Below are 57,671 nucleotides of genomic sequence, written 5' to 3'. Positions count from 1 at the left end.
TAAGAGCAGTTGTAGAAGAAGCTAACAATTACAATACCTACGTGCAGTCTCATGTGATGATGGATGAAGATGTTCGCAGATCGGTAGAAGCCGGTGTTATGTGTATCGAACATGGCTTTTTTGTATCTGATGAGACGCTTAAATTAATGAAAGAAAAAGGAGTATGGTTAAGTCCGCAACCAATGAAAGAACAAGATATGGTGTGGTCTAACCCGGTTAGTGCCGCAAAATTCAAAAAAGTGACAGATGCTGTTGATAAATTATATCCAAAAGTAAAGGAAATAGGAATAAATCTCGCTTTTGGAACTGATCAACTCATGGATGCCTCAAAAGCAAAGCAACAAAGTGAATATTTAGTTCGATTGGGAGAATGGTTTACTCCTTATGAAGTATTGAAAATAGCCACTTCCGAGAATGCTCGCTTACTGGAATTGAGTGGCCCACGTCATCCATATCAGGAAGGTCCACTAGGTAAAATTGTTGAAGGCGCTTATGCTGATTTGATCATCGTTGATGGCAATCCGCTAGAAAAGCTCGAATTAGTAGGTGACCCTGATAAAAACTTTCTGGTCATCATGAAAGATGGAAAAGTATTTAAAAACACACTAGAACAATAATATTATGAAAAAAATCTATCAACTCTTACTATTGGTAGTGGCCATGACCCTAAGTATTGATACTCATGGTCAGGATGGCACACCAATCACTCTGATAACTAATGCAAAAATCTTTGATGGCGTCAATGAAAAGCTGATCGAAGGAGATATTCTGATCGAAAACAATTTAATAAAAGAGATTAGTTCATCCATTAAAGCTCCGAAGGATGCTACAATTATAGATGCTGGCGGCAAGACGGTAATTCCCGGTTTGATTGATGCCCATTGGCATACGACTTATGCTTACACTCCCGCTGCTGTTCTTTTTCTAAATCAAGGCGATATGCCCGAAGTAGCTATTCGTAGTATGACCGGAGCTGAAAAAACCTTGCTCCGAGGATTCACAACAGTGAGAGATCCGGGTGGTAATCCGTTTGCAATAAAAAAGCTAATCGATGCCGGAGAATATCCTGGCCACCGAATTCTTCCCTCTGGGCCATTCATGAGCCCAACCTCAGGTCATGCAGATTACTACGGCAAACTAGAGATTCCACGTGATAAAGACTATATGAACTATTGGGAGCGAAATTGGATGGCAATGACCTCGGACGGAGTAGATGAAGTGAGGCTAAGAACTCGAGACATCTTAAAGATGGGTGCCACACAAATAAAGATCACAACTGGTGGTGGTGTAGCTTCAGAATTCGACCCCCTAGATGTAACCGAGTATTCTACTGAAGAAATAAAAGCTGTGGTAGAAGAAGCTAAGAATTACAATACCTATGTAACCTCTCATGTATATACAGATGAGGGAGTACGAAAATCTATAGAAGCAGGTGTAATGTGTATTGAACACGGTTTTTTTGTAAGTGAAGAAACACTTAAGCTAATGAAAGAAAAAGGCGCGTGGCTTTCACTTCAACCGGTCTTTGTAGATGATATGACTTGGGATAATCCTTTAAGTCAAAGCAAATTCGAGGGAATTGTAGAAGCAATCGACAAAGTATTTCCCCTAGCAAAAAAAGTTGGAGTTAATATAGCCGTGGGCAAGGATCATCTTTTTGGTCCTGAAACTGCGCTACAGCAGAACGAATATGTAACAAGATTAGGGAAGTGGTTCACACCTTATGAAGCCCTTAAAATATATACTTCCGAAAATGCACGCCTCTTAGAAATGGCAGGTCCCCGCCATCCATACCAGGATGGCCCATTAGGTGTGGTTAAAGAAGGGGCTTATGCAGATCTGATTATCGTAGATGGTAATCCGTTGGAAGATCTGAATTTAGTTGCAGACCCTGAAAATAATTTCGTAGTAATAATGAAAGATGGAAAGGTTTATAAAAACACTTTAGATAAATAAACCATGAAAAAAATCTTTTATTTATTTCTAGTTATCATCCTGACCTTAACCTTTGATACTCAAGGTCAGGATGTTCAATCAGTTACATTGATAACCAATGCCAGGATTTTCGATGGCGTCAATGAAAAGCTGATCGAAGGAGACATTCTGATCGAAAACAATTTGATAAAAGAGATCAGTTCATCTATTAAAGCTCCAAAGGATCCTATAATTATAGATGCAGATGGAAAAACTGTGATTCCTGGGTTGATCGACATGCACTGGCATATGGCTCTGGCAGAACTACCGATGACATTTGTCCTGACAGGAGATGCTTTTGAGGTCGGGATAAGAAGTACACTTGCCTCTCCAAAAACCTTAATGAGAGGTTTTACCACTATGAGAGATATGGGAGGAAATGTTTTTAGTCTGAAAAGACTCATCGATGAAGGGCTGGTGGTCGGTCCGCGTATACTTCCCTCCGGCCCCATGATCAGTCAGACAGGCGGACATTTTGACTATAGACTTATCAATCAGATACCAGATAAAATTGGTAATATGTCCTATTGGGAGGAAGTTGGGATGACTGCAATTGCTGATGGAGAGGCTGAAGCTCGCAAACGAACTCGTGAGGCATTTATGATGGGAGCTACTCAAATAAAGATTGCCGGTGGCGGTGGAGTTGCTTCCCATTATGACCCTATCGATGTACGACAATATTCCCTGGAAGAAATGAAGGCTATTGTTGATGTTGCAAATAGCTATAATAGTTATGTAAGCGCGCATATCTTTACAGACGATGCTATACAAATAGCAATTAAAGCCGGAGTCAAAAGCATTGAACATGGGATGCTCATGAGTCGGGAAACTCTTCAGATGATGAAAGATAATGAAGTATGGTTGAGTACGCAGCCCATCTTAAACGATGAGGATGCGGATAAATTCCCTAATGAAGAGTCCAACAGGAAGTTTGCAGTGGTAACACAAGGAACGGATAACGTTTACAAGCTTGCGAAAGAAATAGGTGTAAATATGGCTTACGGTACAGATTTATTTATGAGTGCAGAGGCCGCTGCAAAGCAAGGGAAATTACTCGCTAAACTCACACGCTGGTTCACTCCATATGAGGCTTTAAGAATGGCTACCTCAGAAAATGCCAGGCTATTGGAGTTATCAGGCCCTCGTCACCCATATAAAGAAGGTCCTTTAGGTGTTATTAAAGAAGGCGCTTATGCAGATCTGATCATCGTAGATGGTAATCCGTTGGAAGATCTGAATTTAGTTGCAGACCCAGAAAATAATTTCGTGGTTATAATGAAGGATGGTAAGGTGTATAAGAATACGCTGGACAATACTAACTAAAATCAAATGATTCACCTGTAGGAATCGAAATCCATTGATCTTGAATGAAATGATAAAATGAAACACGCATCAAATATAAATCGGTAGCTGTGGTTGGTGAAGGAACATCCGGATGAAGTTGAACTGCATATTATGGTGCAAAATCAATGTCCTGTTTTATGATGTCCAGGAAGGTTATGAATTAAAAAAAATATATAAAGGTCAAAGAACTATGAACCCAAATTCAATCATTTCCAATAAACCAGGCGTTTTATTTGTTAATCGAATCTTTATTTTAATTATTTTGAGTATATCATTGCTACTCAGCTGTAATAAATCTGAAAACACGGATAACTCAATTTCATATCAGTCCCTGCCTCCTTCAACTGAATTTGACGTAGTCATTCTTAATGGTAGGGTGATGGATCCGGAAACTGGTATGGATGCCGTTAGAAATGTTGGCATTAAAGATGGTTTGATTGGATTAATAACAGAAGAATCAATTTCCGGAAAGGAAACAATCAATGCTGATGGTTTAGTAGTATCTCCAGGGTTCATTGACATTCATTCACATATTTCCGACTTTCCGTTTGGGCAAAAATTAAGCCTGCGGGATGGTGTGACTACCCCGCTCGATATGGAAGCTGGCGCCTATCCGGTAGACGAATGGTATGCAAAACTGGAGGGCAAATCACAAACCAACTATGGCGCTGCAGTATCAGCAGCAGCGGTAAGAGAAATACTGGCAAACCCAGATTACGAAACAAGTACAGCCTCCATCCTGCTGGATGCATTTGATCCGCATAATGAGAGTGGCTTCAATATGTCATTAACAGATTTTCTGCCAACTGCTGAACAAATTAATAAGATGGAAGCAATGCTGGAAAAAGGAATTCAGCAAGGAGCCTTAGGTCTGGGTGCAGTACCCGGTTACATGACTCGGGGCACAACCAGTCGCGAAACGATCATGTGGCAAAAACTAATGGGAGAATATGGTCTTAGCACCGTTCTTCATGGTAGATTTTCCAGTCAAATGCCTCCTAACACGGGAATCCTTGGAACCCAGGAAATGCTGGCAAGTGTAGCTGCTTACGGCGGTGGTTTATACGTTAGCCATATTCACCAGCAAGCATTGAATTACACTCCAACAGCAATTGACCTTGTTGAAGCTTGTAACAAGAATGGACTGAAAACTGTTGCTGCAATTTACCCTTACTGGCAAGGGGCGACTGTAGCAGGAGCAGATTACCTGGCTCCGGACAACTATCAAAGAAATATGGGACGCAGCTATGAGGACATTATTGAAGTTGCCACTATGAAGCCTCTTACCAAAGAACGCTACGAGGAATTATTAAAAACACAACCCGGAGCTTCAGTAATATTTGGAGGTGTGGAAGAAGAAATAATGCTTCAGGCGATGGCTAATCCTGTGACGATGATCGAATCTGATGCCGCTCCCCTATCAATTACTGCAACGGGAGAATTAGCACTGGATTGGTCAACACCTTATGAATCGACACAAGGACACCCCAGAGGAGCAGGATCACATGCAAAAACTTTACGTCTGGTTCGTGAAAAGCAATTAATGCCATTGATGCTGGCTATATCTAAAATGAGTTATATGCAAGCTGAATTTTTACAGGAAAATGGTGTCAGGCAAATGGCAAAGAAAGGCCGTATTCAGGAAGGAGCAGATGCTGATATAACCATTTTTGATCCGGAAACCGTTTCTGACAATGCAACCATGGCAAAAGGAGGCTTACCTTCAACAGGGATCCCATTTGTATTAGTTAATGGCACTGTTGTAGTCAGAGAATCGAAAGTACTGGAAGATGTATATCCGGGTAAACCAATTAGAAACAAAGTTATAAATCAAAATTAAGATGGAATTCATAGAAATAATAAAATGAATTAATCAAAGATAATTTAATGTTTAACGAATGATTTTAAGAAAAAGCCAAATTGTATCTGTTTTGTACATAGCTATTATTTTAGCTGCAACTAATATTTTTGCACAAAACACCCCCACATCAGATACTGTTTCCAATCAATTTGTTATTCCTGAAGGAGACTTAAAAGAAACAGTACTCAGAACTGCAACAGAGCAACTGGATTACCCGGACTTTAAAGGATCCTGGCCAATGTTTGGTACAGATATCCGAATGAAGATCGGGGGATATTTTAAAGTTGACTTCATTTATGATTTTGATGGGACACGAGATCCGAATCAATTTTTAATGTCGACAATCCCGGTTGAAGGTCAGCCTGAATATGGGAATGAAGGGTATGTCTACTTTTTCGCAAAGGAAACAAGGATAAATATTGACCTGAGAAGAATTTCTAATGATAAAATGCCACTGCAAGCATTTGTGGAAGGTGACTTCTTTACCGATGGAAATCGTTTTAGATTAAGACATGCCTACATTACTGCTGGTGACTTCATTATTGGTCAAACCTGGACTACCCTATCCTTTCTGGAATCGATGGCAACAATGATTGATTTTGCTGCCGGGGATGCGCTATTCGGAGGAAGAAGCGTACAAATAAGGTATCAGAGCCAATTAAGTAAAACCATTAAATTTTACGCAGGATTAGAATATATGGCTTTTTTAGGAATTGAAAATCCATATAATTTACCCGGGAAAGCAAACATTCAATTTCCATTACTCGCACTAAGAATGGACAAACGTTGGAATAGTGGTGTCTTATTCCTTGGAGCCAGTATTACACAATTGCGATGGGATGGTGGTGAAACCGGACCGGATGATCATATTCCTCAACTATCTTTTGTAATCGCAGGAAGGCAATATATAGGAAAAAATAATTATTTCACGTACAATTTGAGTCTCGGTGATGCTTACGGAGAAAATATTATCGCCTTTGCCGGAAGTAACGCCAATGCTGTATTAAATGAAAACGGGGTTCTTCAGTCAATTCAAGGGCTTTCTGCTATGGTTGGATTTATGCACCGATGGACACCCAAGCTGGAGTCTAATTTTAACTATGCTTACGGATGGCTGGATGCTCCTGACGACAGGGCTCCATTAGCATTAATAAGAGGGGGAATTGGTCATTTAAATTTAATTCGAAAATATGATGATCACTTCTCTACCGGTATTGAATATATGTGGGGAGCACAAAGAACGGCAAACGATGCCTTTGGAGATGCCTCAAGAATTCAATTTATGGCAAAATTTGAGTTTTAAACCATTACTTAAAGTAGAAAAAATAGTTCGATTGGGTCAATAACTTAAAAGACTGTTACAAAATGATTTTCTGAACAAGCATTATGCTAAGAGGTAATAATTAGTCTTTTATTATTAGAAAATGAAGCTTCTGCATACAAAAACATTAATTATCACATATAAATAAATCATTATGAAAAGATTAATTCATTTCTCTAGAATGTTGGTCATTTTGTTATTGCTGAATTTCACAGCATTTGGTCAAGATGATAATGAATCTCCCAGTATGGATGAGATAGCAAAAAAATTAGCTAATCCGAATGCAACACTGGGGCAAATGTTATTTCCAATTGATTACATTAAATATAATGGTGATATAGATGGAGCAAATAATCAGCACGGATTTCTTCTCAATTTCCAACCTTCATTACCCATTCCACTTTCTGAAGGACTTAACCTTTATGTTAGACCGTTAATACCAATTTATTTATCGCAACCCGTTATTGATGAAAATGGCTTTAAAAAAGAAGCTTCGTTTGGAAACATAAGCGCAGACATAGCAGTAGGAAAAACCTGGCCTTCAAAATGGATTACACTTGTTGGGGTATTTGGTGGTTTCCCAACTGCCTCAAATGATGCATTAAGATCAAAGCAAGTCACATTAGGTCCGGAGTTAATGATAGCCAAATTAACCAGTTTTGGAGCTTTGGGATTTATCCTGAGCCATGCCTGGGGAGTAGGCGATCCAACTGACCCGGATGTATCCTCCAGCACTGTTTTACCCGACGATTATTGGATTGCTGCAGACGGCTCTACCAGTGCCAGTATTACTGCCGGGCAATATTTCTATACCATTATGCTCAAAAATGGATGGCAGATCACTGCCTCCCCGACTTATTCATATAACCATAATGGAACTGAAGGAAATAAATTCACTTTTCCGATTGGTACAGGAGCCCAAAAAGTTATTATTGCTGGCAAAATTCCAATTAGATTTGGACTACAATATTGGTACTATGTTGCCTCTCCTGATTCTTTCGGACCACAACACCAGGTAAGATTCACTTTAGCTCCGGTTATTCCATTACCATGGTAGTAATTAAGTCCTTGTTTGTGTAAATTATCTTTGTCTATAATCTAGTGTGAATACAACTTTATTAACATTTGAAAGCAATAACTTTACCCTTTTTAATCATTTTTTGGGTTACAATGGATTCTCAGCAATTTGCAGGAGACAATCAATGGGTGGCGCCTCATGGCATAATGACAATTGTTGGGACAGCAGGTCAGGATTATGCTCAATTTTATGCTGTGGCAGCTATCATTCAGGAATATGAATTAAACACCCAAATAGTCCACTATTACGACGATCCAAGAACAAATTCTGACTCGTACACTAGTTTTTCCATTTTTTTAAAACGAAGATTGGCACAAAATGAAGCAGAAACAGCAGGATATGCAGTAATGGGTGGTGTTGGTTTAAATCCTCAGCATATAAATAAGGGCGAGCTAACAAATAGTTTCCAAACATGGTGGGTATCGGCAGTGGCAACATACGCATTTGCCAATAACAATATCCTTTGGGATATATTACCAGGGGCAACAGTTAATTTAGATCACAAGCAGAATAATGAAACTGCCTGGGGATTTATGTATAGTTCAAGGTTAGCTATATATAGTGTGATTCCTCAATCTGCAATTGTAACAGAAATTTTTGGAACTGCAGGCAAAGTCAATGGACCAATAAGCTATCGAGCTGGTGTTCGCTGGGAAGGCACTAAATGGGTAGTAGCATTCACTTATTCGAATGCTTTTGATAACTCTTATGGCGCGGGGTTTGAAATAGGGATGATGTTTTTTACTAGACCTCTATTTGGTAAAAACAAGAAAGAAAAGATGATGAAATAGCTATTACTGTTATAATGTTTTTTTTAAAGTTCTATCACTTCAAATTCTTAACTCTAATCATATGCTTGATTAGGCTCTCCCAATCATCCGGATAATTAGTAGAATACTTATATTCCAATTCATTTACTTTAAGAGTCAGCCTGTTTTTGATCTTAAATGGATTTTTACCACATTTTACACTTGTGATCTCTGGTAGCAAAAAAGAGTGGACTGCAACTTTATCATTAACAAAAATTATCCGTTTATTTGTCAAAACTAATTCACCAGATACATTATTATAATTATCATAATATTTAGCCTTTCCATTAATAATCATGTATTCATTTTTGAAAAACCCGTTTAACAAATTAAGTTCTTCGTTATAATATTTGATGCTATTTTTAAATAATCCCCAGATCATCATTAATTGACTTTAACTAAAAACACTGAATGCATTCAATCACCTATTATTTTCTAAATAAATACCCGGGAAAATCCCGGGTATTTTCAGAAAATTAATAGACACTTCACCTGACTATTATTTTAAATCTTCTTTCAGGCATGTTATCTGTTTTTAAAATACAGATGTATATACCCGCTGCAATATTGTTGAATGTGATATGTTCTATATGATCTCCCACACCAACATTATATTTATCCTTTCTTTGCATTAACTGACCTTTATAGTCATATATCTCAATGCTGATATTGCTTTCTTGCTCCAGCTTATAGTATAATTTCGCTGCCTGATTTTCAACCGGATTAGGATAGAATAGTGCCGGGATACCGCCGTCTTTAGCTAGTTCCTGTTCTGGTATGTTTCCATCTGGAACACCGTTAACAGCGTCAGGATCATCTATTACAACCACATAAACAAGATATAAAACAAACCCACCTTCTTTTCCATCATCAGCTCCAAACACAACCTGTGCTGTACCGACTTTTAGCGGACTCATGGTTATTTTCTCATTACCTAATGCCATGTCCACTATATCAGGGTTATAATTACCTGCTAATAGTTGAAGATTATCGCCATCAGGATCTGTAAAGAGATTAGCAGGGTTAATGGTCAACGCCCGATTTGTATCTGCCAGGTTTAATGTGATTACCTCAAATTCAGTATTAAATACCGGTGGCCTGTTTTTCTCGAGAACATTCAATTTAATTGTATCAAAAGCTATATTACCATTCACATCTACTACTTCAATGTTGAATTTATGCAATCCACCGCTCTCATAATCTGTATCTATTGAAACCTGGGCAGTATTAGGGCCTGTTTGAACTAATTCATAATCAAGATCAGAAGTTCCTTCTTCTATCGAAATAGACATTGTCTCATTTTCCGGATCCTTAAAGAGATAGTTGAACACTATTGATTCTGTTTCAACTACTTCAAGTGTATCTTCATACATATTAGGGTAAAACTCAAATTCAGGTTTACCATTTACTTTTAATGTAATGGTCACTTCATCATCCGGATAATTAAGGTCATTTGATGACACCAATATTTTACCAGAATGAGCTCCTTTACCTGCTATTTCCGGATCAATGGTTGCTGTAACATCAATACTTTCACCACCTGAAAGTGTCCCCTCTTCTGTGTCAAGAGTAAGCCATTGGTTCTTACCCGAAGCAGTTAAAGCACGTATTTTCCATACAAAATATTCATTTTGTGTATAACCGTTATACCAGTAATACTGATCTTCCCCTCTATAAACACCAGAAAAACTATTTTTAAGCCGTTCTTCATCTTTTGTGAATTCAATACCCATGTACTTAGGAGCAACTGGATGAGAAATTATCACATAGAAAGTTTGTCCTTCAGGGATAGTAAAAGGCTTTTCAATTGGGAAAATTATCCATTCCTCATCTACTTTTTCATCTATTACAAACTCTTGTTCGTATACTTTTTGTCCATCCTGAGGGCTTTCTCCACCGACGTATACCATTAGTTTAATTAGTTCATCTCTTGAAGCTAAATATGTATATGCCTTAATATGAGTTAGATTAAATCCTCCCACAGGTGCCACGAAGCGATTTGAAAATGCCAGGTTTACACCAACTGCAAAAGGGGTGAATACACCATCACCATCTTCCAAAACATCATGTGCCAGTGAATCGACAGTTACTCTTTTATTGAAATCATAATTTCCCGTGTTTTCAGAAATATATGGTTCTGATGGTAATGGACTAGCCTCTGGTACTGTAGCTGGAATAACGTTGAACATAAGGCTAGTTTCCCCCTTATTTTCAATTCTAAAAGTATACTTTTCTTTTTCAATGTTGGCTAATTCATATGCCTGATCCTCTGCATTCCAGCTAAAGATTGGTGAATCAACAATTTCCGATTCAATAACTGTTTGTTTTGTGCCGAAATTGCCAGAGAACACTATGCTGCCCGAAACATCAATTTGCTGAGATACAGGATACTCAACTGTAATAACTACAGTCTCCCATGGATTAATTTTGAGAGGACTTAACAGATCACCTGATGAACTTTTAACAATTTTGCTTCCTTCCTCATTATAAACAGTCAATGATTCCAGACCCTCAAATGATATATTTGAAATTGACACCACTCCATATCCCTGGTTGAACAACGAAATCTCATTGGTTAAGACTAACCCTTCCTTGAAGATCACTTCTTTATTGATTAAGGAATCTGTAACGGATAAGACAGGTGCTTCAGAAACACTAATTTCAACCGGAATCTTTAATAGAGATTGTGCCGCGCTGTTTGTATGCAGTTCAATGGTATCTGAATATACACCGGTATAATAAATGTCTTCTGCTGAAACAGTCAGATTAAGTTGTTTATCAGAAAGGATATTTATCGCGCCATGTTGAGGCGGATTTATTATCATCGTTGAGTTATTTGTGAAATCAGCCCAATTGACTATCAAATAATTCCGGTCTGTACTAACTATTTCAGTACCGTCGGGGCTTTTTAATCCATAGAGTAATAAACCTCCCCAAGAGGAAATATCCATATAATGAAATTTAATAACACCTTCATTATTTATCTCAACTTGAAAAGTTACTTTCCCCGGGTTTATTGTACCGCCCCCTTCTGCCTGAAGATTGGTCCATTGGACAATGAGCTGATCATCTTCCAGGCTGTAATTCAAACCATTACCATTATCGAGTTGTAGTTTTGTCCAAAACGGAGCGATTACACCTTTAAAATCTTCACTAGCCCCAAAATCAACATTAATTGGCTCATTTTCAGGATCCTCGACAGCAATATATCCGTTTTTAGATATCCAGATAGAGCTGTATTTTTTGCCATAAAATGGAAATTGGAAAGGAAGGTCTATTTTTAAATTTCCATTATCGTTAAGTTCCACCTTATTCTTATCCTGATCCAGTGGTTGCCATTTATGGAAAATTTTTGTTGAATCACTAATATCAACAGAATATCCGTACTCTCCGATTAAACCTTCACCATTTGAACCAATTGCTCTTCCTGAATCAAGATCTGCAATAGATGAATAAGTACCATTCTTAAAGATAAAATTCAATTCTTTGTCATTACCTGTGTTCGTTAAGGTAAAAGGAACAGTAGTTTTCTCCCCTCCTTTAAGGCTTACTGAAACAGGGGTTTGCAAATCAAATGTATATTCAGCATCACTGAGACCATTTCCGGTAACAATAACCTCATGTGTTGACAAGTCGTCGAATGAAAAAGTTAATTTACCTGTATACTCTGAAGATGCTGCAGGGGTGAATTCCACTGGCACCAATTCTTTTGAATTACCATTTATAGTTAGTGGAAAATTAACATTAACAGGATAAAATTCAGGAATATTATTAACCACTGAATTCAAAGTGATTTTTTCAGCACACTGATTTTCTATTATCAAAAATCTTGTATCTGACTGACCTAATATAACCACGTCATTAAAATTCAAGGAATCCTGGACCGATACATCCACACAACCGGTTACGTTTATAGTAATCGGAATAGAATCAGCACCTGCAGAAGTATTATTATACACATGAATATACTCATTATATGTACCTGCATTTAAGCCAAATGATTCGGGTTCAGCATAAAGTGTTACCGTTTTAGAAGCTCCACTCGGCAAAGATCCATTTAATGTATTTGTTTCTGATATCATCGAAACAGTTCTATTCGGAACAAAACTTACCACATAACCATTGGTCAGCATTGCCGGATCATCATAATCCTTTACGATCAAAGTATCTTTTGTTTCGATACCAACCATATTGATTCTATACCTATCCTCTGGTAATAAATCAGTAACATCTTTATATCTGTATTCTACTGTGCCATCTCTGTACAGAGCGATCTGATACTCAACCTGTTCGCCATAAGCAGCATAACCGCTAGGACCGTTATATTTTAAATCACAGACATATGATAATACCAGTCTGTCACCAAAAGAGAAGTATCTGAATTCTGAAATACCTAAAGGTTTAACATCTATTCTTAATGGAACCATTGCCCGGTAGTTCAGAACATTGATCTGACCTAAATTATTAGGTCTAATAATGTCAAGCTGCTGATCAAAGAAAGGAAATGAAAACCCTACCGGAACTCCATTATATATTTCCTGATTATCCACCTGAGTACCTATTTCAGATATATCATCCCATTTACCTGTTGAAGGTCCATCCGCATCTTCAGATGTTTTTATAGAATATGTCAGTTTCTTAGCTAAGATCCCGGCTTGTTTTTTAACCAGACTATAATGCTCCAGGTCATAATCAAGAACTACAGGTTCAGCTGATGAATTAGTTACAGTAAGGCTAATTTCAGCTTTTGAACCATACTCAACATTAATGTTTGAAGACGCCAGACTTAGCGCCATAGAAGGTTCATTTTGACTAATGATCCTCAAACTAAATGGAACATCTCCTATATTTGTTTTAAGAATCAGTTTATCATTAATCAACCCTGTTGTTGAAGGCTTGTATGTAAAATCAAAATCTACATCTTCTAAAGCCCCGACTGTTACTGTATCAGACAGTGTTGTAGTGATTCCGGTCGATGAATACGAGTATCCATAAATGTCGAGATCGCCATACCCGGAGTTTTCTATTAAAAGACTATAATCATTATCAACATTATTGAAACCTTCATATTCAAATATTTCAGAATTGTTTAATTCAGGTACCTGCCCTTGAACATGAAGCTTTAATTCAATATTAGCTATCGGTTTATGGATATCATTCGTCAATATTCCGATTGAGGCAAGGTGATTACCGTTTGTTAGTGCATTGGCATCAACGGTAATATTTACATCCTGAGAAGAGAACTGCGGAATTTCACCCTCATTCGGATCAAGAAATACAAATGATCCGTTTTCACCGGTACTAAACACGCGTAGCATTGGTGTAATCGGCCTGAATAACAGTTCTTGTGCCCACCGATAGGTTCTGCCATTATCTCTCGACATGATAAACCGATCATTAAATTCGCCACCTTCAAACTGCATCACCATCGGAGTAAGCATTTCTTTAGGATAGTGTAACACTACCCAGAAAGACTCGTTATCCAGGAATTTCTGTGGTTTGTATAGTGGTATCCTGTAATACTTAAATACATTTGTTGTGTCAGCATAATACTCCTGCATATACACGGTTTCAGCACTGGTGACATCATCTCTTGAACCTTTTTTGATTTCGACCAGGATCGGATATTCATTCGTTTCTGGTAAAAGAGCTACTTCAATATGTGTCAGATTAAATGAATAATCATAAGGGATATCAAATCGGGTAGCAAAAATGAATCCTGCCTGAGTATTTCCTGAGCCTGCCAATATTGCTGGTGGATTACCGTTTTCATATGACAGACCTGCAACGAATTCTGTATCATCATTTTCCCAGTGCTTTTGAGTTGAGAAGGTATTAGCCGAAGCTTCTTCTTCAGTCAAATATCTAACCGGGTCAAATTCAATTCCATTCCCTATATCTGAGGCTGTTTCTGCCAACCCTTCATTATAATAAAGTTCAGAAGAAGCTGCTGAAGAAGAAGCTGGTTCCCTGAAGTAAGTTTCATTTGAAATTAAAGTTTGCCAGTAAATGATCCCTTCTGAAATATTTGAAAATGTTATTGGGACATTAGCTAAAGGAGATTCATTGACGTTAATGGCTACCTGTACTCTATCTGTAGAAGATTTGAAATGTGGCTCACTTGACGTTGTAACTTTAAGTACATTTGAAATCTCAGAAATATTCTCAAACTGGTCAGCCGATTTTACTGCAAACCAATAATCAGTTTGCTTTATAAATCCACTGATTGAAATATTAAATTTCTCTCCTGTCGCTTTGTTGTTATCGATCAGGAATACCGCATTATTATCAAAATTAGCAGCCGTTATCGGGGCATTACTAATTGATAAATGATAATTTGTTGGACTAAAACCGTCTTCATCATCAGGAACTGTCCACTCAAGTCTTATTTCATTATGAAAGATTTCACTTGCAATTAGATCAGCGATTGGATTTGGTGGAATACGATTATCATCAACTAAAGCTTTAACTGCATTTAATATCCCTTTTCCATATTTATTATTGTGTTGAAATCTGAAAGGGTTTGTTGAATTTACAATGATTCTTCTCAGGTCATCAGGTGTAAAACCATCTCCTCCAAATTTGGATAGCACTAAAGCTGCCACACCCGATACATGAGGACAAGCCATTGAAGTTCCTTCAAGATAACCATATTGGTCACCCACCAGCGTACTTAATACTCCTCCTTCCTGGTCAAAGTTTGTCATATCCCCACCAGGCGCAGAGATATCTACCCAATCGCCATAATTAGTATAAGGAGCAGGGAAGCCTGTAGGACCAGTTGCAGATACGGCAACAACTTCTTCAAAAGCACCTGGATATCTAATTGATTCGATTGCACTATTACCAGTAGCAAAGAATAATATACCTCCTTGCATCGGACTGCCTTCATATTGTCCTGCTTCTGCAATGAAGTAACGGATAGCCTCTAATACTTCCGGCTCATAAAAACCGTCTCGGTTGTAACCCCATGAGTTTTGAGAGATCACAGCACCATTATCAGCGCCATATACAATTGCTTCAGCAAAATTCAATCCTCCATTATTCCGGGCATCGAATACCTGCGTAGACATAAGTTTAACACCATTGCCTGTACCATCACCTCCGGCTACACCAGCTACACCTAAACCATTATTACTTACTGCTCCTACTGTTCCGGCTACATGGGTTCCATGATTACCAGGAGTAATCGGGCCATAAACAACAAAATTGGTTCCATATATATCATCAACATAACCATTCTGATCGTCATCAACGCCCTCTTCACCATAAAGCTCTGCTTCATTTACCCACATATTATCTTTAAGATCTTCGTGGTTAAAATCAACTCCCTCATCAACAATAGCGACAACTATATCTGAGCTTCCGGTAGTAATATCCCAGGCTTCAAATAAATCAATATCAGAACTTTCTTCTCCATATCTGTCTTCACTTTCATAATGCCACTGATCAGATATCAATGGGTCATTGAAATTCTGTTGTGCCATTACGGCCGTTGATTTATCATTTCTGAACGACTCTGAATCAAAAAACACCGGTTTCTTATCAGCATCAATTCTTGTTTTTTTATAAACCGGTTTAACAATATCAATTTCAGCCAGACTTTCATACTGTTTAATAACCTCTCCTGGTGATTGTGAACTGTCAAATTCTACTTCATACCATAGATGCAGGTTATACTTTCTATGTTTGGCTTCAAATTTTGGAGAAAAAGGAAAAACCCGTTTTATCCTGGTAATTCCAACCACTTTGCTAACATCATCAACACTTTGGATTCCTACCTCATCAGTATTTTCATTTGATGGGGCTAATCGCATATTTTGTTGATTAGCAAAAGCAGACTCCTTAAATTTTATCCTTACTTTCCCACTCACTACAGATTCAGAATCTCCTGATATTTGCGCATCCAAAGGAAAAGTTCCCAGGAATGTGAAAAAAACAAGGACAATAATCGTTAATCTATTCATAATAATATTTTTAATCAATCGAAATAACAGATGGCATTTTTACTTTTGCACTTCCCTTACATAGCGTACAGGTAAGGCATAGTAATCTGCTAGAATTACAGTATTTCCTATATCATTACTCTGTGTAGAAATGTAAAGTGCATATGCAGATCCATTTGTCGAAACATAACTTTCAGTCCAGAATAACCCGGTCATATCCTGTTCAACAAATACATTTCTAAATGCCGGATCGCTAAAACTCGAAAAGGACAAGTGTCCGGGGTAATCAAGATCAAGTCCTGTAGAACCATTTTCAACTAAGTCTTCTTTGGCATATAGCGTCCCTCCTAATGAAATGATAAGATTCTGAACCTCTTGGGGAGTTGGCAGTCTCCATCCTTCAGGGGCAAAATCCCTGGCTGTAAAATAATCGTACAACCTGCCGTATTTCTTTCTGTCTTCTTCTGTTTCTACAGCAAAACCATCTTCGATAACAGCTCTGTAGGCAAAACCATAATACCATGATCCGTTTCCAGGATTAGCAGCATAATTATAATTTTCTGCCATCCACTCCAGGCCATTTATCTCAGTATATTTATAGGTCTGGTTATCACGAGAGTCTTTGAACATCCCCCACTTTCCTCTGAATCGTATATCCACCGTATCAGTAGAAGAATATTCATCTAAGTCAACTTTCCAGATTAATGTATATAGTGAATCAGCTATTCCTTCAATTAATGAATTGGGGTTGTCGATATTATAAAGTATAGCCTTATCACTATTTCTAATGACTTCCCAACTTGCAGTTGCTCCGGCAGGTAAAAACCCTTCCAATGTGAAAAATTTTCTGACTGCTTCTTTATCGTTTTTAATATCTAATTGGTCAGGCCCTGCATTGGCTCTTAATTCGTCAGTTCTGAATGATATTTCCTGTGAAACCACTTTCGAACCGTAGGTTAAAACCCATTTTAAAGAATAGCTGGAAAATTCTTTTCCTATAAATTGTGCCTCAGCCTGTTGGGCATTCTCGATACGGCCACCAATACCAGTGACGATTTCCCAATGGCCAGTCGCCCCAAACTTCGGTTCTTCAGCCTTCAGGTAGTGAGAAACATTATTAAACAGTGTATCTATATTTTGAGTTGGAGACAAAATTACCGGTTCCATAGCCTTAAAGGATACAGTAATAGTTGAAGCCTCATATTGATTTCCGTTGCTTACCTCCCACCCTAATTGATAGGATTCCCCAGGCTCTCCATAAAATTTTGTTCTGGGATTATTAAAATCCTCAAATCTCCCGTTCTCACCAATATAGATTCTCCAGGTTCCGACCAGCGGTTCTTTTACCGGCACAGCATTTAACTGTACGACATACCCTTCATTCTCTATATCGGTAAAGCTTGGTCCGGCATTTGGATTAAGATCAAATACCTCTTCATCCGGTGAGCAGGAATACAAAAGGAAAATAAACAGAAGAAAAGAATAACTCCTTCTAAATATTTTAATAAAGTTATCTTTTCGCATATCTTTTTTAATATTAATATCCAACATTTTGATCTGCATTACTTAAAAGCTCATTTGCATCAATCTCAGATTGTGGTATGGGAAAAGTCAGGCGGTAGTAATCCGGGTCTTGAGCTGTAAAAGACAGAGTTACCCAGTGATCGCCAGTTCTTACAAATGGCAGTTGCCTTCTTTTGATGTCGTTCCATCTGAACCCTTCTCCAAACAATTCCTTTCTACGCTCAAGTAAGACCTCATCAATAAGTGCCTGGCCGGTAGCTGTACTTTTGATCACACCCGGGTTAGCTCGACTTTGAATTCTGTACAATAAATTTTGTGAATTTGTATAATTACCCAATTCAGCTTCGGCTTCAGCTTCTATCAGGATCATTTCTGATGCCCTGATACAAATTCTTTCAGCATTACCCACGGCATTATTGTGAGCAAATTTCACAATCAGGTTTCTATCCGGATCAATCTCAGCTACTTTTAAGAAAAAGCCCTTTCTAGCATCTCCATTTGAGAACTTATTCACGAACTCATCATTAGCTCTCATTGAACTATACCCTGCTACTGGCCAGTAAAATGATGGTATAGACAGATAAACATTATTATCCTCCTGCGTGTAAGCGATAGAGTATATGGTTTCTGAATTTCGTGTATTAAACCCGCTGTATAGCTCATTGATGGTCATCAAAGTAATACCCTCGGAAGCGCTATTCGCCATATCGGCTGCTCCCTGCCAGTTTTCCATATCCAGGTAAGCTCTGGCTAATACTGCCTGAGCCGCTCTTTTATCGAAAAATCCCTTATCTGTATTATTATCTAACTGCGAAATTGCTGTCAACAGATCATTTTCAATTTGTTCATATACATCAGTTAATGAAGCTCTACTAAATCCGGAATCGGTAATTTCAGAATCAGTATTAAGCAAGATCGAAGGTGCTGATGGATCTTTAGAATAAGCTACACTGTACATCTGTGCTAATTTCAACATTGCATAAGCTCTTAATACCCTTGCCTGACCAGTTAATTCATCGATCTGATCGCTTGTCGCATCAGGAATAAAAATGGCATTGTCAATGATCTGGTTTGCATCATGAATCAGCTTATATCCTGACCACCATGGATTATCTATATAGGAGTAATTAGGCAGTACATTCATCTGATATACAGGAACGAACCAATTCCAGTTATCAACAGAATTGATCATAATGTCTTCACCCATAATATCAGACATGATCGGGTTATACAGACCTTCAAAATTGAAGCTGCTTAATTGATTATAAACGCCAATCAATGCTGAATTAGCGGTGATATAAGAATCAAAAACTTTTTCCTCAGAAATTGAATCTGTCGGTTCTTGTTCCAGGAAATCTTCTCCACATCCTGCTAATACAAAAAGCAAAAACAATGATCTAATCAGGGTAATCGTATATTTCTTCATAATATATATCTTCAATATTCTATAGCTCAACTTTCAGTCCCAAAGTGATAACTTTTGTACCAGGTATCGTATTACTTGTCGTTCCGTTAATGGCTACTTCCGGATCATATCCTCTGTATTTTGTCAGGGTAAATAAGTTTTCTCCTGATAAGAATGCTTTCAGATTTCTGATTTTGAGTGATTCGTATAAACTCGATGGGAAATTATATCCGATAGTAATGTTCTTTAATCTTAAATAAGAAGCATCTTCGATAAATCTGGATGACATTTGATTTGATTCATCCATATTATTCTTAACATATCGAGGAACATCTGTATACCTGTTATTTGGAGTCCAGGCATTCAATGCATCAGTTGCAAGGTTTGAGCCAGGCTGTGTACCATCATGCATGTTTGTAGCATAATCATTATTGTAGACCTGACCACCAAGACTATAAAAGAAATACATGCTTAATTCAAAATTCTTGTAATTCAGGCTATAATTCAATCCGCCAAAAGCTTTAGGTAATGAAGTGCCCAGTCGCTTTCTTTCAGCATCATTATAATCACTGGTAACATTTCTTCCTGATCCTAATGGGTCTTCGTATGCACTTGAAGGAAGTGTATTATCCTCTCTGTCATCTGAATCTGCATTCACATACCACATCGGTCTTCCATTATCAGGATTCACTCCTGCCCATTCCCGCATGTAGAATTGGTAAATACTACTCCCCTCTTCTAATAATTTTGTGCCAGAAACGATTTGTTCCGTAGTAAGCTCAAGAATTTCATTTGTGTTAAAAGAGATATTAAATCCTATAGAACTAAATACATTCTTATTTTCTATCAACCTGTAATTCAGTGCTGTTTCAACCCCTGTATTCTTCATGGCTCCAAGGTTCGATATTATTGATCCAAAACCAGTTCCGGCAGATAATGGCCTGGCGAATAACAACCCATTGGAATTTCGATTATAAAATTCTATTGAAGCATCTAATTTTCTGAATAGATTAAGCTCAAGACCAACATTCAAACTTTTAATTTTCTCCCAGCTTAAATCTTCATTAGCTAATTGTGTCGGAGTTAAGCCCGGGTATCCACCATAATTAGCTCCACTACCATAAAGTCCCAGTGAGGCATAATTTCCAATATTATTATTTCCGGAGGTACCATAACTCACTCTCAGTTTTGCATTATCCAGCCATTTGAATTCAGGCATCCAGTCTTCCTGAGTTAATTGCCATCCAAACCCTACTGAATAAAACAATCCATACTTATTATTCTTTCCAAACCTTGAACTACCGTCCATTCTGGCACTGGTTGAAAAGAAATATTTATCATTGAGATCATATTTTATCTGTGACAGATATGATGCCATAGTCCATGAATACGTAGCGCTTGATGGTTGCCCTGGTTTAGAACCCCATACCAATTCCGGTCTGCCCGGAACAGAAAAGTCGGTTACACCGGCTGATAAAATAGAAACATCCTGACCAAGTGCTTCCTGACCAATCAATGCTTCAAAATAGGAATTATTTGTTGCCTTCGAGTAGGTTAAAATATTTGAAATGTTCCACCCGAAATTATCAGTGTTAGATGTTGCAGTACGACCATTAACACCTGCACCATTTCCATGATATGGATTATAGTAGTTTAATCCATTATTAATACTGTTATCTATACCTGCTGATGTTCTGAAATTAAAAGAAGGAGATATTTTAACATTTAAATAAGTATTGACGACAGCTCTTTTTGTATCATACTTATATTGATCAAGTTCTGCTAATCCAACCGGGTTAAAATCAAATACTGCTTTATTACCCCACTCGTACTCTCCGAATTCGTTATAAACAGGAGATGCCGCATTAATAACCTCGGCAGATCTCACAGGGTTAGCTCCACCTGAGCCACTAGGAGGGGCATTGGTTTTAGAATAGGATAAGTGAGAATTTAAACCTGCCTCCAGGAAACTATTGATCTTGTGTGAAACATTGATCTTATTCGAAATTCTCTTAAAATCAGAGCCTAAAGTAATTCCAGAATCGCTAAAATAACCTAGTGATAAAAATACTTTGGTAAGATCGGATCCACCTGAAATACTCAGGTTGTGATTTTGTATGATCCCGTTTTTATATATTTCATCTCGCCAATCTGTATCGGTAAGAATCTGTGTACCTGGTATAAGTTGTCCGTTATTATCTAATGGATTATCCACACCAAATGGATTGTATCCAACGGTTTCTTTTACATTAGCATGAGCATAAGCTCTGGCATCATCAATAGATTCTCCATTGATCAATGCCTGATTATAGAGACCCATCCATGAATGCTCATAAAACTGAGTTGAATTCATTAGATCGTATCCCTTTGAAATTCTTTGAGAAACTCCCATCTGGCTATTAAAGCTGATCTTAGTGGAGCCTGCTTTTCCTTGTTTAGTCGTGATAAGAACAACACCATTTGCTGCTCTGGAACCATAAAGTGAAGATGCTGCTGCATCCTTAAGCACTGTAATACTTTCGATATCGTTGGGGTTGATATCTGTTATTGATCCGGACATTGGGATTCCGTCAAGCACAAATAATGGCGCGCTACTTGCACTTAAAGAACCTATACCTCGAATTCGGATTGTAGAACCCGACCCCGGTTGTCCTGAACTACTGGAAACCATTAACCCTGGTGTAGTTCCCTGAAGTGATTTTTCAAACGATGTTACCGGTCTGTTTTCAATTACCTTGCTATCCACAACTGATGCCGCTCCCGTATATGCTTCTTCAGTAGTAGTACCATAGGCAACTACCATAACAGATTCCAGTTCCTGTACCGTTTGTTTTAATGTAACATTTATTGTAGACCTGTTATTTACAGGAACTACAACTGTTTCGGTACCAATAAAAGAAAAGACAAGCTTTGAATCTTTGTCAGGGACAGTTAATGTATAGTACCCATTAAAATTAGTCACCGTTCCCTGGGTAGTGCCTTCTATAACAACATTTACTCCGGGAAGAAACTCTCCATTTTCATCTTTTACTTTACCCTCTACTGCAAGCTCTTGCGCGAATATTACATTCGCCCCAAGAAGGTAGAATAACACAAAGCAGCCTATTAGTCTTTTCATTCTTGAAATATTGTTTTTTTCAGATGCGCTGATCTTTTAAGGCAATCAGGATCATAAATTATTTGATTAGAAAAAATTCCCGGTATACTCAGAAAGTATACCAGGGAATTCGTCATTCTAAACCTATTGCATTATAATGCACAAGGTGCAAGTAGTTGGTCGATAGCAGCATCTCTATCCATTTCGGAATAGTTCATATAAAATTTTGCTACTCTAGTACCGTTCCAGTTTTCAAAATCACCATTCTTGATTTTTGTAAAAATTGGTTCCATTGAACACATTCCTACAGTTTCATCAGTTGGCATATAAACAGTTAAATATTCCTGGAAATTCTGGAAGTTGTCCATAGATTGGAACGCATTGAATTCATTGATTTCCATTACGTTCAGTTTCATTGTAGAAACCTGAGTTAGTGCATTAAAACCATCAACCTTTACAGGTCCGCCTACTTCAAATGGTCCAAATCCACCACCCGCTTCAGTTGGTGCTTGTACAGTTATGTCAACATTTAATAGATTTTCAATGGCATTGAATCCATCAAACCAATTTGTTTTCTCATAAATTCTAACACTTGCATTACTCCATTGACTTGCTCCAGAAGAAACAAGTGAATTAAAAACAAGGATGTTATCAATATTAGAACCATTTGATTCAAACTTAATGTTAGAACCTGTCATCTCAGTAACATTATTAAATGCCTCTATCGTAGATATAGCTTTGTTACTTGTGATTTCAATGTTTCCGCCGATAAATGTTAATGCTTCGAATGAAGGAATAGCTGTTAAACCACTTCTTTCAGTTTCCTCCCAGAAGATTGAATTATCATTGTAAAGAAATTTAATATTACCTTCGATAGATTCTATCATTGACGTTTCAATGGAAGTTAATCTTGCATTGCTTTCAATAATGAAGTCACCTCCAACAGTTGGTGAAGCAACATCAAGGCTAACAATTAAATTATTTCTGAATTCAAAGTCCCCACCTACTTTACCAAATGTAGCAGAAGGTGCGTTTCCGATGTATGAAACCATGACATCATTAGAAACATCAGTAGCTGAAAGGTCTAAATAAGTAATTTGACCGAAGAATAAATAATTAGGGTCTTCAGTTAATCTTCCATTGATATATAGATCATCAACCTGATCAAGTTTTGCAAAAGAAATTTTTGTAAGCATGTCATTTGTCTCTGTCATTAATTCTCCAGAAACAAGTACAAGCTCATCCATAACAATTTCAGTTAACCCGTCATTACTCAAGACATGAAAATCACCACCTATAGAAGAAAGGTTGGCTAAATTAACTGAAGCTTCAGTAGCAACTCCTGAAATGATCAGGTCTTCACCAATGCTTTGAAGGCTTTCCATTGTGATAGCTGTACCATCGTTGATTTCAAGATCCTTACCTATAAGCTTAATTCCAGCAAGGTCTTGTACATTACCATCATTATTTACAACTACTTTACCTGTAATGATAGTTGCACCCTGAGCTACTAATGAATCATAATCAGCCGCAGTAATTACGTTTCCATAATATACTGCGTTAGCATTTTCAGCTATTTCCTGTTCAAGTAACTGTAGATCTTCTACAAGATCAGAGTTTAATGCAGCAAGGCTTGCTTCAAGATTTGCTATAGCAGCAAGAAGAGCTTCCTGTTGAGCTTGCTCTAAATCATCAACTTTAGTATTTAAATCGTCAATTTGATTTTGAAGATCTTCAAGATCATCTTTCATACAACCGCTAAGGGTCATTATGAAGGCCAGTGCTAAGCACGAAAAAATTCTAATTTTCATAAATTATAGATTTAGATAAAATATTGATTTGGTTTGCTCTAGCAATTTATGACATCACTTTCCTGGCAAGGATTCACTGACCGACTTGATGTACCAATGCATGAATTGGCACCAGGTTTTAATTGACACTATCAATCTATAACCCTGAATATCAGTTGATTAAAAATAGATACAGAAAAAACGTATAATTAGTAAAAGGTTCTCTACTATCAGTAAATTATGTATAGAAATGTAGACTAATTAAAATGGTAAACGATAGATCTCTTATCAAATATCCAAAAATTATAATTGAATCTTTTCAAGATTTGAATTTCACAACGGAATTGACTTACATCAAAAAATATAATTTGAATTAATAGCTCTTTGAAAAAAGCATGTGTCTCTTTGGTTTAGGGATAGTAAGAATATTTATACTAAGGATCTATAGCAACAATTAAATAAAACTAAATAAATAATTTTCTATTCAATACTCTTAATGTAATCCGAAGGAGTTAATCCAGTATACTTCTTGAAAATTCTATTAAAGGTAGTTTTGGAGTTGAAGCCAGCTTTTTCAGCAAGATAGTTAAGGGTATGCTTTTCATGAAAGCCTTCATTAATCAATTTCTTAGCTTCTTCAAGCCTGTATTCATTCATGACTTCATAAAATGTCTTATTGTAATTTTTATTGAACACTTCAGAGATCCGCTTATAGGTAATACCGGTTGATTCAACAAGATCCTGCATTTTAAGATCATTGATTAGAAAGGGCTTTTGATCTGATATATATTTTGAAAGTGTTTCGTAATCCTGATTATTTTGAGAAGTTATTTCTCGTTTTACTTCATTAATACCAGTAAGATCTAATATCTTTCTGATATCCTCGGACTCAGAAAAAAGTTCTGGCCTTTTGATCGTGAATACACCCAGCATTATAGTAAAAATCGTCAAGCCAGCATAAAATACTTTAAATAAATCGACAAATATGGTGACCCCTAATATTTCAAAAATAGCCCCTGTCGTACCTATCATCCATAGGAATATATTAATTATAACAAAGGTTCGCAGCCATTTTAAGGTTTCCATTTGAAGATCAGTCAAATGCTTTTTTCTGAAATATTGGAAATGATGTATAGTCCGTAAACAAAAAATGCTGTAAAAAACTCCCTGGAATATGATTACTATATTAAAAATTGCCTGAACAGTTCTGAACCAGGCTGGCATTCCCTCCTGAAGCATTCTTCTTTTTTCATCTCCAGATTCTATAAAAAAGGGTGTTAATAAGATCAGATATAGAATTGCAGGGATATAATGAAGGATTTGTAACCCAGGTTTCTTTATTTCCCGATAGAGATAGTTCCTCAAGTATAAATACATTAAAGGAAAAAAGAGGAGAACAAATACATCGGGCAAAGCGTATAAATGCGGGAATTTATTAAAAAACTGTGGTGACTGTACGATGAACAGCATAACAGTAACAGACCAGGAAAACACAAGTACTCCCAGAATTCTATTGGGAAAGAAATTACCTGGATAAAATATCAGATAAACTGATAACAGGAAGGATAAAACCGCCCCCATCATCAATACCAATTCAAAATAGTTGTCTATTATCATTATTGAGGCTAACCAAAGGTAATAATGTAATTTGATTTGACCGAAATTGTTAAATCACTTTTAAATGATCAAATTAATTTAAAATACAATTATTATCAATTAGGAAGAAGTTTTCAAACATTATAGATTTTTATGTTTTGAAAAATGAGCCTAAAACCCAAATAATTACATTTATTCACGTCATATTATTGTTAATAAATATTTAAAAAATTATTATTTCATTCATAAACCATTTCAATATCATCAATAATTAAGGTACTGCCAATAGCCCCGGCAAATTCTGCACCACCAAAGCTTGAAGATGCTACGAAAGTAATGTGTGTCGGGAGAACAAACTCTACAGAATCCATACTAACATATCCGTGGTCTGTTGGCTTCATATAATCCGGAAAGCTATTGTCCAATTCTCCATAAGTAAATAAAACCTCTTTTTCTACAAGATTCTCTAAAGGATCACCACTTCTAAACCATGCAGTGGCTAATCTTTCAGTTTTCCCATTTGCACGAACTTCCAGTAAAGCATAGATATCCAGCATATCAGAATACGGAAGAAGATTTCCATTCCTGTCCTTATTTTCACTTCCGGGCTCATACTGATATTTAAATTTTAGTTTTATCGGACGCCCGATAAATGGTGTGCCAAATTCAATCGCTGCTTCCGGGTCTGAAGGATCGATCTTATCCGAATTAAATACACCAGTGAATATAGAACCGGCGGCTATAGGTGCTCCAAACGTCGATCCTAATAAACCATTATCAAGGGTGATCATTTTGGCAGCCAGGTTATCGTTACCCAGATCTTCTGGAACAGTAGCTAATTTATTTAATATCTGTGTCCCTTTATTTCCTGTACCCCAAATAGTATTTGCCGCACTTTCTCCGGGTTCATAATATTCTGATGCTGTTTGATACCACGAATTAAGATCTCCGTTATCAAGCTGTGGTGTTGATGAGGCTACAAAAGCTGTAATAGTCCAGGTGGAAATAGTTCCATCTTCAGCTGTAATAATAATCTGATCTGAATCAGTTAAATTCAATACATCACCTGCTTTCTTATTTGCTCTGGCAAATGAGGAAATTTCGATAGTTTGAATTTCAATTTCAGTAAGATCAACTCCACCCGGAATTTCGACTTCTACGGTCTTGTCATTTCGATTGATCACTGCATTTTTAGCCTGATTTCTAACTACCAGGTTTTTTATATTGCCCTGATCTGACAACCCAAAAAAATCTTCATCTACACAAGAAAAGACAATTAAGCTGAAGAATATAAAGTAAAAGTTTTTCATAGGGTATTATATCATTTTTTGGCTCCGAAATAGTAAGCCAACCCGAGTTGGAGTGATAAAAGATTAATATTAAAATCTACATTTTGTCTGATAACCCTTGAAGGTTCATTATTATTCAACCTGCTTTCTTCTACATTTAATTCATATCCTAATACATCCAGTTGAACCTCAAGAGCAAAGGCTTCCATTACGAAAAATGTAAGACCAGGACTTAATCCAACACGAAAATTATAATCGGTTCCATATATCTTTTCTACCTCATCTATATTTTTAATATTTCTGCTCAGTGTATTACTCCTCCCAAACCTGAGTTCAAGCATTGTAAAAAAGCTTAGCCGATTATTTTTAGTCAACGGGACTGATGAACGAAAATTGGGGATAATCGCGAATCCCCTTGTAATTGAATTAGATTGAAGGGTATCAGGATTACGGAAAACTTCCCCTTGAAATTTATTCTGATAATAATTAAAGGAAATACCTGCCATCCCGAAATCTCCGGTATAGTACCCCCCTTTTAACAGGATGTTATAATTTAATCGTTCACCATCAATTACCTGCTGAAAAATATCATTGGTGTTAGTTAATTTTCTATCTTCTAACGAAAATGCTAACCCAACATAAAAATTCCTCTTGGCAAAAGGTTTAAATCCCTGATTATAATAGCTGGACAACAATTCGTAAGGTGTATATTTAACAGTGTCCTGATTATTTTGGGAATAGATGAAATTTGGTTTTATAAGCATTAAAACAACTAAAAGAATAAATCTTGAATAAGTATTTGAAAAAAAGTCTGTTTTCATGAATCGAGATGATTTATAGGTTGTTTAACACCTAATTAATTCTAATAGAATTTACATTATATATTAGAATTTCACAATCAACACATAAGTACTTTTAATATCGCTTAAAATAAAAAGCACAAGATTTACTTGTGCTCAAATAAAGGTTAAAATTGAATACTTATTTTCATGTTTCTTCTTCTCCTACTTCCTCCCCGGCAGTAGTCACTGATCCTGTACTTGCATTTCCATAAACAGGTTTTTCATTTCTTAAAATATCAATTACCCTGGCAAAGTTTTCAGCAGTCATATAGGGTGTTTCCTGGCGTTTTCCTTCGAATGTAGTAAAGTAAAATTTTCCAAGATCAATCTTTGGATCCCATAAAGCCTGATATCCTTTAAGCTTTGTCCATCCGGTTGTTCCCTGAGCATAATGTGGCATAGTTGTAGGATTTTAGTTTTGAAATAAATGAATCGCGATAGTTGATGATTAGCCCTTACCGGGTTATTTTAAAAGTACTAAACATTTAATATTAAGTAAATACCCAGAGTTGGGTATATCAATAATCACTCAGGTTTCTTCGAGGAATTGTTTTCTTTATGAAGTTTAATAAAATATTAGAGTAGCAATTCGTAAATTATTTGTAATTATTATCAGATCAGAAAACCCTTTTAATCATTATACATCCTTACGGCACTACTACCTTATCATGAGAAATCAGTCTATTGTATTAAAAAATCAGGTTCCTCTCATTGAGGACTATAAAATTCATCCGGAAAAAGCATCTATAACAGATGTAGCTTTCATAGAGGGTAAGAGTTTAAAGGATCCATTTCATACAGAAGTGTTCATTAATGAAGAGTTGCAAGTTCCGTTTAAAATTGGAGTTCACCGGGCTGTAGGTGGTTTGCACGATTATCCCAATCCGGGTGATTTGCTATGTGCATCATTGGCATCTTGCTTTGAATCAACTTTAAGGTTAATAGCAAACCGGTTGCAAATCACTTTAATAAATACTTTCGTCAGAGCAACTGCAGATGTAGATGTTAGAGGTACATTGATGATAAATAAGGATGTTCCTGTTAATTTTCAGAGAATGTTTCTTGAAGTAAAACTTAAAGTAGACAATGATTCGGATACTGAATTAATAAAGAAATTAATTAAAGGAACAGAAAGTTGTTGTATTATTTATCAGACTCTTATAAAGGCATTGCCAATATATATTGATTTCACATTGGATGAATAATTGAAGTTAATAAGAGAATTATCTATTTGGAAGGTCAATTTGAAATCTCGTTCCTTCATTTACTACGCTCTTAATATTTACTTCACCTTTATTTAATTTCAATAAGTGAATACAAAATGTCAGACCAACCCCCTTTCCTACCTCACCTTTGGTTCCTTTGGTTAGTACAGAGATATCCTGGTTCATGATTTTACATATTTGTTCTTCAGACATACCTTTTCCTTCATCTGAAACTATTAATGAGGTTGACTTCTCATCTGCATTTGAAATCAGTTTGATAGTAGAATTTTCCGGGGAATATTTTATCGAATTATGAATTATGTTTCGAGCTATTATTTTAAAATGATTTGGATCTGCATAGACATCTTTTTGATTAAGTTCTTTAACTATTTCGATGTTCTTTGCTGTTGATTCAGGTTTTAATTGTATTAATAATTTATCTAGCTCTTCCTCTAGATCAATTTTTGAGGGATTACACTTAAGGCCTTTTAGTTGATTTAAAGACCAATAAAGGAGCTCATCGATCATATCCTTTAAAGGCGTTATTTTTGTCTTTATAGATTCCGAATTTTCTAGTAATTCCTTCTCTGTAATGTACCCTTTTAAATATGCATCTAATAAAGCTTCAAAAGTTCTTATAGGGCTTCTGATATCATGTGATATTATATTAATAAGCCTGTTTTGATCTTCATTGGCTTTATTTAATTTAATTATAATTGACTCAAGCAATTTTTTTAACAGAATCATCACCAAATAGGAAATCACTATCACTCCTATTGAATTAATAATTAGTAAGAATTCAGGACTGTTAAAATCCTCAGGTTTTAATGTGTATTTTAAATGCTTGAAATAAATAAAAAAGATTACTGTTATAGTAGAAACGATCTTTTCAATGATGCCATCTAATAAGAAGACAGCTACCACCATTACTACGAATAAAAAATTTTCCGTATCTGTAAATCTGAGGTCATTAAATGCAAGGTGAATACCAAGTACAACAAGAGGAATTAATGTTGCCAACAACAGGTTTTTAGCTATATTTCCTTTATGTATTCTACATAAATATATCGTAACAAGACTAACGATAATAACAATTGCATTTAATATGGCCATGTTAATTACCTGATAAATCAGGCAACTTACAAAAAGTAAAAAGCATAGAATTATAAGTATTAATGCTATATAAATTGTAGCAACTATCCGGGTTCTTTCAAATTGATTTTCAATTCCACTTACACTTTGCTTTATGATAACCGACAGCATGAGTTGTTATAATATGGCTCATAAGGAATATAATACTAATTATTATTAAATTCCTAATATCCATATTGTTTTTATAGAAAAAGAGAAGTTTATAAAACGAAATATACTTAGATAATAATTCGACCAATTCCCAAAACTATCTTTTCTGCAAGCCCGAGATCAATCAGGGTAAACACAATGGGAATGGTTAATAATTCTACGATCAGAAAAGCTACTGAGACAGTCATTATTCGTTTTAGCTTTATATAATCATAAACTATTAAAATTACCGGAATAATATATATTATAAAAAAAGGTAAGAATTCTTGTATCTCATTCAGCTTCAGCGGCCTGATTGCCCGGTCCCATGCAGGTTGTAACCAGATTAAAGAAACTGCAAATATTGCCCTTTTATGAACGTGTTTTTTTAATCGCTTAAAATAAGCGACAAATAAAAATCCAACACTTGACAAGGTAAGGTATAAATTACCAATTACTAGCGGGGAAACATTTTCTATCGTTCTTACCTGGTAATAATATGTTTCCTGTTCCAGAATACTTTCTTTTGAAATAAATATTAGAACATTGAGATTAGCGAGCGTAATCAGAATAGCAAGAACGAACCAATATTTTCCATTTCTTTGATGAGAAATCAATTTACCTTTAGCTACCAGGTAATTCTGATGAAAATATACCAGAAACCAGATTATTAATAGTATTCCATGAGTAATCAGGTAGAAAGGTAAATGAGTATCTCTAAAATATGGTCGAAAGATAAAGCTTTGATAAAAGCCCAGTAACAGGACGATTAAAAAGAAAATACTCATTATGAAAAAGAAGCTGATTTTTTTCATAATCTTCCTGACAAATTGATTGTAGCAATATAAAGAAAAATCTACAATTTCAATTACATTCACTACCCCTCTGACCAACGTCACCTCAAATTCTGACTGTCATCATAAGTAAAACATTGACTTTCAATTATTTTTATTTACACCCAACATTTAAATCGAAAATGTGTTATTATGGCAAATTCAAAAGCCATTACCGGAGATAACCTGCTTAGAGCATTGCAATATATGTTTTTTATTGTGCTGCTACTATATTTTGGCAAGCCCCTGTTTATTCCACTCAGTGTTGCTCTTTTTATCTGTTTCATACTTTACCCAGCTTGTAAATGGCTGGAGAATCATCACATCCCACAGTTATCAGCTATTTTAATTAGTCTCTTCCTTTTTTTACTTACCATAAGCGCAATTATAGCCCTACTCGGATACCAGTTTTCGGAATTTATGAAAGAATGGCCTGCACTGTCGGGTAAACTGGAAACCTGGATCCAAACTACTGAAAACAAAGCATCAGAATCATGGATGAAAGTGTTCATAAAAAATGACAAAGGATTAATTGAGAGTCTGATGGACTATTTCTCAGCTTATATTCTTCCTTTGATACCATCCACAATTTACCAGTCATCAGTTTCTCTGGTTTTAATTGTCCTCATTCCCGTATATGTTGTACTGATACTTTATTACCGCAGAGTATTAGTAAGCTTTTTATATGAGGTTTTTCCCAAATCAGCATCACATTATATTAAAACAGTATTACCCGATGTAATAATCACATATTATAAGTTCATCAAAGGAATGGGCATAGTTTATTTAGTAGTTGGCATTTTGAATAGCATTGGACTGGCCCTTTTAGGCATTCCGAATCCTGTTTTCTTTGGTTTTGTAGCATCCATTTTAACATTTATCCCCTACCTCGGGATAACAATGGGAGCTCTCTTACCAATGGCTGTTTCCTGGTTGAAATATGATTCAATCCTCTACCCTATTGGGGTGGTATTAATTTTTGCAATTGTACAGGTTCTGGAAGCAAATATTATTTTTCCTCTTGCAGTAAGTCGACAATTAAAGATTAATGCGTTGATCACATTGATCGTGATTATTGCCGGGGGGATTATATGGGGAGTAATAGGTATGGTCTTATTTGTTCCATTTACTGCAATACTTAAGCTTATTGCCGATCAGGTACCTGAAATGAAACCAATATCAATACTTCTGGGAACAAAGGATGAAGTTGAGTTGGAAGCAAATATCGAAAAACAATCTTCACCGAAGATACCGTAAAGATGGTCACTAACCCACATGCTTCTTCAGCCTCAGAAGTAATAACCACACTTAAATCGAGCCCTGCAGGACTTACAAAAGAAGAATGTGTTCATAGACTGGAAAAATATGGTCACAATGAAATGCCTGACCATCAAAAAGTTTCCAAACTCACCATATTTATCCACCAGTTTAAAAATTCTATTGTGTTCCTATTATTCGGAGCTGCTGTGATTTCTTTACTTTTTCGAGATTACGCAGAGTCAATAGCAATTTTTGTAGTCATTGTGATCAATGCGATTATCGGTTATATCCTCGAGGCTCATGCAATTAGTTCTATGGAGGCTCTCCGTAAGCTTGATAAAATCTATGCTTTGGTAGTCAGAAATGGTAATGTAGAGGAAATTGATGCCAGAGATCTGGTTCCCGGTGATGTTATTGTCTTGGAAGCGGGTAACATAATTCCGGCTGATGCCCGATTAATTGAACTGGCTTCTCTGGAAGTTAATGAATCTGCACTGACGGGAGAATCCATTTCAGTATCAAAAGATGAAGGGGTGGTTTTAGATAAAGAAACCGTTTTGGCTGACCGGATAAATATGGTTTTTAAAGGCACATCAATTAGCAGAGGTAATGCCAGAGCAGTTGTTACCGGGACAGGATTGAACACCGAGGTGGGCACTATTTCCAAAATGGTCAAAGAGGCGCAAAAAGATGAAGTTCCGCTCAATAAAAAATTGAATGTTTTTAGTCGAAAACTTATTTGGCTGACTATAATAATCATCATCCCCTTCTTTGCTGTAGGAATGATTAGGGGAAACCAATTACATATCATGCTGGAAACAGCGATTGCACTTGCAGTTGCCGCAATTCCTGAAGGTCTCCCTATTGTGGCTACTATCTCTTTAGCAAAAGGAATGCTAAGGCTTGCCCAATCAAATGTAATTGTAAAAAAACTTGCTGCTGTAGAGACATTAGGTGAAACAGATGTCATCATCACTGATAAAACAGGGACATTAACTGAAAACGAATTAAAGGTAGAAGAAGTCCACTTATCTAATAATGACTCCTCACCTATATTAAAATTAGTGGCCGTTCTATGCAATAATGCATCAATTAATGATAAAGGCGTAGCCATTGGTGATCCGGTTGAAACTGCTTTATTAAAATATGTAAACGAACAGGACAGCCTTTTTATAGATAACGCTCAGGATGAATGGCATGAAGTGGATGAAAAACCCTTTGACAGCACAAGTCGGTATATGGCCAATTTATATCAGGGATCTTCCGGTTATTTCGTAACTGCCAAAGGAAGTCCAGCTGAAATTCTTGAAATTTGTCAATTCATTGACAGTAAAAATGGCCCAGGACCTTTAAATAAGTTAGTAAAGGATCAGTGGCTCGATAAAACAAACAACTTATCTTCTTTAGGCCTTAAAGTATTGGGATTTGCTTTTAAAAAGCCTAATAATTCTGATCAGAACTATGATCAGGATTTAATATTCCTTGGATTGGTCGGCTTTCTCGATCCACCACGTGCTGATGTAAAACAGTCTATCCATGAATGCCATGAAGCAGAAATAAAAGTAATCATGGCCACCGGTGACCACTCTGAAACAGCTAAAGCAATAGCTAAACAAATTGGTTTATTTCAAGATAATGATAAAATTAATGTAATTCACGGAAAAGATTTCACAGTAACTGATAGCAAAAAACTTGATGATACACTGATATTCTCAAGGGTTACACCTGAGCAAAAGCTTAATCTCATAAACCATTTTCAAAAGAAAGGATTAGTAATTGGAATGACTGGCGATGGTGTAAATGATGCCCCGGCACTTAAGAAAGCAGATGTCGGCATTGCAATGGGTGTAAGAGGTACCCAGGTAGCCAAAGATGCCGCAGATATGGTATTGCAAGATGATTCCTTTTCATCAATTGTAAAAGCTATTAAACAAGGCCGCACCATATTTAAGAATATAAAGAACTTTATCATCTACTTACTGTCATGTAACCTGACCGAAATAATGGTCGTGGCCATAGCAGCTTTTACCAATGTGTCACTTCCATTATTACCCTTGCAAATCTTATTTCTAAACCTGGTTACAGATGTGTTTCCATCATTAGCCCTTGGAATGGGTGAAGGAAATCCGTCTATAATGAAATACAAGTCCAGGGATGCTGATGACGCTATATTATCCAGGAAAAACTGGATTTCAATAGTTGTTTATTCGGCAACTATGACCATCAGTATACTAGCTTTATATTATATCAGTATATTTTATTTTAAACATGATGTTGTAACCAGTAATAACATTGCATTTTATACCCTTGCATTTTCCCAACTCTGGCATCCATTTAACCTGATAGATCGCAGGGATAATCTCCTTAAAAACGAAATAGTTAAGAACCTGCATTTATGGTTGGCTATAGTATTCTGCATAATTCTTCTGTTTTTGACTTATTTCGTTCCTTTCTTAAAAGAGGTTCTTGAAATAGGTGTTTTAGAAAAAGAAATTTGGCTTTACATAATTGGAGCCAGTTTAATTCCATTGATAATTATCAGACCACTTAAACTGTTGAAAATAGTTAAATAAGAGGTTGAAAACCAGACTAAAAAATGAGTTACAAATAACAATATTGAGGATTCTGGTTAATTCCTTATTTAGCTCAAATTATTGATTGAAATCATCAATATATGTGACTCCAGTCATAGTAAATACCCATTTAAAGAAATAACTTTATTACTACAAAATAAGACTTATAAAACCTTGTTTTGGCGGTGAAAATCAAAGTTAACAATATGTCGATACTGATTCGAAAAATAGCCTGAGAGTACCATTAAAGACACCCACCAAAAAATAAAAAGATTTTCGCGAAGCCCGGAGAAAAAGTAGATGTCTTACCCTTCAAGCTAAATACGATAATACAGAATCGAATTCCTTCTGATCAATATTCATGTCTCACCTAACTGAATAGATCAAATTCATTAAAAGCGATTTCAATTGTATTCACCATTTAATCAGCTAAAACCCATAAAATTTAAGACAATGAAAAGGCTAAAAAATAAAATTGCAGTAATAACTGTCAGGGATCTTGATTTAGAGCGGACAATAGCTATTCAAATGATCAAAACAGAAGCCTTGATTTATGCTACCAATTATATCAAAGCAAATTCAGTCCATCCGGGTTTTATATGGACACCGATGGTAGAAAATCACCTGAAAATTTTAGAAGGTGAATTTGAAGAAAACAAAAAATTGGTGCGCTACATCCCAATAGTGACACGAGAACCAGATGATATTTAAATTTTACCAGCGATGAATCATAATTTATTCATGCGGAAAAATTGATTAAAGATGGAGGCGATACAGCGCACTTATTAAATAAACTTTTAAATCTACGATCATGAAAAAGATAGTAGCTCCTACCGACTTCTCAGAATGTGCAGGACAAGGTATAAAAGTGGCTGAGCTAATCGCCAAAAAAACAGATTCTTCAATTCTGTTTCTTCATACTACCAGCATTCCTTTTGACTGGCTAAACCTAAAAGATGAAGATCAGGATAAAATATATCCTGATATTACTAAGAAAGTCAGAAAAGCCAGGTTTTCATTAGATGAACTGGCAGATCACACAGATAAAACAGGTATAACAAATAAAACATTTCTCCATTATAATAATGGCGCTCATCATATTTCCAAATTTGCAACGGAACAGGGTGCAGACCTTATCGTAATGGGTTCACATGGATGCAAAGGCCTGAAAGGTTTCTTTATTGGTTCAAATACACAAAAAGTAGTCCACAGGGCTTCAACTCCTGTACTTGTAGTTAAAACTTTAAAAGATAAATATAAAATTAAAAATATAGTCTTTGCTTCTAATTTTAAGCAGGAAGCACTCGTGGGCTTTAAGTGGCTATTGAATTTTGCCAGGAAAATAGGCGCAAAAATACATATGGTTTATATCAATACTCCATTTACATTTCTGAGTACTGATGAAATCATGTTAAAAATCAAACCTTTTGAGGAAGAAGGGAGTGATCTTGTGAAATCATTTGAAATTTACAATTGTGAAAATTTCGAACGCGGTTTAGCAAACTTCAGTAAGCAAAAAGGAGATTTGTTAGCGATGCAAACAAAAGGTAAAAACAATGATCATCGCCTATACCATGGCAACACCATCGAAGAAATCTTTGATCATCTGGAAATACCACTATTATGTCTGAATATTAATTAAATGATATACACCTATGGTAAAACACTGAATTAGCAGAGCAATGATTAGTTAAGGCAGGTGAAATACTAAAGCAAAACCTGCCTTAATTTCGACTTGAATAAAAAACAAGAGAACATAAATAACCATAAAAAACACAATCATGAACTTTAATAAATATGCAGCAAAAGGAAACCAGATATTGCATGAAATAGCCAGGGAACTTGGCCTTCCGGAGAACACAGATCTCTCAAACCGCATGTTAAGATCTACTTTGCATGCACTTCGTGATCGATTAACTGTTGAAGAGTCGTTTCACCTCATAGCCCAACTGCCTTTCGTATTAAAAGCTATGTATGTAGATGGCTGGAAATACAGCAGCAAACCTCAACGCATAAAGACGGTTAAAGAGTTTGTTAAAAAGGTGATTTATGAGGATTACCCTGCCGGTCATCATGACATTCAAACAGCTAAAGATGGTGAAAATGCCGTAAAAGCTGTCCTTAAAGTTTTAAGAAATCATATATCCCCAGGTGAATTCAAGGATATCCTATTAACAATGCCAGAAGATCTGTATCCTCTTTTTGGAAGAGAGCTGGCGAACAAAAACTAATGAATTATAATATTTGAATGACCAAATTCTTTAATCCTATTTTCAAATTCTATCATACTCCCCAAGGATAGGTTTCAGGCATTTCATGTCCATCTGGTTTTATATGTAAAGGATGAAGAGCCCTGGATTCATCGATAAAAATGAATGCATCATAACGATATGGAATAATTGTGGGTACATAATTTCCATAACTTTCATTTTCCGGATGATAAACCACACCCACTGCCCGGTGATCAATCTGTTGTTCAAACAGTGGATCGCCTTTCCATTCATTCATAATTAAAAGTTTGTCATTGGCACCTGACTGGTGAAGAATAGCTTCCCAACTACCTGTTTTTCCTTTTGGCAAGTTCATTTCCCTCATTACGTCACCCCACTCGCGGCCAGCAATCACACTACCCTTGTATGAACCAAAGCCAACTTTTACCACATCATCTTCAGGATTTCGTTCTGTTACCAGCTGACCAACGTTGATCAATCCATGTCTGGCCATATCTGTTGCTCGTGCATCTCCAATGTGAGTATTGTGTTCCCATACAATTGTTTTCGCATTCTCTCCATGGAAATTCATTAATCTATCAAGTGTATCGGTCATATGATGATCGCGAATGTTCCATGATTTTGGTCCGGCGGAGACCATTGTTCGGTAATAATGTTCGGCATTTACCGCTACATGGGCATTCTGTTCGGTACTAAATACCGTTTCGTGATCTGTATTATACTGGGGTATCTTTTCCCGAATCTCTTTTAATAAATCAACTACTTCGTTTTCGCACGATTCAGGCACCAGTCGGGTATGCCTTGCATAGTCACTGCCTTCATAACCAAATGGTTCAAAACAAAATGCCGCCTTCCTGGCAGTATCATAAGCTTTGGGATCTTCCTGTTGTAAATAGTCTAATATAGCCTCCAATGATTCACCCAGACTATAAACATCAAGACCATAAAACCCTACTTTTTTATTAACCGCTAACCTTTTATTATGCTTTTCCAGCCACTCAGCTAAAGCCACAACTTCCCAATTCGCCCACATCCATGTTGGCCATCGGTTAAAACCACGCAAAACATCCAATGCACTTTTCCCAGAATCAGAATAATTTTTTACATATCGGTTTAGTCTGTAGCAATCTGGCCAATCCCCCTCAACAGCAATAAAATTAAACCCCTTTTCTTCAATCAATCGCTTACTGATTGCTGTTCGCCAGGTATAATATTCATGAGTTCCATGAGATGCTTCACCAAGCAATACATATTTTGCATCACCTATTTGTTCAATAAATGGGTCAAGGTCTTTGCCAGATTCCAACGGATGAGATTCATTATTGACTTTATTGACTATTTCTTCAGCTTTCTTATGATTAGTTAACATGGGTAGTCTGGTTAATTATAATTTGAGAGTTTCTGATTTTAATAAATACCCTCCCTCTTCCGGAAAATCATAAGACCGGAAGTATATAGATTATTAGCATTTAATCAGATCAAAAATGTACCCAAGTCGACATCCAAACCTCCTGAATCGGAATAGTTCGATACTTCTTTTACCTGAATATTTTTGAAGACAGGGCTTTTATAAATTTCTTTTTCATTTTGAAATACCCTGAAAAAAATATCAGGTTTTGACTCAGCTGGAGAGTCTAAAGATCTGAACTTCTTATTGTAGATACTTATTGAAGCATGACCAAAGTTATCAAGTCTGGTTTCACCCAGGAAATCATCTTTGATCAGGTCTTCATCGTAAAACTCAACACGAAATTCGTCTCCTCTTAAAGGTTCTTTAGTATCCTTTCTGATTAAATCTATACGGATATTTAGTTTATCGTCCATCACTGTATTGATTAGTATAAATTTAACCAGAAAATCATTAATAATTAATGACAAAAATCATGATTAGATATAGGGGTTTTTCCATCAGTGACTATTAGGAAAATCTATCGTAATGGTAGTTCCTTTATTTATCTCACTATTAATTTCTATACTACCCTTATTCATTCTAAGCAGATGAACGCAAAATGTCAGGCCTATGCCCATGCCTTCTTCTCCTAAGGTACCTGCCCTATCCAATGACATTTCCTGATTTAAAATTTGAAATATCTGATCATCGGACATTCCTTTACCCTGGTCTGAAACGGTTAAGGTTGTGCTATTCGTTTTTTCATTTATGTCTAGCTGGATTGTAGATCCCGGGGGTGAATATTTTATTGAATTGTGAATTATATTTCTGATAATAATTTTAAAATGATTCAGATCCGAAAAAGCAACTTTTCCTTCAAAATTTTTATATATTTTAATATTTTTTAGTATGTAACTTTGTTCTAATTGAATTAATATTTCGTTGATTTCTTTTTCAAGATTTATAACTGTAGGGTTGCTTTTTAACCCATTGAGCTGGTCTGTTGACCAAAATAATAATTCATCAACCATCAGCTGAACAGGCATAAGTTGATTCTTAACATAGTTTGAATATTTATCAAACTCAGTATTATTTACATACCCTTTTTGTACAGCATTTAGAATAGTTTCAAATGTTTTAATTGGTTGACGGATATCATGGGATAAAATATTGATTAATCTGTTTTTATCTTCATTTACTTTCGCCAATCTAATAACATTTTCTTCGTTTACTTTAATCTTTCTGGACTTAAACCAGCAACAGACTGTTAATGTCCCAAGCAATAAAATAAACATTGAAATTATGATGATTTCTTTCGTAAGATGGTAGGTGAATTCATTTTTTAATAAAAATTGATTCCCAATTAGATATAAAGAGCTAACTATCACAATCAATGAAGCTAACAAACCAATTATAAATATTTTGTACCCTTTAATTTTCATCCTGAATTATTTTATAACAATAAAATAGGCAGCATTTACCTGCCTGAAGATTATTTAAATTTTCATATTTGATGATTATACTGAAATTGGCTCTTGTAATTAAAATTGCTAATTGAAAAAATAGACCTGTATATATTTTCACCAAAAGCAACCAGGGTTTTAATCTATATTTAACAGATAAACAAAACCCACAAAACTCGGGAGAATATTTATATAAAAATCACTAACCAGAATAAAAAATTAGTTGATTACGAACTATTAAAACTAAATAACTACAACGAGTTATATTGGAATGCACTACTTTATAAAACATCAACATTACCCTGCTAATTCTTTTTCTCAATGCTAAAGTAGTAAGGAAAATTTAAAAATTATTATATTTTCCTTATTTTTAACCCAATGAAAAACCGAATATTATTTAAGGCTATTGAATTATTTACTATTTATGGATTCAGAGCTATTCCAATGGAAAGAATAGCCAGAGAATTAGGGTGTTCCACTAAAACACTTTATCAACACTATCCTAACAAAACCATATTAATAAAAAAAATGGTTGAACAAGGAATAGAAAGAGATAAACAATTCATAGAAAAGCTTGAAGAAAAAAACAGCTCCTCAATAAGCAAATTACTCGAGTTTAAAGGTTATATTTATACAAGGCACGTTCAAAATTTGTATCCGGGAATGACTGATGATCTGATCAAATATGAACCGGACATTTATTTATTGATTGATACGTTTTTTCAAGAGGTTCTGGAAAAATGGTTTATTAAAATGCTAGAAAACGGAAAGATTGAGGGGGATTTCAGGGATAATATAAATCCTGATATTTTAGCTAAATATCTTATAGAATTATCAATGAAGTCTTTGTCCACTCAGATTTTCCCTCCTTCTAAGATCATTTCAGGACTAGCATATACTGAATTAATAAAAAACTTTATGTATGGAATATCTTCTTTAAATGGAGTAAGATTCCTAAACGAAAATTTCAATAAATACTTAAACATAAAATGATAAAGGTAAATGATTTCAATAAATCAAACCTTGCACAAATATTAACTTCCGCTATTTCTGAGTATAATATTTTATATCGAATATAACCAAGACCTACTGTTAAAATTGATTCACTACTTTTTTTAATGTATTTTTCAGAACTAAATTTTTTAACCCCTATTGAACATGAAAAAATTACTCTATACAGGACTTTTCATCGGTCTTTTTGCTTGTGGGTCACAATCCGAAAATCAAGATCAGGAAGAAATTACCACAGACACAACCACAGTTGATCCGATACAAAAGAAAGTAAATGATTTTGCCAAGGTCACTCTGACAACTGACCTTTCAGAACTAAGTGAAAATCAAAAAAAGATGATTCCTTTACTTATTGAGGCATCTCAAATCATGGATAAGCTATTCTGGAAGGAAGCTTATGGTAATAAAGAAGAATTATTGTCCCGCCTGGATGAACCCAAAGAAACCTATGCAGAAATTAATTACGGTCCATGGGAACGCTTAAACAACGATAAACCATTTGTGGAAGGTGTAGGCCCTAAACCTGCAGGTGCTCAGTTCTACCCTGAAGATATGACCAAAGAAGAATTTGAGCAATGGGACGAGCCTAATAAGAAAGGTCAGTATTCTTTCGTCAGAAGGAACGAAAACGGAGAGCTATACCTGGAGCCCTATCATGTTGCTTTTAAAGAAGAAGTTACAAAGGCAGCTGACCTGTTAAGGCAAGCAGCCGAATTAGCTGAAGAAGAAGGACTTAAAAAATACCTGACTTTGCGAGCTGATGCCCTGTTAGATGATGAATACCTGGATTCGGATATGGCTTGGATGGACATGACGAATAACACTATTGATGTTGTTATCGGACCTATTGAGAATTATGAAGACAAACTTTACAATTACCGTTCAGCACACGAAGCATATGTTTTGATAAAGGACAAATCATGGAGTGAAAGATTAGAAAAGTTTGCTTCTTTTTTACCTGAGTTACAGGAAGGATTACCTGTAGCTGATGAATATAAAAAAGAAATGCCGGGTACTTCATCTCAGCTTAATGCTTATGATGTAATTTATTATGCCGGAGATTGTAATGCGGGAAGTAAAACTATCGCGATCAACTTGCCTAACGACGAGCGTGTTCAATTAAAAAAAGGATCGAGGCGTTTACAGCTTAAAAATGCTATGAAGGCCAAATTTGATAAGATTTTAGTGCCAATTTCTGAGGAGCTGGTCAGTGAAGATCAGAGAAAGCACATTACTTTTGATGCATTTTTTGCGAATACTATGTTTCATGAAGTAGCACACGGCCTTGGTATTAAGAATACCATTAATGGAAAAGGAACGGTTAGAGCAGCACTTAAGGAGAAAGGTTCAGCTCTTGAAGAAGGTAAAGCAGATATTTTAGGTTTATATATGGTAACTAAACTGCATGAAAAAGGCGAAATAGAAGGTGATTTGATGGACTACTATGTTACTTTTATGGCAGGAATATTCCGATCAGTAAGATTTGGTGCTTCAAGTGCACATGGCCAGGCGAATATGATCAGGTTCAACTATTTCCAGGAAATGGATGCGTTTAAATTTGATGAAGAAACAGGTAAATACTCAGTTAACTTCGATAATTTCCAAAAAGCAATGAATTCACTATCAGAAAAGATCCTGACTTTACAGGGAGATGGTGATTATGAAGGCGTTACAGTACTTTTCGAAGAAAAAGGAAGTGTAAGTCCTGAATTGCAAAATGCTTTAGACAAAGTAACCGAAGCAGGTATTCCTGTAGATATCAGATTTAACCAGGGAACAGACGTATTAGGATTATAATACTTTAAATTCATTATAGAGAAAGCCAGCATATTAATTTATGCTGGCTTTTTTTATGAAATGCTAAGAATATAGAATTCTTTTTCTCATTTATTACGGATCACAGATCCTATGATAATAGTTCGCCATTGCAAATGTCGATCTGCTAATTAATCCCAGCCGCTGATTTCAAGTGTCTCCACTTGAAATGTAAAAGCAAATAACACCTTGCTTGTGGAGACACAAGCAAGCAGAAGCAGCTTTTTCATACTGGTAAGAGCCTCGTGCTTGTGCCTGAATCAATTTTTGACTTGCTCTATCCTGAAGCCTTATCCCTGGATTTGAAAACCAGGTTTAGTCTTATAAAAAAGTCAGGAACCATTACGTACTCCAGATTAATTCTATAAATATCTTTAGACATTAAAAAATCATCAATGAAACCCTGCAAAATTGACCTCGTTTAAAATCAGAATATCACAGGCTTTAAATTTATGAGAAACATCTGTTCCGGGAATAAAACCTTTGATTAAAAATACGATGGCCATTTTTTTTAATATAAGATCGACATATGACTACTGAAGAAAGAGAGGAAATGATAAAAATAAGTTGGGAACTACATAACCAGGTAGAAACAAGCTACCTGGATCACCCGGCAACTAAACAGGATGAGGCATGGCTGGAAAAACAACGCTTGTTACTTGCCGATATGGCTCTTCATCTCCTACAAACATCTGTAAATCCGGAAGAAATTAAATTGGACAGATTACGAGATAACCTGCATGCTATATTAACTATTGCTAACGAGTTTTTACCAGAAGCAAAACTTAAAGAGGCAACGACAAATTTGTATAGTAACATCAAACTTGGTGAGTAATAATCCTATTTAAATCTAGCGTTTAGCCAATGTAAATAATTCACCTGGCGGTATCCCACAAACATCCTCTATGTATTAATCGAAGGTCTGAGGATGATAAATGATATTCACATTTAAATAATTTTCGCTTTCTGCTTCTAATAAACAGAAATAAAAATTTTGATTATAGTCAATTATACAAAATTGATTTCCAATTTCAACTGAAGACACGTCATTTGGAATATATAAATACACTTTATTAGAATTGAATAAATCAGTTAATTTTCTTTTCCACTGATCCTTTTTTAGTTTAAACGTCCATATTAAAGAAGGTATATTCTCAGTATCATAGCCATAGTCATATGATATTACTGTATCATTATTTGAATATGACAGCATTTCCATATCGACTCCTTTTTCTCTTTTAAATCCCAAATCCATTAAAGATTCATATGAGCCAGGATACGATGGCTGGAATAAAGCAGGTTTCTTATCATGTTTTTCGCATAAAAAAATTAATAGGAATACAAATATGAAGCTAATTCTATACATTGATTTTTATTATAAATTCTGAATGATTTTTCACAATTAGAGCCGATACCTTTAAATCTCAATATTTTTAAACGCATTATTACTATAAGTGTAATATCAGTGTAAGAAATCACAAAACACTAAGTAAATAATAATCGAATGTAATATTACTTTAGCACCATCAAATAAAGAGCAAACATTTTTTAACTAAAAGAAAGATTATGAAAAAGTTTTTTTCAGCTATTGCTGTATTAACAATGGTATTCTCGCTGGTTTCTTGTGGTGGGGATGATGAACCGCAGGTATATGGATTTGAAGGTCACACCTGGACATTAACCAGAGAAGTCGTATATGAATGTCCTGATATTGCTCATAATAAAGATGTTGAAGAATCTTGTACAAGTTTAAATTGCTGGAATTACAGCTTTGAAAATGGAAACTTCACTTATTACGGAGTTGCTGCTTCAGAACCGTTCAATAATCCTGGAAAATATAATGTAGAAAGCGGTAATATCCTTGTCTTCAATTTTGATGATGGACAAACCATGAAAGCTAAATTTGAGATGCTTGATGCAAATACATTAAAATTTTATGGAAGCCAGCGAGATGGATTCTGTAAAGAATATTATGAATTTTCAAAAGTAGTCAACTAATCAAAGCCCTTCGGGGCTTTTTTTAATCTATATAATCAAAAAGTATTTCATTCTTTATCCCAAGATATTCTGACACTTCTTCAATTGTAATGTACTGATGTTCTTTTTTATTTAGAGAAATCTTTATTTCTGATATAATCCGCCTAGCCGTTCGTTCACTTTTACCAGTTATTCGTTGTATGTCTTTTGGGTAGATTATTTATTAAAAATCCAATTAATTTATTCGGGTCGTAGATCCTATGATAATTATCGACATTGCAAATGTCGAACAGCATCCTTCCTTTATGGGTCAGCTTTAAAAAATGAAAATTACCGATATATAGATGCTCTTCAGGATTTGATATTCTGAAGCCTTATCCCTGGATTTGTTATCCATTATTACCAGGACAATAACCTATGTCATGACATTGAGCAGCATCATTCATTTATGAAGTTATAAGCTATCTTGAAGAAGTAATTTCAGCGTTACAAACGCTGACCTCGTCAACAACCTCGTTACGCTTCGCTAAACAAGGTCGATAAAACAGTAAAGAGAGCGAAGATTGAGAGTTGAAATGACTATGATTGATTAAAATTGATTATCTCATAAGAAGCCCTGGTTCGTGTCTTCACGAAACAGATTAAACATTCAATTTAATTAAGGCAGGATTACCTTGCGGTGATCCTGGTTTGGGGTCGGTGCTAATGAAAACCCATCCCGCTATCGCGATATATTTTTTTGTTTGCACTGACCAATTTCAAGCGAGCTTGACTTATAAATCCGATGAAGCCCTGGTTCGTGTCTCCACGAAACAGATTAAACATTCAATTTAATTAAGGCAGGATTACCTTCGGTGATCCTGGTCGGGGGTCGGTGCTAATGAAAACCTTATCGCTATCGCGGAATTGTTTTGTTGTTTATGCCCGTCAAGCTCAAGCGAGCTTGGCTTATAAATCCGATGAAGCCCTGGTTCGTGTCTTCACGAAACAGATTAAACATTCAATTTAATTAAGGCAGGATTACCTTCGGTGATCCTGGTCGGGGGTCGGTGCTAATGAAAACCTTATCGCTATCGCGGAATTGTTTTGTTGTTTATAGCATCCTAGCTCAAGCGAGCTTGGATCATAAATCTATTGCAGCCCTGGTTCGTGTCTCCACGAAACAGATTAAACATTCTTTTTATTTAATAGCAGGATTACCTTGCAGTGATCCTGGTCGGGGGTCGGTGCTAATGAAAACCCATCCCGCTATCGCGGAATTGTTTTGTTGTTTATAGCATCCTAGCTCAAGCGAGCTTGGATCATAAATCTATTGCAGCCCTGGTTCGTGTCTCCACGAAACAGATTAAACATTCAATTTAATTAAGGCAGGATTACCTTCAGTGATCCTGGTTTGGGGTCGGTGCTAATGAAAACCCATCCCGCTATCGCGGAATTGTTTTGTTGTTTATAGCATCCTAGCTCAAGCAAGCTTGGATCATAAATCTATTGCAGCCCTGGTTCGTGTCTCCACGAAACAGATTAACCAGCCTTTTTATTTATGACAGGATTACCTTCGGTGATCCTGGTTTGGGGGCGGTGCTAATGAAAACCCATCCCGCTATCGCGGGAATGATTTTGTTGTTTTAAGCACAAGCTCAAGTAAAATTTGGCTTGGTCTTAAAACAACAAAACCCAGCACATTTGTGCTGGGTTTTCATTGTCGGGGTGGCAGGATTGAAACCCTACTCTTAAACCCGCTTATTTTCAATGACTTATAAACTTTTTAAAATATTAACTCACCGAATTACTCACTTATAATTTGATGTTTTTTGATACAGAAAAGTTAATTGATTTAGAAAGAACTTAAAAACATTGATAAAAAATGATGCATAGAAAAAGCTTCCAGAAAAACCTGGAAGCATAAAATCTTAAATTATCAACTAAAGGGATAAATAATCTAGGGAACAATCCCTGATTTTTATTATAAATCTGAGATAATAATGATACTAAATTTCAGACAACTCAATAAAATAAATCAACTCCTCACTTTTCATCTAAACCTATATATGGAATCCATGGACTTATTTTAATTAATTCAATTTTATTCTTTGAGAATTTTACCAAAATTTGATTCGCAAAAACATCTTTCAAATAAGTATGTTTATTAAGCCCGTATGTTTCTATTAACTTTTTATACCAAATTTTTGAAGGCTCCGTGGCTTGGCACAAGATTAAATTAAAGTTATCAGGATAAGACAATTTAGGTAAACCTAACGCTTTGATAGCTTCATCTTTATTCAACCCAACCTTTAAATCTAAAATTGACAATAATGTATCAGTAATAATTGCTTTTTCCCAAGTATATTCTTCATCATGTTGAGTTAAATGCAAAAAATCTTTTTCATTTTTTAAGTAAATATGATTTGGAATATCATCTTCAATAGAAACATTATAAAATTTAGGATAATAATTTTGCAAAAGAGCTAAATCAATTTTCGGAAGACATTTATTATCAACTTTAGCTAGTTTTTCATTATTAAAAAATGCGAAAATTGTATCCTTTGATTTTTCAATACTAACCACATCTCTTTTTAAGATTTCCTTTAACTTGACACTATCTATTGAATTATCACCAGGATATAATCTAATTGTTTCATATTCCCAATCACGATTACTTGTGCTAAAAATAATTTGACCTTTTTTAAATTCAATTTCTATTGAGTCATCAGTTTTAACTTCTGTCGATAAATTATCGGTTTGGCCATTACATGAACACAAAACTAAAATTAATAACTTAAATCCTATAACTTTTTTAATATCCATCTTTCAAAATTAATTTATGATCTAAAACTGGTTTATCGAATTTAGCTCCTATTCGGCCTGTGTTATTATACTTATGAGGCATATATATAAATAGAGTTTGCACCTAGGTGAAAATCTAATAACATAAGAGCAACCCTAGATTGTTCAAAATCATACCTGATATTCCCACCTTTTTTTGTATAACTACTTGAAATCACGAAACAACCTTGAGTCCAGTTTGAAGGAGTATTACCTGCAAAATGTATTTTTATGCCTCGAGCGCTAACATCACCATTCGCATTTCCATTTGTAACCCACACCTGTTGCCATTGAGTTCCCGCTGGAGATTCTTGCAATTGGTAAATATCAGCAGGTAGTCTTTTATTTGAACCGACTTTTGTACTTGCACTACCTCCAGGAGTCACAAAATAACCAACTCTTCCTTCTTTAAATTTTACTCCAGAGATATGGTACACTCCTAAAGTATATTTATCAGTATTTTCAAGGTTAAGCATATTCACTCTTTCTCCATATTCTCCTTCTGAAAAAGTATATGTTTTTGTATTTTCCCCATCGTTAACTCTAAAAATATCATCTCCTTTTGCTAATTGAACTTTCGAAATTTCCCAAATTCCCTCTGAATTCTTGTTTATATCAACAGTATCTCTTCCATCCGGATCTATGAACCTTATTGGATTATTAGAAAAGGAAGCATAAACACTTTCATGCGGTTTTATAATTGGATCTGTGGAGATAAAATTACTTATTTTAGCATCATAATACCTTGCTCCATAGTAATACAACCCTGTTTCTTCGTCTAGCTCCAGCCCTGCAGCCTGGCTCCTCACTAAAAATGTCCACTGGACATTTTCTTAACACTTGGCCCTCATTGAAGAGGTATGGAGTTCTGTTTGTATTGCTGTGTTCTTCAACGCCCTCCCTGCAACCCGGCTGCTCGCTAAAATGGTTTACCAGACCATTTTTAAACGCTCACCCCCTCCGAAGGCCATATATTGCTCACTGTTGTGTTTATTTTTTTAGGAGTTCGCGAACCTCGTTCCTCGGTTTCAAAATGCTGATATACTTCTCCACTTGCATTGGTGATGTAGCTCCTGCCCTACAGCCTGGCCCCTCACTAAAAATCTTCACAGGAGATTTTCTAAACGTTCGGTCCTCCAATGATCCGGGTGGTAGTAGTACTGGAATGGTTCAGATGCTGATCCGCTTCCTCCTTTACCGTTAAGCTGTCCCGGAGGAATCTTACCACTTTTACCGGCTGTCAAAATTTCTCCGTTCTCGCCTAAGAATTTCAGGTTTTTCACTATGCCATCCCATATTTTACCACTTTTTGTACTGTAGTTTACTTTATCTCCACCAGCAGCTCGTTTGTCGATGGTGTCATCATAACCACCTCCGAGCTTACTTACTATTCGCTGGCTTTCGATATAATAATGCTTGGTATAACTTCCGCTTCTTAAATAATAAATAAAGAACAATAGTTTTTACCTGCCCTGCAATCTGGCCCTTCGCTAAATATGTCCACTGGACATATTATTAACGCTTAATCCTCCATATTTCCGGAACCTGACCTATGGTTACCGTCTTTGTAAACTGCCTGACCCTGGCTTTTGCCTTTCAATACTCTTGTTCTGGGTTGAAGAAAAAAGCCTCCAGAATAGTCTGGAAGCTTAAAATTTTAAATGTTTCATTTCAATAATTTGAAGGAATACAATCCCTACATTTCATTAAAATCCTGAAGTTACGCTATCGCTAAATTCCAAATAGCAACATATTATCTAATTTTTAGCATTACTATTTGAATAATAAACTATATAAAGCAATTTTCCATTTTCCCATAACTTTAGAAAATCGGCCTCTTTTAATTCAGGATTATCATTTGAAATGCAAATATGATCTTTATTAAGTTTCTCCCAAAATTTATTGAATTCTTCCTGACTAATCCCTTTAAGTTTTAAAAAATTATTATCAACGAAGATATTACCTGATGATTTCCTCAAACCAATAATAATTTCACCATTAATTTCATTAAAATCTGTCACCCAATTCTCTCCAAATTGTTCCATTAATGTTTCAGCAATTAGGTTTCTATTTAGATTACTACAATCAATAGAATTACTTATTTTCTGACCTTTTGTTACACAACCAAAGAGAGTTAATAAAGAAAATATAAATATTATTGTTTTCATTATTTACCTAATTTACTTCTGATATAAATAATAGCATTTGGACCATGACTAGACGGGTTTGATGTATATGACGGAGCTTTAACCCCAGACTCTCTCCAAGTCTTCACGAAATTTGTCAAATTGTTTTGGTAATAATTATAAAATTCTTTTGAGGAAAGATTTTCACAACTGAAATTCAAAGCAGCACCGTTCATCAATGGGCTTTTTTCAAACATATAATCTTTATTTAAATTATCCATTCCAGTCTCATGTACAAAAGGAATATAATTAGGATTATCAGTACTTTTAGAAACTTCATCATTAAACAAAAACTTAAATAATTTTGACTCAAACTCTCTATTGGAAGAACCTACTCCTGGATAAACATAACTAATATCAAATTGAAAAGCATGAAAAAATTCTTCAACAGTCGCTGAAGATTGATCAATGGCTCCAAGAGATTTAAAATTAATGGAATTTTCTTTCGGATTAAAGTATCCGTTAACGTCACTACTTGGATCCAAATTGACTTTATATATTGTTTTAGAGTTTTCTAATTTATTCATCACAAAATCAAATGATTCACTTTGCTTTCTGAATTCATTAATTTTGTTTTGCGCAATTTGTTGATCTTCAGGTGACATACTTGAATAATCAACAGAATCTCCATTAATATCGATATAATTCACTGGATTATTAGCTGCATAAGAATAATTAGATAATCCAGGATATTTCTCTGCAAACCTATCGATCGATTCAAAAATAGAGGTTTTAGGATCATAATACCTTGCACCATAGTAATACAACCCTGTTTCTTCATCTAATTCTTTACCATTGAAGAGGTATGGAGTTCTATTTGTGTTGCTGTGTTCTTCAACAAAGGTTTCTCCGAAGGCCATGTATTGCTCACTGTTGTGTTTATTTTTTAAGGAGTTCGCGAACCTCGTTCCTCGGTTTCTAAGTGCTGGTATACTTCTCCACTTGCATCGGTGATGTAGCTCCTGCCCTACAGCCTGGCCCCTCACTAAAAATCTTCACAGGAGATTTTCTAAACGTTCGGTCCTCCAATGATCCGGGTGGTAGTAGTACTGGAATGGTTCTGATGCTGATCCACTATTTCCTCCTTTGCCGTTAAGCTGCCCTGGAGGTATTTTACCACTCTTACCGGCTGTTAATATCTCTCCGTTCTCGCCTAAGAATTTCACGTTCTTTTCCACTCTGCGACCTGGCTCCTCGCTAAAAAATGTTCACAGGACATTTTTTAAACGCTCGGCCCTCCACATACTTTTCCTTTCTTGGCACCGTAGTCTACTTTGTCTCCACCAGCAGCTCGGTTTTCTATTGCATCATCATAACCACCTCCTAGCTTACTTACTATTCGTTGGCTTTCAATATAATAGTGCTTGGTATAACTTCCGCTTCTGATTAAACAAATAAAGAACATTAGTTTTTACCTGCCCTGCAATCTGGTTCTTCGCTAAATATGTCCACTGGACATATTATTAACGCTTAGTCCTCCATATTTCCGGAACCACTTCTGTGGCTACCGTCTTTATAGACTGCCTGTCCCTGGCTTTTACCTTTTAATACTTTTGTTCTGGGTTGAAGAAAAAAGCTTCCAGAAAAATCTGGAAGCTTAAAATTTTAAATATTTCATTTCAATATTTTAACCGGATTATAATCCCTGCATTTCATTAAAAATCTGAATTTACAGTTTCGCCATACTTCATACAATTTATGATCCTACCTTTAACTTCTGGAAACCTTTCAAAAAATCGAGGTTTTATAAAGAAAATAATAATTATATATATTGTCAATTATATCTTCATCTTTTACAGTAATTTCATCAATAATGTATTTATTATCTTTAACGTATTTAATAATTAAAATATTCTCAGATTTATCTATATAAATCTTATTAATATTAACGAGTATTTCTTTCTTTTGCAAAGGTCCGTTTTTAGTATTATTTGGATATCTGAACCCATAAAATTCATCTTCTGAAATCAAACAATTTAGTATCAAAGTATCATTATTAAATACAACATCTTTTAAAAACTTATTTCTTATTCTAATTGAAGTTTTATTTATTTTTTTATATTTCAAATGTTTTTTAAAAAATACTGAATCGTAATTATTTTTTTTTCGTTTTAATTTATCGCTTATTCCCCTTGCATATATAGTATCATTAGATATAGAGTCAATATAGTTTGAATAAAAAATAGTATTATCTAATATTTCCCCATCATTATTGACAAGAATTAAATATGTTTTAATATAATCCCAATCTTTTTCTTCATTAACTAAACCTAAAAAACCATCCTTAGTGAAATAAATTTGATCAAAATCTTTAAATGATTTTTTTGTTATCAGAGTCCCAACTTGATAACCTTTCTCAATTTTACTTTTGTAGCAACTAATAATAAATATTACGAATATTATTATATATAAATATTTCATATTTATAATCCGCTTTTTGTAATAATGTTCATATTTATTTGTTTTCTATTTAAATGGCCATTTCCTGGAACTCTACTTAATTCAGCCTTTTCAAAGATTTGAAAACCTAAACTATGTCCTAATTTCTGCGCATACTGGGATGAAGTAGATTCGGAAGAAAAAGATCCCTTTTGAAATGATTCTAAACCATCAAAAAGTAACCTTGTTGTAAACCAACTATTTCCATTCCTTCCTGCAACATAACCAGCAGCAATATTGCCAATATCTCTTCCTGAAGCATAAATTGGCAACCCATCATGATCACCCATAATTGGCATACCTCTATAAAATTCTTCAGGTTTATTAAATTTCAACTCAGATGTTCCATTTGTTCTTTTAAAATCATACTTCTGTTTCCCATATCCATGTATTGCATATTCAGCTTCATTTAAATTCGCTTTTAATATCTGTTCATTCAAAAATCTCTTCCCTGATTTATCATTTGGATCAATAACCCCCATCCATTCATCTTTTTCAGAAAAGTAAAATGATTCAGGCGTCGCAGAATAACCAATCAATTTTTTATCATCAACAGTATATATACCATTATCATCACCTTGTAAATTCCCTCCTACAACTTGGTATTTTCCATCTGCTCTTTGTACTACAAATGTAGAATCGCCATTTATATCAATATAATTTACTGGATTATTAGCTGCATAAGAATAATTAGATAATCCAGGATATTTCTCTGCAAACCTATCGATTGATTCAAAAATAGATGTTTTAGGATCATAATACCTAGCTCCATAGTAATACAATCCTGTTTCTTCATCCAGTTCTTTACCATTGAAAAGGTATGGAGTTCTATTTGTGTTGCTGTGTTCTTCAACAAAGGTTTCTCCGAAGGCCATGTATTCCAGGTGTTGGTATACTTCTCCACTTGCATCGGTGATGTAGCTTGAGCTACCCAGATGATCCGGGTGGTAGTAGTACTGGAATGGTTCTGATGCTGATCCACTATTTCCTCCTTTGCCGTTAAGCTGCCCTGGAGGAATTTTACCGCTCTTACCGGCTGTTAAAATTTCTCCGTTCTCGCCTAAGAATTTCAGGTTCTTAACGATGCCGTCCCATACTTTACCGTTCTTGGCACCATAGTCTACTTTGTCTCCACCAGCAGCTCGGTTTTCTATTGCATCATCATAACCACCTCCCAGCTTACTTACTATTCGCTGGCTTTCGATATAATAATGCTTTGTATAACTTCCGCTTCTTAACACGATGTATGGATTCACATATACCGTAAAGTTACCCATATTTCCTGAACCTGACCTATGGCTCCCGTCTTTGTAAACTGCCTGTCCCTGGCTTTTACCTTTTAATACTCTTGTTCCGGATGCATCATACACATAGTGATGGATTGCTCCATTGTCCATGATCGAGCGGATTCTGTTTTCTTCATCCCAAACAATGTTTCTTCTTTGTCCACTAACATCGTGGGTCCAGCCTGTCAGGTTTCCGTTTAGGTCGTACTGATATGACTTGTCACCAATGTGTACCGGAGCATTTGGCTGTTCCTTGCCATACTCATAAGTCATATCGTAGGTGGTACGCTTTTGTGTCACCCAACTATCACCTTCACCACCGCTGCGCTCATGAGTCTGGTTTTTTCTTAAGATTCCACCAACGGTATTGTATTCCATTTCCAGGTTGTATCGATGTTTTTCGTTGCTTCCGGTATAATTACCTTCTGCAGATACTAAACGATACAGATCATCATATTCGTATGAGTATGTTGACGATCCACCCATCAGGTCACTTGATGGAACTGCCGCTCTGTTTGTCAGGCTCAATATGTTGTTTACCTTATCGTATTCATACACATTATCCATCATGTCGCGACCCTGGCTGGTCTTGGCATTCATATTCTTCAGTCTTCTTCGGTCTTCTTCATAAGAATAGGTAGTCTTAGTTCCATTACCGTATTCTAAGAACACTCGCTGACCAAATTTATCATAGCCTAGTTGCTCCACGTAGTTGAACTTGTACCCTTGCTTCTTCCCTTTCATGCTCCGAAGTAAACCGCCTGCATTATAAGTGTATTCTACTTTCTCACCATCAGGGTAAGTCATTGACATTAATCTATTCCAGGTATCATACTCCCACTCGGTCACATAAGTCTGCTCAGTATGTCCAGGAATGATTACTGTACGAATATTCTTGATCACCTCTCCTAGTGGACCGTAGAAGAATTCTTGTGCTCCGGAAGCATCTTCCTGAAGAACTACCCTACCTGAAGGGTAATTGTCTGCACCAGCTTCACCATAGGTATAAGTCACATTGTTTTCAGGGTTTTCCGGATAAATGATCTTTTCTAATCGATTGTAATCGTACTCGTAAGTTACTGCTCCGCCAGATTCTCTCAGGTTTGCAGTTACTGTTTCTCTTAAGTTGCTTGCAATGTCATAGCTGAATAATACAACATTTAAACGTATTATAACTATTAATGTAATTTCAGTGTAAGAAATCACAAAACACTAAGTAAATAATAATCGAATGTAATATTACTTTAGCACCATCAAATAAAGAGCAACAATTTTTAACTAAAAAGAAAGATTATGAAAAAGATTTTTTCAGCTATTGCTGTATTAACAATGGTATTCTCGCTGGTTTCTTGTGGTGGGGATGATGAACCAAAGGTGTACGAATGGGATAATAAAACCTGGAACTCAATAAAAACTGTGAGTTATGACTGTCCAAATGAAGTTGACAATTACGAGAAAGGTTTACAGTGTAATGAAACTTATTGTCGAAAACTAACATTCAATGGAAACGGAACTTTCATTTTAACTGTTATTGAAAATGGAGTTACTAATACATATAATGGCTCATATTCAGTTTCTAACGAAACAAATGTATATATGGATTATTCAGATTTGAACATTGACGTAGACACAAGATTTGAATTGATTGATAATAATACTTTAAGAATACATGATGTAACAGATCCTGGAGCTTGTAAAAGTTATACGGAATTCAATTTAGATTCATCGATATAATTAAAATAAGCCCTGCGGGGCTTTTTTATTTATAATTAACTATATTAATTCTTCATCAAAACAGGGACAAAATTAACTACTGAACCATGTCGAAAACTTCAGAAATCCATAAGATCTCATACTATATTTCTATAATAAACCTGGTTTTTATTTTAGTTGGTTGTAATAAAAATGAGATCTCCAGCGATTTCGAAGAAACAATTACAAATATAACTGGAACAAATAGTTATACGATAGAAAAATTTGAAGATGAAAGTGAAGTTGTGGTGAATATTAAAGACATAAATACTTCACTTCTTGACTCATCAGATTTTAAACAGACAGCTCTAATTATTTTATATGATCTTCATTTAGAGTTAGAAGATAAAGAATACAACAATTTTATAATTCATTTCGAAACGAAGAGTGATATTTATAAATTAGATTATAATTTAGAAAAACTAATCTTTTCTCGAGCTACATTAGCCTACAACAAAGAAGATTATAATAAAGCGATAAATATTTTATCCCATGGTGTAAAAACTTTTCCTTCAAATCCTCAGTTTTATACCCAACGTGGCTATATATATGCGATAAATACTGATAACTATGATTCGGCCCTTTTTGATTTTAGAAAAGCATTAGAATTTGAATCAAGTAAAGCTGATAATTTAAGATTGATGGCAATGACTTTTATAAGATCTGGAAATCTAGATTCTGCTTACAAATACTTAAAGAAAAGCAATAAATTAAATCCAAATGATGCTGCTACAAATCAGGAGTTAGGACTTTATTTTTATAAGACATCAAATATTGATTCATCCAAATACCACCTGGAAAAATCTTTGGATATTGACCCAAAAAACAATGATTTATATTTAGTACTTGGAAATATTGAATTAGAAAGAGGTGAATTAAATTCTGCTAAAAATTATACTGAAAAATACATAAACAAAACAAACGACCTTTATACAGGCTCATATATTCTTGGAAGGATATTAATTGAATTAAACGATATGGAGTCTGCATGTAAACAATTAAATATTTCCAGAAATCAGGGTAACATTGAATCTGACTCCTTGTATCAAGTATATTGCAATTAATGTGTTTATTTATCTGGAAATAGTTTTAAATATCATTCATTTATTCTCAGAGGTAAAAAAATAGATTTCTCTAATTAACTGGGTTATTTAAATTATAACAACTATCACTTTCATGGGTCAATGAGATGAATTTCTCAAAAATGGTTAATTCATATATCAATCCGTCAGCAGTAAGTAATATCAAAGAATCATTTATGGATTTATAACCATTAAATTTCTCGAATTCATTTAAGGTTTTGTACTTTTTTGCATTGATATACTTTTTAACAATTTCTCCATCCTTAACATCAAAAATGGTTATACCAATAGAATCATTCTCAAAATAATAGCCTTCTTTTGTTTTAGAATACCCATTTAATATCAATTCATATTCAGAATCAATGCATGAAGAATTACTATCACCACAGCCTAATAAAAACATTGATATTCCTAAGAAAAAAATTAATTGTTTCATAAAAAAATCTAATTGAGATCGTCAAATATAATTTATTTAAAACTTCTCCTCTGAAGATATGCATATATTAATTTAGTTAAGTGTATTCAATTCTAAAGCCTTATCCTTGATTTTCAATCCATAATTACCTGAACAATTACCTATGTTGTGATCTTGATCGGCAGCATTCATTTGTGAAGTTATAAACTACCATGAAGCAGTAATTTCAGCGTTTCAAACCCTGATCTCAACAACAACCTCGTTACGCTTCGCTAAACAAGGTCGATGAAAGTAGATTATTTATTAAAAATCCAATTAATTTATTCGGATCGTAGATCCTATGATAATTATTCAACATTTCAAATGTCGAACAGTAGCTATCTTTCATGAAGTTATTTTAATCACTTTGAAGCAGTATTTTCAGCGTTACAAACGATGGTCTAAAAAACAACCGTGTTGCACTTCGCTAAACAAGCTCGATGCATCATCTTTTAATTATGTTACCTACAGAGAAGTTTATTGTCCTCGTTTGGAACGAGGATGGATGAGAATGGCGATTTTATCGCCTTCAGTGATGCTAATCAGGATTTGATATTCTGAAGCCTTATCCCTGGATTTGTTATCCAGTTTTGAAGGCATCATTTTAATAAAAATGCCCTGGTTCGTGTCTTCACGAAACAGATTAAACATTCAATTTAATTAAGGCAGGATTACCTTCGGTGATCCTGGTCGGGGGTCGGTGCTAATGAAAACCTTATCGCTATCGCGGGAAT

At 35.4% G+C, this 57,671-nt stretch carries 46 protein-coding genes (1 of these 46 running past the window's edge); 19 read left to right on the top strand and 27 right to left on the bottom strand.

All coding sequences use genetic code 11. The features are described 5' to 3' along the window. The 7 genes from OO013_RS08185 to OO013_RS08155 form a co-directional block, all read left to right on the top strand. Positions 1-617, top strand: the 3' end of a protein-coding gene (locus OO013_RS08185) for a metal-dependent hydrolase family protein (protein ID WP_266056295.1). It extends 721 nt beyond the left edge of the window; 617 of the gene's 1,338 nt are visible here — the last part of the coding sequence; the start codon falls outside the window, past its left edge; its stop codon occupies positions 615-617. A 4-nt stretch (positions 618-621) separates the two neighbouring features. Next, a complete protein-coding gene (locus OO013_RS08180; RefSeq protein ID WP_266056294.1) occupies positions 622-1,956 on the top strand; it encodes a metal-dependent hydrolase family protein in 1,335 nt (444 codons plus the stop codon). A 3-nt stretch (positions 1,957-1,959) separates the two neighbouring features. Further along, positions 1,960-3,297 (top strand): metal-dependent hydrolase family protein, encoded by a 1,338-nt coding sequence (locus tag OO013_RS08175; protein WP_266056293.1) that lies wholly within the window; start codon positions 1,960-1,962, stop codon positions 3,295-3,297. 112 nt (positions 3,298-3,409) lie between these two features. Then, on the top strand, positions 3,410-5,158 hold the full coding sequence (locus tag OO013_RS08170) for an amidohydrolase family protein (protein WP_266056291.1): 1,749 nt from the start codon (positions 3,410-3,412) through the stop codon (positions 5,156-5,158). A gap of 58 nt (positions 5,159-5,216) precedes the next feature. Beyond that, positions 5,217-6,482, top strand: a complete 1,266-nt coding sequence (locus OO013_RS08165) for a DcaP family trimeric outer membrane transporter (RefSeq protein WP_266056289.1) — start codon at positions 5,217-5,219, stop codon at positions 6,480-6,482. A 172-nt stretch (positions 6,483-6,654) separates the two neighbouring features. Next, on the top strand, positions 6,655-7,557 hold the full coding sequence (locus tag OO013_RS08160; protein ID WP_266056287.1) for a hypothetical protein: 903 nt from the start codon (positions 6,655-6,657) through the stop codon (positions 7,555-7,557). Positions 7,558-7,670: 113 nt separating this feature from the next. After that, positions 7,671-8,369 carry a hypothetical protein gene (locus OO013_RS08155; protein ID WP_266056286.1) on the top strand — a complete coding sequence of 233 codons (699 nt, stop codon included), beginning with the start codon at positions 7,671-7,673 and terminating at the stop codon, positions 8,367-8,369. Positions 8,370-8,403: 34 nt separating this feature from the next. Here the strand turns inward: OO013_RS08155 and OO013_RS08150 are convergent, their stop codons facing one another. The 10 genes from OO013_RS08150 to OO013_RS08105 form a co-directional block, all read right to left on the bottom strand. Then, positions 8,404-8,769, bottom strand: coding sequence for a PH domain-containing protein (locus tag OO013_RS08150; protein ID WP_266056284.1), 366 nt, complete (start codon positions 8,767-8,769; stop codon positions 8,404-8,406). Between the two features lie 106 nt (positions 8,770-8,875). Next, positions 8,876-16,354 (bottom strand): S8 family serine peptidase, encoded by a 7,479-nt coding sequence (locus OO013_RS08145; RefSeq protein WP_266056282.1) that lies wholly within the window; start codon positions 16,352-16,354, stop codon positions 8,876-8,878. A 39-nt stretch (positions 16,355-16,393) separates the two neighbouring features. Beyond that, the gene (locus OO013_RS08140; protein ID WP_266056280.1) at positions 16,394-17,857 is read right to left on the bottom strand and encodes an FISUMP domain-containing protein; all 1,464 of its coding nucleotides are present in this window, start codon (positions 17,855-17,857) and stop codon (positions 16,394-16,396) included. A gap of 13 nt (positions 17,858-17,870) precedes the next feature. Beyond that, positions 17,871-19,283 (bottom strand): RagB/SusD family nutrient uptake outer membrane protein, encoded by a 1,413-nt coding sequence (locus OO013_RS08135; protein WP_266056278.1) that lies wholly within the window; start codon positions 19,281-19,283, stop codon positions 17,871-17,873. A gap of 19 nt (positions 19,284-19,302) precedes the next feature. Further along, positions 19,303-22,380 (bottom strand): SusC/RagA family TonB-linked outer membrane protein, encoded by a 3,078-nt coding sequence (locus tag OO013_RS08130; protein WP_266056277.1) that lies wholly within the window; start codon positions 22,378-22,380, stop codon positions 19,303-19,305. Between the two features lie 131 nt (positions 22,381-22,511). Further along, positions 22,512-24,170, bottom strand: coding sequence for a coiled-coil domain-containing protein (locus tag OO013_RS08125; RefSeq protein WP_266056275.1), 1,659 nt, complete (start codon positions 24,168-24,170; stop codon positions 22,512-22,514). A 459-nt stretch (positions 24,171-24,629) separates the two neighbouring features. Next, entirely contained in the window at positions 24,630-25,766 is a 1,137-nt protein-coding gene (locus tag OO013_RS08120) for a helix-turn-helix domain-containing protein (RefSeq protein ID WP_266056274.1), read from the bottom strand. Positions 25,767-25,984: 218 nt separating this feature from the next. After that, positions 25,985-27,055, bottom strand: coding sequence for a PCMD domain-containing protein (locus OO013_RS08115; RefSeq protein WP_266056271.1), 1,071 nt, complete (start codon positions 27,053-27,055; stop codon positions 25,985-25,987). A gap of 11 nt (positions 27,056-27,066) precedes the next feature. Then, entirely contained in the window at positions 27,067-27,855 is a 789-nt protein-coding gene (locus tag OO013_RS08110; RefSeq protein ID WP_266056270.1) for a hypothetical protein, read from the bottom strand. A gap of 166 nt (positions 27,856-28,021) precedes the next feature. Continuing rightward, entirely contained in the window at positions 28,022-28,276 is a 255-nt protein-coding gene (locus tag OO013_RS08105; RefSeq protein ID WP_266056268.1) for a hypothetical protein, read from the bottom strand. A gap of 268 nt (positions 28,277-28,544) precedes the next feature. Here OO013_RS08105 and OO013_RS08100 point away from each other — a divergent pair, with 268 nt between their 5' ends. After that, positions 28,545-29,081: an OsmC family protein gene (locus OO013_RS08100; RefSeq protein ID WP_266056266.1), complete on the top strand. Its 537-nt coding sequence runs from the start codon at positions 28,545-28,547 to the stop codon at positions 29,079-29,081. A gap of 18 nt (positions 29,082-29,099) precedes the next feature. Here the strand turns inward: OO013_RS08100 and OO013_RS08095 are convergent, their stop codons facing one another. After that, positions 29,100-30,344, bottom strand: a complete 1,245-nt coding sequence (locus OO013_RS08095; RefSeq protein ID WP_266056265.1) for a sensor histidine kinase — start codon at positions 30,342-30,344, stop codon at positions 29,100-29,102. A 107-nt stretch (positions 30,345-30,451) separates the two neighbouring features. Continuing rightward, positions 30,452-31,177, bottom strand: a complete 726-nt coding sequence (locus OO013_RS08090; protein ID WP_266056264.1) for a hypothetical protein — start codon at positions 31,175-31,177, stop codon at positions 30,452-30,454. A gap of 171 nt (positions 31,178-31,348) precedes the next feature. On the opposite strand from OO013_RS08090, the gene OO013_RS08085 reads away from it, so the two are divergent. The 5 genes from OO013_RS08085 to OO013_RS08065 all read left to right on the top strand — a co-directional run bounded on the left by OO013_RS08085 (position 31,349) and on the right by OO013_RS08065 (position 37,259). After that, complete coding sequence (locus tag OO013_RS08085; protein ID WP_266056263.1) at positions 31,349-32,452, top strand: AI-2E family transporter; 1,104 nt, start codon at positions 31,349-31,351, stop codon at positions 32,450-32,452. A gap of 2 nt (positions 32,453-32,454) precedes the next feature. Next, the gene (locus OO013_RS08080; RefSeq protein WP_266056261.1) at positions 32,455-35,028 is read left to right on the top strand and encodes a cation-translocating P-type ATPase; all 2,574 of its coding nucleotides are present in this window, start codon (positions 32,455-32,457) and stop codon (positions 35,026-35,028) included. A gap of 453 nt (positions 35,029-35,481) precedes the next feature. Continuing rightward, positions 35,482-35,739 (top strand): Rossmann-fold NAD(P)-binding domain-containing protein, encoded by a 258-nt coding sequence (locus OO013_RS08075; protein WP_266056259.1) that lies wholly within the window; start codon positions 35,482-35,484, stop codon positions 35,737-35,739. A gap of 100 nt (positions 35,740-35,839) precedes the next feature. Further along, on the top strand, positions 35,840-36,670 hold the full coding sequence (locus tag OO013_RS08070) for a universal stress protein (RefSeq protein WP_266056258.1): 831 nt from the start codon (positions 35,840-35,842) through the stop codon (positions 36,668-36,670). A 139-nt stretch (positions 36,671-36,809) separates the two neighbouring features. Beyond that, positions 36,810-37,259, top strand: coding sequence for a DUF2267 domain-containing protein (locus OO013_RS08065; RefSeq protein WP_266056256.1), 450 nt, complete (start codon positions 36,810-36,812; stop codon positions 37,257-37,259). A 52-nt stretch (positions 37,260-37,311) separates the two neighbouring features. Here OO013_RS08065 and OO013_RS08060 read toward each other — a convergent pair whose 3' ends face one another. The 3 genes from OO013_RS08060 to OO013_RS08050 all read right to left on the bottom strand — a co-directional run bounded on the left by OO013_RS08060 (position 37,312) and on the right by OO013_RS08050 (position 40,091). After that, on the bottom strand, positions 37,312-38,628 hold the full coding sequence (locus OO013_RS08060; RefSeq protein WP_266056254.1) for an erythromycin esterase family protein: 1,317 nt from the start codon (positions 38,626-38,628) through the stop codon (positions 37,312-37,314). 104 nt (positions 38,629-38,732) lie between these two features. Further along, positions 38,733-39,083, bottom strand: coding sequence for a C2 domain-containing protein (locus tag OO013_RS08055; RefSeq protein WP_266056252.1), 351 nt, complete (start codon positions 39,081-39,083; stop codon positions 38,733-38,735). A gap of 84 nt (positions 39,084-39,167) precedes the next feature. After that, a complete protein-coding gene (locus tag OO013_RS08050; RefSeq protein WP_266056251.1) occupies positions 39,168-40,091 on the bottom strand; it encodes a sensor histidine kinase in 924 nt (307 codons plus the stop codon). Positions 40,092-40,490: 399 nt separating this feature from the next. Between OO013_RS08050 and OO013_RS08045 the strand changes: the two genes are divergently transcribed. From OO013_RS08045 to OO013_RS08035, 3 genes are all read left to right on the top strand, one after another. Beyond that, on the top strand, positions 40,491-41,105 hold the full coding sequence (locus tag OO013_RS08045) for a TetR/AcrR family transcriptional regulator (protein ID WP_266056250.1): 615 nt from the start codon (positions 40,491-40,493) through the stop codon (positions 41,103-41,105). A gap of 165 nt (positions 41,106-41,270) precedes the next feature. Continuing rightward, the gene (locus tag OO013_RS08040) at positions 41,271-42,920 is read left to right on the top strand and encodes a DUF8614 domain-containing protein (protein ID WP_266056249.1); all 1,650 of its coding nucleotides are present in this window, start codon (positions 41,271-41,273) and stop codon (positions 42,918-42,920) included. 547 nt (positions 42,921-43,467) lie between these two features. Next, on the top strand, positions 43,468-43,773 hold the full coding sequence (locus OO013_RS08035; RefSeq protein ID WP_266056248.1) for a hypothetical protein: 306 nt from the start codon (positions 43,468-43,470) through the stop codon (positions 43,771-43,773). Between the two features lie 75 nt (positions 43,774-43,848). Here the strand turns inward: OO013_RS08035 and OO013_RS08030 are convergent, their stop codons facing one another. Beyond that, the gene (locus tag OO013_RS08030; protein ID WP_266056246.1) at positions 43,849-44,304 is read right to left on the bottom strand and encodes a hypothetical protein; all 456 of its coding nucleotides are present in this window, start codon (positions 44,302-44,304) and stop codon (positions 43,849-43,851) included. 200 nt (positions 44,305-44,504) lie between these two features. On the opposite strand from OO013_RS08030, the gene OO013_RS08025 reads away from it, so the two are divergent. Continuing rightward, on the top strand, positions 44,505-44,936 hold the full coding sequence (locus OO013_RS08025) for an LptM family lipoprotein (protein ID WP_266056244.1): 432 nt from the start codon (positions 44,505-44,507) through the stop codon (positions 44,934-44,936). Positions 44,937-46,940: 2,004 nt separating this feature from the next. Here the strand turns inward: OO013_RS08025 and OO013_RS08020 are convergent. The 9 genes from OO013_RS08020 to OO013_RS20265 form a co-directional block, all read right to left on the bottom strand. Continuing rightward, positions 46,941-47,720 carry a hypothetical protein gene (locus OO013_RS08020; protein WP_266056242.1) on the bottom strand — a complete coding sequence of 260 codons (780 nt, stop codon included), beginning with the start codon at positions 47,718-47,720 and terminating at the stop codon, positions 46,941-46,943. 71 nt (positions 47,721-47,791) lie between these two features. After that, a complete protein-coding gene (locus tag OO013_RS08015; protein ID WP_266056240.1) occupies positions 47,792-48,547 on the bottom strand; it encodes an RHS repeat-associated core domain-containing protein in 756 nt (251 codons plus the stop codon). Positions 48,548-48,844: 297 nt separating this feature from the next. Next, positions 48,845-49,195, bottom strand: a complete 351-nt coding sequence (locus OO013_RS08010) for a hypothetical protein (protein ID WP_266056238.1) — start codon at positions 49,193-49,195, stop codon at positions 48,845-48,847. A 300-nt stretch (positions 49,196-49,495) separates the two neighbouring features. Beyond that, complete coding sequence (locus OO013_RS08005; RefSeq protein WP_266056236.1) at positions 49,496-49,906, bottom strand: hypothetical protein; 411 nt, start codon at positions 49,904-49,906, stop codon at positions 49,496-49,498. After that, a complete protein-coding gene (locus OO013_RS08000; RefSeq protein WP_266056234.1) occupies positions 49,906-50,784 on the bottom strand; it encodes an RHS repeat-associated core domain-containing protein in 879 nt (292 codons plus the stop codon). The genes OO013_RS08005 and OO013_RS08000 overlap by 1 nt, the downstream gene beginning before the upstream one ends. Positions 50,785-50,919: 135 nt before the next feature. Next, positions 50,920-51,090 (bottom strand): hypothetical protein, encoded by a 171-nt coding sequence (locus tag OO013_RS07995; RefSeq protein WP_266056232.1) that lies wholly within the window; start codon positions 51,088-51,090, stop codon positions 50,920-50,922. A gap of 56 nt (positions 51,091-51,146) precedes the next feature. Continuing rightward, on the bottom strand, positions 51,147-51,329 hold the full coding sequence (locus OO013_RS07990) for a hypothetical protein (RefSeq protein ID WP_266056231.1): 183 nt from the start codon (positions 51,327-51,329) through the stop codon (positions 51,147-51,149). 323 nt (positions 51,330-51,652) lie between these two features. Beyond that, positions 51,653-52,345, bottom strand: coding sequence for a hypothetical protein (locus OO013_RS07985; protein ID WP_266056229.1), 693 nt, complete (start codon positions 52,343-52,345; stop codon positions 51,653-51,655). A 2-nt stretch (positions 52,346-52,347) separates the two neighbouring features. Next, positions 52,348-54,855 (bottom strand): RHS repeat domain-containing protein, encoded by a 2,508-nt coding sequence (locus OO013_RS20265; protein ID WP_266056227.1) that lies wholly within the window; start codon positions 54,853-54,855, stop codon positions 52,348-52,350. An 87-nt stretch (positions 54,856-54,942) separates the two neighbouring features. Here OO013_RS20265 and OO013_RS07975 point away from each other — a divergent pair, with 87 nt between their 5' ends. After that, entirely contained in the window at positions 54,943-55,383 is a 441-nt protein-coding gene (locus OO013_RS07975; protein WP_266056225.1) for an LptM family lipoprotein, read from the top strand. An 86-nt stretch (positions 55,384-55,469) separates the two neighbouring features. Then, positions 55,470-56,465, top strand: coding sequence for a tetratricopeptide repeat protein (locus OO013_RS07970; RefSeq protein ID WP_266056223.1), 996 nt, complete (start codon positions 55,470-55,472; stop codon positions 56,463-56,465). 70 nt (positions 56,466-56,535) lie between these two features. Here OO013_RS07970 and OO013_RS07965 read toward each other — a convergent pair whose 3' ends face one another. After that, positions 56,536-56,919, bottom strand: coding sequence for a hypothetical protein (locus OO013_RS07965; protein ID WP_266056221.1), 384 nt, complete (start codon positions 56,917-56,919; stop codon positions 56,536-56,538). Positions 56,920-57,414: 495 nt separating this feature from the next. Continuing rightward, positions 57,415-57,588, bottom strand: a complete 174-nt coding sequence (locus OO013_RS07960) for a hypothetical protein (RefSeq protein WP_266056219.1) — start codon at positions 57,586-57,588, stop codon at positions 57,415-57,417. Positions 57,589-57,671: the final 83 nt, after the last annotated feature.

Source organism: Mangrovivirga halotolerans, assembly GCF_026241165.1.
In the GTDB taxonomy this organism is placed as follows: domain Bacteria; phylum Bacteroidota; class Bacteroidia; order Cytophagales; family Cyclobacteriaceae; genus Mangrovivirga; species Mangrovivirga halotolerans.
Note: the sequence above shows the minus strand (reverse complement) of the source record. Positions and strands in the feature narration are given on the sequence as shown.

Coding starts and splice junctions, on each gene's coding strand:
- OO013_RS08180 (WP_266056294.1), top strand. CDS start 622: ATGAAAAAAATCTATCAACTCTTACTATTGGTAGTGGCCATGACCCTA.
- OO013_RS08175 (WP_266056293.1), top strand. CDS start 1,960: ATGAAAAAAATCTTTTATTTATTTCTAGTTATCATCCTGACCTTAACC.
- OO013_RS08170 (WP_266056291.1), top strand. CDS start 3,410: ATGAAGTTGAACTGCATATTATGGTGCAAAATCAATGTCCTGTTTTAT.
- OO013_RS08165 (WP_266056289.1), top strand. CDS start 5,217: ATGATTTTAAGAAAAAGCCAAATTGTATCTGTTTTGTACATAGCTATT.
- OO013_RS08160 (WP_266056287.1), top strand. CDS start 6,655: ATGAAAAGATTAATTCATTTCTCTAGAATGTTGGTCATTTTGTTATTG.
- OO013_RS08155 (WP_266056286.1), top strand. CDS start 7,671: ATGGATTCTCAGCAATTTGCAGGAGACAATCAATGGGTGGCGCCTCAT.
- OO013_RS08150 (WP_266056284.1), bottom strand. CDS start 8,769: ATGATCTGGGGATTATTTAAAAATAGCATCAAATATTATAACGAAGAA.
- OO013_RS08145 (WP_266056282.1), bottom strand. CDS start 16,354: ATGAATAGATTAACGATTATTGTCCTTGTTTTTTTCACATTCCTGGGA.
- OO013_RS08140 (WP_266056280.1), bottom strand. CDS start 17,857: ATGCGAAAAGATAACTTTATTAAAATATTTAGAAGGAGTTATTCTTTT.
- OO013_RS08135 (WP_266056278.1), bottom strand. CDS start 19,283: ATGAAGAAATATACGATTACCCTGATTAGATCATTGTTTTTGCTTTTT.
- OO013_RS08130 (WP_266056277.1), bottom strand. CDS start 22,380: ATGAAAAGACTAATAGGCTGCTTTGTGTTATTCTACCTTCTTGGGGCG.
- OO013_RS08125 (WP_266056275.1), bottom strand. CDS start 24,170: ATGAAAATTAGAATTTTTTCGTGCTTAGCACTGGCCTTCATAATGACC.
- OO013_RS08120 (WP_266056274.1), bottom strand. CDS start 25,766: ATGATAATAGACAACTATTTTGAATTGGTATTGATGATGGGGGCGGTT.
- OO013_RS08115 (WP_266056271.1), bottom strand. CDS start 27,055: ATGAAAAACTTTTACTTTATATTCTTCAGCTTAATTGTCTTTTCTTGT.
- OO013_RS08110 (WP_266056270.1), bottom strand. CDS start 27,855: ATGAAAACAGACTTTTTTTCAAATACTTATTCAAGATTTATTCTTTTA.
- OO013_RS08105 (WP_266056268.1), bottom strand. CDS start 28,276: ATGCCACATTATGCTCAGGGAACAACCGGATGGACAAAGCTTAAAGGA.
- OO013_RS08100 (WP_266056266.1), top strand. CDS start 28,545: ATGAGAAATCAGTCTATTGTATTAAAAAATCAGGTTCCTCTCATTGAG.
- OO013_RS08095 (WP_266056265.1), bottom strand. CDS start 30,344: ATGCTGTCGGTTATCATAAAGCAAAGTGTAAGTGGAATTGAAAATCAA.
- OO013_RS08090 (WP_266056264.1), bottom strand. CDS start 31,177: ATGAAAAAAATCAGCTTCTTTTTCATAATGAGTATTTTCTTTTTAATC.
- OO013_RS08085 (WP_266056263.1), top strand. CDS start 31,349: ATGGCAAATTCAAAAGCCATTACCGGAGATAACCTGCTTAGAGCATTG.
- OO013_RS08080 (WP_266056261.1), top strand. CDS start 32,455: ATGGTCACTAACCCACATGCTTCTTCAGCCTCAGAAGTAATAACCACA.
- OO013_RS08075 (WP_266056259.1), top strand. CDS start 35,482: ATGAAAAGGCTAAAAAATAAAATTGCAGTAATAACTGTCAGGGATCTT.
- OO013_RS08070 (WP_266056258.1), top strand. CDS start 35,840: ATGAAAAAGATAGTAGCTCCTACCGACTTCTCAGAATGTGCAGGACAA.
- OO013_RS08065 (WP_266056256.1), top strand. CDS start 36,810: ATGAACTTTAATAAATATGCAGCAAAAGGAAACCAGATATTGCATGAA.
- OO013_RS08060 (WP_266056254.1), bottom strand. CDS start 38,628: ATGTTAACTAATCATAAGAAAGCTGAAGAAATAGTCAATAAAGTCAAT.
- OO013_RS08055 (WP_266056252.1), bottom strand. CDS start 39,083: ATGGACGATAAACTAAATATCCGTATAGATTTAATCAGAAAGGATACT.
- OO013_RS08050 (WP_266056251.1), bottom strand. CDS start 40,091: ATGAAAATTAAAGGGTACAAAATATTTATAATTGGTTTGTTAGCTTCA.
- OO013_RS08045 (WP_266056250.1), top strand. CDS start 40,491: ATGAAAAACCGAATATTATTTAAGGCTATTGAATTATTTACTATTTAT.
- OO013_RS08040 (WP_266056249.1), top strand. CDS start 41,271: ATGAAAAAATTACTCTATACAGGACTTTTCATCGGTCTTTTTGCTTGT.
- OO013_RS08035 (WP_266056248.1), top strand. CDS start 43,468: ATGACTACTGAAGAAAGAGAGGAAATGATAAAAATAAGTTGGGAACTA.
- OO013_RS08030 (WP_266056246.1), bottom strand. CDS start 44,304: ATGTATAGAATTAGCTTCATATTTGTATTCCTATTAATTTTTTTATGC.
- OO013_RS08025 (WP_266056244.1), top strand. CDS start 44,505: ATGAAAAAGTTTTTTTCAGCTATTGCTGTATTAACAATGGTATTCTCG.
- OO013_RS08020 (WP_266056242.1), bottom strand. CDS start 47,720: ATGGATATTAAAAAAGTTATAGGATTTAAGTTATTAATTTTAGTTTTG.
- OO013_RS08005 (WP_266056236.1), bottom strand. CDS start 49,906: ATGAAAACAATAATATTTATATTTTCTTTATTAACTCTCTTTGGTTGT.
- OO013_RS08000 (WP_266056234.1), bottom strand. CDS start 50,784: ATGGCCTTCGGAGAAACCTTTGTTGAAGAACACAGCAACACAAATAGA.
- OO013_RS07990 (WP_266056231.1), bottom strand. CDS start 51,329: ATGTTCTTTATTTGTTTAATCAGAAGCGGAAGTTATACCAAGCACTAT.
- OO013_RS07985 (WP_266056229.1), bottom strand. CDS start 52,345: ATGAAATATTTATATATAATAATATTCGTAATATTTATTATTAGTTGC.
- OO013_RS07975 (WP_266056225.1), top strand. CDS start 54,943: ATGAAAAAGATTTTTTCAGCTATTGCTGTATTAACAATGGTATTCTCG.
- OO013_RS07970 (WP_266056223.1), top strand. CDS start 55,470: ATGTCGAAAACTTCAGAAATCCATAAGATCTCATACTATATTTCTATA.
- OO013_RS07965 (WP_266056221.1), bottom strand. CDS start 56,919: ATGAAACAATTAATTTTTTTCTTAGGAATATCAATGTTTTTATTAGGC.
- OO013_RS07960 (WP_266056219.1), bottom strand. CDS start 57,588: ATGTTTAATCTGTTTCGTGAAGACACGAACCAGGGCATTTTTATTAAA.